Origin of the sequence: Streptomyces sp. 3330 (genome assembly GCF_031456635.1) — a bacterium.
Classification (GTDB): Bacteria; Actinomycetota; Actinomycetes; order Streptomycetales; family Streptomycetaceae; genus Streptomyces.
Genome location: NZ_JAVDVA010000004.1, coordinates 397,758 through 454,693, shown reverse-complemented (window position 1 = coordinate 454,693; position 56,936 = coordinate 397,758). Strand labels below are relative to the sequence as shown.

At 73.5% G+C, this 56,936-nt stretch carries 49 protein-coding genes and 3 pseudogenes (2 of these 52 cut by a window edge); 20 read left to right on the top strand and 32 right to left on the bottom strand.

Features of this window, described 5'->3' with window-relative positions:
• Positions 1-259, bottom strand: the beginning of a protein-coding gene (locus J2X68_RS10085; RefSeq protein WP_310432128.1) for an excinuclease ABC subunit UvrA. 2,126 nt of this gene lie to the left of the window's left edge; the window shows 259 of its 2,385 coding nt (coding positions 1-259); it begins with the start codon at positions 257-259; its stop codon lies off the left edge, out of view.
• A gap of 240 nt (positions 260-499) precedes the next feature.
• Between J2X68_RS10085 and J2X68_RS10080 the strand changes: the two genes are divergently transcribed.
• On the top strand, positions 500-2,491 hold the full coding sequence (locus J2X68_RS10080) for a PAS domain S-box protein (RefSeq protein ID WP_310432127.1): 1,992 nt from the start codon (positions 500-502) through the stop codon (positions 2,489-2,491).
• On the opposite strand, the gene J2X68_RS10075 is transcribed toward J2X68_RS10080, so the two are convergent.
• The 13 genes from J2X68_RS10075 to J2X68_RS10015 all read right to left on the bottom strand — a co-directional run bounded on the left by J2X68_RS10075 (position 2,475) and on the right by J2X68_RS10015 (position 17,969).
• Complete coding sequence (locus tag J2X68_RS10075; protein WP_310432126.1) at positions 2,475-3,452, bottom strand: alpha-L-glutamate ligase; 978 nt, start codon at positions 3,450-3,452, stop codon at positions 2,475-2,477. The genes J2X68_RS10080 and J2X68_RS10075 overlap by 17 nt on opposite strands.
• Before the next feature lie 361 nt (positions 3,453-3,813).
• Complete coding sequence (locus J2X68_RS10070; RefSeq protein WP_310432125.1) at positions 3,814-6,195, bottom strand: phosphoketolase family protein; 2,382 nt, start codon at positions 6,193-6,195, stop codon at positions 3,814-3,816.
• Between the two features lie 321 nt (positions 6,196-6,516).
• The gene (locus tag J2X68_RS10065) at positions 6,517-6,978 is read right to left on the bottom strand and encodes an RpiB/LacA/LacB family sugar-phosphate isomerase (protein ID WP_310432124.1); all 462 of its coding nucleotides are present in this window, start codon (positions 6,976-6,978) and stop codon (positions 6,517-6,519) included.
• Positions 6,979-7,030: 52 nt separating this feature from the next.
• Positions 7,031-7,819, bottom strand: coding sequence for a DUF2071 domain-containing protein (locus tag J2X68_RS10060; protein ID WP_310432123.1), 789 nt, complete (start codon positions 7,817-7,819; stop codon positions 7,031-7,033).
• Positions 7,820-8,175: 356 nt separating this feature from the next.
• The gene (locus J2X68_RS10055; protein ID WP_310432147.1) at positions 8,176-9,321 is read right to left on the bottom strand and encodes a DUF6596 domain-containing protein; all 1,146 of its coding nucleotides are present in this window, start codon (positions 9,319-9,321) and stop codon (positions 8,176-8,178) included.
• Positions 9,322-9,329: 8 nt separating this feature from the next.
• Positions 9,330-9,737 carry a YciI family protein gene (locus J2X68_RS10050; RefSeq protein WP_310432122.1) on the bottom strand — a complete coding sequence of 136 codons (408 nt, stop codon included), beginning with the start codon at positions 9,735-9,737 and terminating at the stop codon, positions 9,330-9,332.
• 42 nt (positions 9,738-9,779) lie between these two features.
• Positions 9,780-10,802, bottom strand: coding sequence for a carbohydrate kinase (locus J2X68_RS10045; protein ID WP_310432121.1), 1,023 nt, complete (start codon positions 10,800-10,802; stop codon positions 9,780-9,782).
• A gap of 197 nt (positions 10,803-10,999) precedes the next feature.
• Positions 11,000-11,989: a zinc-dependent alcohol dehydrogenase family protein gene (locus tag J2X68_RS10040; RefSeq protein WP_310432120.1), complete on the bottom strand. Its 990-nt coding sequence runs from the start codon at positions 11,987-11,989 to the stop codon at positions 11,000-11,002.
• A complete protein-coding gene (locus tag J2X68_RS10035) occupies positions 11,986-12,873 on the bottom strand; it encodes a carbohydrate ABC transporter permease (RefSeq protein ID WP_310432119.1) in 888 nt (295 codons plus the stop codon). Before J2X68_RS10035 ends, J2X68_RS10040 begins: the two co-directional genes overlap by 4 nt.
• Positions 12,870-13,829 (bottom strand): sugar ABC transporter permease, encoded by a 960-nt coding sequence (locus J2X68_RS10030; protein ID WP_310432118.1) that lies wholly within the window; start codon positions 13,827-13,829, stop codon positions 12,870-12,872. The genes J2X68_RS10035 and J2X68_RS10030 overlap by 4 nt, the downstream gene beginning before the upstream one ends.
• Before the next feature lie 82 nt (positions 13,830-13,911).
• Positions 13,912-15,270 carry a sugar ABC transporter substrate-binding protein gene (locus J2X68_RS10025; RefSeq protein ID WP_310432117.1) on the bottom strand — a complete coding sequence of 453 codons (1,359 nt, stop codon included), beginning with the start codon at positions 15,268-15,270 and terminating at the stop codon, positions 13,912-13,914.
• A gap of 91 nt (positions 15,271-15,361) precedes the next feature.
• The gene (locus J2X68_RS10020; RefSeq protein ID WP_310432116.1) at positions 15,362-16,123 is read right to left on the bottom strand and encodes a DeoR/GlpR family DNA-binding transcription regulator; all 762 of its coding nucleotides are present in this window, start codon (positions 16,121-16,123) and stop codon (positions 15,362-15,364) included.
• Between the two features lie 454 nt (positions 16,124-16,577).
• Positions 16,578-17,969, bottom strand: a complete 1,392-nt coding sequence (locus J2X68_RS10015) for a prolyl oligopeptidase family serine peptidase (protein WP_310432115.1) — start codon at positions 17,967-17,969, stop codon at positions 16,578-16,580.
• Positions 17,970-18,390: 421 nt separating this feature from the next.
• Here J2X68_RS10015 and J2X68_RS10010 point away from each other — a divergent pair, with 421 nt between their 5' ends.
• The 4 genes from J2X68_RS10010 to J2X68_RS09995 all read left to right on the top strand — a co-directional run bounded on the left by J2X68_RS10010 (position 18,391) and on the right by J2X68_RS09995 (position 22,075).
• Positions 18,391-19,365: an ABC transporter substrate-binding protein gene (locus J2X68_RS10010; RefSeq protein WP_310432114.1), complete on the top strand. Its 975-nt coding sequence runs from the start codon at positions 18,391-18,393 to the stop codon at positions 19,363-19,365.
• A 629-nt stretch (positions 19,366-19,994) separates the two neighbouring features.
• On the top strand, positions 19,995-20,987 hold the full coding sequence (dhaK, locus tag J2X68_RS10005; RefSeq protein ID WP_310432113.1) for a dihydroxyacetone kinase subunit DhaK: 993 nt from the start codon (positions 19,995-19,997) through the stop codon (positions 20,985-20,987).
• A gap of 52 nt (positions 20,988-21,039) precedes the next feature.
• Positions 21,040-21,657 (top strand): dihydroxyacetone kinase subunit DhaL, encoded by a 618-nt coding sequence (gene dhaL / locus J2X68_RS10000; protein ID WP_310432146.1) that lies wholly within the window; start codon positions 21,040-21,042, stop codon positions 21,655-21,657.
• Positions 21,658-21,664: 7 nt separating this feature from the next.
• Positions 21,665-22,075, top strand: a complete 411-nt coding sequence (locus tag J2X68_RS09995; protein ID WP_310432112.1) for a PTS fructose transporter subunit IIA — start codon at positions 21,665-21,667, stop codon at positions 22,073-22,075.
• 685 nt (positions 22,076-22,760) lie between these two features.
• Here the strand turns inward: J2X68_RS09995 and J2X68_RS09990 are convergent.
• Positions 22,761-23,459: pseudogene (locus J2X68_RS09990) on the bottom strand (glycoside hydrolase family 75 protein); the annotation flags it as partial.
• Between the two features lie 392 nt (positions 23,460-23,851).
• Between J2X68_RS09990 and J2X68_RS09985 the strand changes: the two are divergent.
• Positions 23,852-24,826, top strand: a complete 975-nt coding sequence (locus J2X68_RS09985) for a fibronectin type III domain-containing protein (protein WP_399039615.1) — start codon at positions 23,852-23,854, stop codon at positions 24,824-24,826.
• A gap of 308 nt (positions 24,827-25,134) precedes the next feature.
• A complete protein-coding gene (locus J2X68_RS09980; protein WP_310432111.1) occupies positions 25,135-25,680 on the top strand; it encodes a hypothetical protein in 546 nt (181 codons plus the stop codon).
• Here J2X68_RS09980 and J2X68_RS09975 read toward each other — a convergent pair.
• From J2X68_RS09975 to J2X68_RS09960, 4 genes are all read right to left on the bottom strand, one after another.
• Entirely contained in the window at positions 25,677-26,225 is a 549-nt protein-coding gene (locus J2X68_RS09975) for a PadR family transcriptional regulator (protein ID WP_310432110.1), read from the bottom strand. The genes J2X68_RS09980 and J2X68_RS09975 overlap by 4 nt on opposite strands.
• Before the next feature lie 31 nt (positions 26,226-26,256).
• Positions 26,257-28,272 carry an NADPH-dependent 2,4-dienoyl-CoA reductase gene (locus J2X68_RS09970; RefSeq protein ID WP_310432109.1) on the bottom strand — a complete coding sequence of 672 codons (2,016 nt, stop codon included), beginning with the start codon at positions 28,270-28,272 and terminating at the stop codon, positions 26,257-26,259.
• 116 nt (positions 28,273-28,388) lie between these two features.
• Complete coding sequence (locus J2X68_RS09965) at positions 28,389-28,757, bottom strand: hypothetical protein (RefSeq protein ID WP_310432108.1); 369 nt, start codon at positions 28,755-28,757, stop codon at positions 28,389-28,391.
• A 142-nt stretch (positions 28,758-28,899) separates the two neighbouring features.
• A complete protein-coding gene (locus J2X68_RS09960; protein WP_310432107.1) occupies positions 28,900-29,802 on the bottom strand; it encodes a hypothetical protein in 903 nt (300 codons plus the stop codon).
• Positions 29,803-30,043: 241 nt separating this feature from the next.
• Between J2X68_RS09960 and J2X68_RS09955 the strand changes: the two genes are divergently transcribed.
• Both J2X68_RS09955 and J2X68_RS09950 read left to right on the top strand, forming a co-directional pair.
• Positions 30,044-32,107, top strand: coding sequence for a SpoIIE family protein phosphatase (locus J2X68_RS09955; RefSeq protein ID WP_310432106.1), 2,064 nt, complete (start codon positions 30,044-30,046; stop codon positions 32,105-32,107).
• A gap of 119 nt (positions 32,108-32,226) precedes the next feature.
• Positions 32,227-32,916, top strand: coding sequence for a hypothetical protein (locus J2X68_RS09950; RefSeq protein ID WP_310432105.1), 690 nt, complete (start codon positions 32,227-32,229; stop codon positions 32,914-32,916).
• Here J2X68_RS09950 and J2X68_RS09945 read toward each other — a convergent pair.
• Positions 32,909-33,634 carry a putative protein N(5)-glutamine methyltransferase gene (locus J2X68_RS09945; RefSeq protein ID WP_399039611.1) on the bottom strand — a complete coding sequence of 242 codons (726 nt, stop codon included), beginning with the start codon at positions 33,632-33,634 and terminating at the stop codon, positions 32,909-32,911. The two genes, J2X68_RS09950 and J2X68_RS09945, sit on opposite strands and share 8 nt — an antisense overlap.
• Positions 33,635-34,058: 424 nt before the next feature.
• Here J2X68_RS09945 and J2X68_RS09940 point away from each other — a divergent pair, with 424 nt between their 5' ends.
• Positions 34,059-34,520, top strand: coding sequence for a MarR family winged helix-turn-helix transcriptional regulator (locus tag J2X68_RS09940; RefSeq protein ID WP_310432103.1), 462 nt, complete (start codon positions 34,059-34,061; stop codon positions 34,518-34,520).
• Positions 34,521-34,535: 15 nt separating this feature from the next.
• On the opposite strand, the gene J2X68_RS09935 is transcribed toward J2X68_RS09940, so the two are convergent.
• The gene (locus J2X68_RS09935; RefSeq protein WP_310432102.1) at positions 34,536-35,264 is read right to left on the bottom strand and encodes a GNAT family N-acetyltransferase; all 729 of its coding nucleotides are present in this window, start codon (positions 35,262-35,264) and stop codon (positions 34,536-34,538) included.
• Entirely contained in the window at positions 35,261-36,193 is a 933-nt protein-coding gene (locus J2X68_RS09930) for an NADP-dependent oxidoreductase (protein WP_310432101.1), read from the bottom strand. Before J2X68_RS09930 ends, J2X68_RS09935 begins: the two co-directional genes overlap by 4 nt.
• A 209-nt stretch (positions 36,194-36,402) precedes the next feature.
• Here J2X68_RS09930 and J2X68_RS09925 point away from each other — a divergent pair, with 209 nt between their 5' ends.
• The 7 genes from J2X68_RS09925 (at position 36,403) to J2X68_RS09895 (ending at position 42,147) form a co-directional block, all read left to right on the top strand.
• A complete protein-coding gene (locus J2X68_RS09925; RefSeq protein ID WP_310432100.1) occupies positions 36,403-37,008 on the top strand; it encodes a sulfite oxidase-like oxidoreductase in 606 nt (201 codons plus the stop codon).
• A complete protein-coding gene (locus tag J2X68_RS09920) occupies positions 37,001-37,756 on the top strand; it encodes a ferredoxin reductase (protein WP_310432099.1) in 756 nt (251 codons plus the stop codon). Before J2X68_RS09925 ends, J2X68_RS09920 begins: the two co-directional genes overlap by 8 nt.
• Positions 37,757-37,911: 155 nt before the next feature.
• On the top strand, positions 37,912-38,499 hold the full coding sequence (locus J2X68_RS09915) for a DUF3592 domain-containing protein (RefSeq protein WP_310432144.1): 588 nt from the start codon (positions 37,912-37,914) through the stop codon (positions 38,497-38,499).
• A gap of 87 nt (positions 38,500-38,586) precedes the next feature.
• Complete coding sequence (locus tag J2X68_RS09910) at positions 38,587-39,555, top strand: acetylxylan esterase (RefSeq protein ID WP_310432098.1); 969 nt, start codon at positions 38,587-38,589, stop codon at positions 39,553-39,555.
• A gap of 10 nt (positions 39,556-39,565) precedes the next feature.
• On the top strand, positions 39,566-39,970 hold the full coding sequence (locus J2X68_RS09905; RefSeq protein WP_310432097.1) for a nuclear transport factor 2 family protein: 405 nt from the start codon (positions 39,566-39,568) through the stop codon (positions 39,968-39,970).
• A 107-nt stretch (positions 39,971-40,077) separates the two neighbouring features.
• Entirely contained in the window at positions 40,078-41,244 is a 1,167-nt protein-coding gene (locus J2X68_RS09900; RefSeq protein ID WP_310432096.1) for a serine hydrolase domain-containing protein, read from the top strand.
• 144 nt (positions 41,245-41,388) lie between these two features.
• The gene (locus J2X68_RS09895) at positions 41,389-42,147 is read left to right on the top strand and encodes a winged helix-turn-helix domain-containing protein (protein WP_310432095.1); all 759 of its coding nucleotides are present in this window, start codon (positions 41,389-41,391) and stop codon (positions 42,145-42,147) included.
• A 15-nt stretch (positions 42,148-42,162) separates the two neighbouring features.
• On the opposite strand, the gene J2X68_RS09890 is transcribed toward J2X68_RS09895, so the two are convergent.
• Positions 42,163-42,891, bottom strand: coding sequence for a class I SAM-dependent methyltransferase (locus J2X68_RS09890; RefSeq protein ID WP_310432094.1), 729 nt, complete (start codon positions 42,889-42,891; stop codon positions 42,163-42,165).
• Positions 42,892-42,896: 5 nt separating this feature from the next.
• Complete coding sequence (locus J2X68_RS09885; protein ID WP_310432093.1) at positions 42,897-43,460, bottom strand: PadR family transcriptional regulator; 564 nt, start codon at positions 43,458-43,460, stop codon at positions 42,897-42,899.
• Between the two features lie 79 nt (positions 43,461-43,539).
• Between J2X68_RS09885 and J2X68_RS09880 the strand changes: the two genes are divergently transcribed.
• A complete protein-coding gene (locus tag J2X68_RS09880) occupies positions 43,540-43,947 on the top strand; it encodes a nuclear transport factor 2 family protein (protein ID WP_310432092.1) in 408 nt (135 codons plus the stop codon).
• 144 nt (positions 43,948-44,091) lie between these two features.
• Here the strand turns inward: J2X68_RS09880 and J2X68_RS09875 are convergent, their stop codons facing one another.
• On the bottom strand, positions 44,092-44,985 hold the full coding sequence (locus J2X68_RS09875) for a hypothetical protein (RefSeq protein WP_310432091.1): 894 nt from the start codon (positions 44,983-44,985) through the stop codon (positions 44,092-44,094).
• 670 nt (positions 44,986-45,655) lie between these two features.
• Here J2X68_RS09875 and rho point away from each other — a divergent pair.
• Together rho and J2X68_RS09865 are read left to right on the top strand one after the other, a co-directional pair.
• Positions 45,656-46,798, top strand: coding sequence for a transcription termination factor Rho (gene rho, locus J2X68_RS09870; protein WP_310432090.1), 1,143 nt, complete (start codon positions 45,656-45,658; stop codon positions 46,796-46,798).
• 87 nt (positions 46,799-46,885) lie between these two features.
• A pseudogene (locus J2X68_RS09865) lies at positions 46,886-47,788 on the top strand (D-alanyl-D-alanine carboxypeptidase family protein); the annotation flags it as partial.
• 83 nt (positions 47,789-47,871) lie between these two features.
• Here the strand turns inward: J2X68_RS09865 and J2X68_RS09860 are convergent.
• From J2X68_RS09860 to J2X68_RS09830, 7 genes and pseudogenes are all read right to left on the bottom strand, one after another.
• Positions 47,872-49,278 (bottom strand): glycosyltransferase 87 family protein, encoded by a 1,407-nt coding sequence (locus tag J2X68_RS09860; protein ID WP_310432089.1) that lies wholly within the window; start codon positions 49,276-49,278, stop codon positions 47,872-47,874.
• 20 nt (positions 49,279-49,298) lie between these two features.
• Positions 49,299-50,750: pseudogene (gene mptB / locus J2X68_RS09855) on the bottom strand (polyprenol phosphomannose-dependent alpha 1,6 mannosyltransferase MptB); the annotation flags it as partial.
• Between the two features lie 79 nt (positions 50,751-50,829).
• A complete protein-coding gene (locus tag J2X68_RS09850; RefSeq protein WP_310432088.1) occupies positions 50,830-51,768 on the bottom strand; it encodes a glutaminase in 939 nt (312 codons plus the stop codon).
• 59 nt (positions 51,769-51,827) lie between these two features.
• Positions 51,828-53,240, bottom strand: coding sequence for an aspartate ammonia-lyase (aspA, locus tag J2X68_RS09845; RefSeq protein ID WP_310432087.1), 1,413 nt, complete (start codon positions 53,238-53,240; stop codon positions 51,828-51,830).
• A 544-nt stretch (positions 53,241-53,784) separates the two neighbouring features.
• Positions 53,785-54,801, bottom strand: a complete 1,017-nt coding sequence (locus tag J2X68_RS09840) for an asparaginase (RefSeq protein ID WP_310432143.1) — start codon at positions 54,799-54,801, stop codon at positions 53,785-53,787.
• A gap of 44 nt (positions 54,802-54,845) precedes the next feature.
• Complete coding sequence (locus J2X68_RS09835; protein ID WP_310432086.1) at positions 54,846-56,285, bottom strand: amino acid permease; 1,440 nt, start codon at positions 56,283-56,285, stop codon at positions 54,846-54,848.
• A protein-coding gene (locus J2X68_RS09830; protein WP_310432085.1) for a FadR/GntR family transcriptional regulator crosses the window boundary here: on the bottom strand, positions 56,282-56,936 show its 3' portion. The gene runs 77 nt beyond the window's last position; 655 of the gene's 732 nt are visible here — the last part of the coding sequence; the start codon falls outside the window, past its right edge — the gene reads right to left on this strand; the stop codon is at positions 56,282-56,284. The genes J2X68_RS09835 and J2X68_RS09830 overlap by 4 nt, the downstream gene beginning before the upstream one ends.

Here is a 56,936-nt window from a genome sequence, read left to right as displayed (position 1 = left end):
CCAGCGTCGGCATGAAGCCCTGGACGAACGCGCTGTAGGTCTCGTTGATCAGCCGCTGCGACTCCGCGGCGATCGTGTCGAACACCAGGGAGCTCTTGCCCGAGCCGGAGACGCCGGTGAACACCGTCAGACGGCGCTTCGGGATCTCGATGCTGACGTCCTTGAGGTTGTTCTCACGGGCGCCGTGCACGCGGATCAGACCGTGGCTGTCGGCGATGTGCTGCGCAGGCGGCGGGTCCGTCTTCTTGGCCATGCTCATCGTCTCTCCATCTGCTGCTCGGGACCGCCTTCGCGTGCGGGGGCGTCGCCTGACTCGATCTGACCGACGCCACGCTAGCCGTGACCCGGCGCCCGGCGCTTCTCGAATACTGATCGGTTCGGTCGCGTTCAGGTTCGGACAGGCGGCGGCCAGTAAGCGACAACGCGGGGCGCGGGCGTCCCGCAAGCGCTTCGATGGCCTGATTCTTCGTGCGGGATGAGGTGGAAGATGGCCGACGTGATGCGGGCTGAACCAGCGCGGCGCGCGGGCACGGGGGCGGGCGCGGGCGCGGGCACCGCGAAACGGAGCGGGCAGCAGAAGACCCAGCAGAAACGGTGCGGCTGCGGAGCGCCCTCGCCGGAGGGCACGGTCGGCGGCGCCGAGGAGCGGTTCCGGGGACTGCTGGAGGCGGCGCCGGACGCCATGGTCATCGTCGACGACTCCGGCATCATCAGGCTCGTCAACGCGCAGACCGAGGCCCTGTTCGGGCACGGCCGGGAGGAACTGCTCGGCCAGCCGGTCGAGCTGCTCATCCCGCACCGGTTCCACAGCCAGCACACCGCCCACCGCAGCGGTTACACGGCCAACCGGCAGGTGCGTCCGATGGGCGCCGGGCTCGAACTGCACGGGTTGCGCAAGAACGGGACGGAGTTCCCCGTCGAGATCAGCCTGAGCCCGCTGGAGACGGCGGACGGGCTCCTGGTGTCGGCGGCCGTGCGCGACGTCAGCGACCGCAAGGCGGCCGAGGCGCGGATCAACGAGCTCGCCGCGCTCGTGGAGTCGTCGCAGGACGCGATCCTGGCCCACACCCTGGACGGGTACATCACCTACTGGAACGCTGCCGCGCAGCGCCTGTACGGCTACACGGCCGAGGAGGCCATCGGCCGGCACGTCTCGTTGCTGGCCCCGCCGGAGCTGCGGGGGGAGATCCGCGAGCTGCTCCAGCGGCTACGGGACGCCGAGAAGGTCGAGCACTACGAGACCCTGCGGCTGACCAGCACCGGGACCCTGCGGGACGTGGACGTCACGCTGTGGCCGACCCGGGACACCCAGGGCACCGTCGTCGGGGCGTGCGCGATCGTGCGGGACATCAGCGACCGCAAGCGCGCGGAGGCCGAGCTCACGGCCCTGTACGAGCAGCAGCGGCACATCGCCCTGACGCTCCAGCGCAGTCTGATGGGCACGCCGCCCGCCCTGCCCGGTCTGGCCACCGCGAGCCGCTACCGGCCCGCCACCCAGGGCGCCGGTGTGGGCGGCGACTGGTTCGACCTGATCCCGCTGGGCGCCGACCGGGTGGGCGTGCTGATAGGCGATGTGATGGGCCGCGGCCTGGAAGCGGCCGCCGTGATGGGGCAGTTGAGGTCGGCCGCGCACGCGCTGGCCAAGACCGGCATGCAGCCCCGGCAGCTGATGCGGGCGCTGGACACCTGCGTCGCCGACCTCGACGTGCCCGACCAGCTCGTCACCTGCTGCTACCTGGTGATCGCCCCGGACGCGGGCACGGTGACGGTGTGTTCGGCGGGACATCTGCCGGTGCTGGTCGCCGAGGTGGGCGAGGGCGTCACCGCGCTGCCCTGTCCGGTCAACGCCCCGCTCGGCGTGGGCGACATCCTGTACGAGCAGTCCAGCTCGGAGATACCGCCGGGAGCCACCCTGGTGCTCTACACGGACGGCCTGATCGAGACACCGGGCAGCGACATCGAGGTCCGGATCGGTGAACTGAGCCTGCTGCTCAACAAGTTGTTCGTAGGAACGCCCTGTCTGGAAGCCGCGGCGGACCAGGTCCTCGCCGGACTGCTGCCGGACGCCGACGGGCACAACGACGACGTCACCCTGCTGCTCGCGCAGCTGCCGGCCGCTCCGCTGGCCGCCGTCACGACGCGCCTCCCGGCCGTCCCGGCCTCCGTGCCGGAGGGGCGGGCCTTTCTGCACAAGGCGCTGACCTCGTGGAACTGCGCGGACCGGGCCGACGACGCGCTCCTGCTGCTGTCGGAGACGCTGACGAACGCCGTGCAGCACTCCGAGGGCCCGATCGGCCTGCATCTGCACCGCACCGTCACCGACCTCACGGTCGAGGTCAGCGACCCGAGCCCGCAGCTCCCCCAGCCGCGGGTGGCGGTCGAGGACGCGGAGTCGGGCCGCGGCCTGCTCCTGGTGCGTGCCCTCTCCGCCGGCTGGGGGGTCCGGCCGACGGACGAGGGCAAGACGACCTGGTTCACGCTGAAGCTGTGAGCCCCCAGGGCCGGCCGCCGTAGGCCGGTGCGAAGGCGTCCAGATGCGCCTGGACGTACGGCACGGCCACCGCCCGCAACTCCAGCTCGCCGTCGACGAAGGCGGGCTGGACGTTGACCTCGAAGACGACCCCGCCGTTCTCCGCGGCCAGGTCCACACCGGCGAAAGGGAGCCCGACCGACGCGGTGGCCGCGACGGCGAGTTCGGCGAGTCGGGGGTGGAGGTCCTGCGGGGCGATGTGGACGGCGGTGGCCCCCTGGCAGGTGTTGCAGGGGGTGTCGGTCTCCGGCTGGAGGTGTTCGCGGGCGTGCACGACGCGGTCGCCCAGGACGAACACGCGGAACTGGTGGCGCCGGCCGTCGGCGGTGATGTTCCCCGCGTCGCGGGAGAGCAGCCAGTCGGTGCCGCGCTCGGCGTAGTAGGCGGTGGCGAGCTCCAGTTGGAGGGGTGTGGTGACGTGGAAGGTGTCGTTGCCGCCGGTGCCGACGACGGGCCGGGCCCAGGTGTCGCGGCCGAGCCGCTCGAACGCGTCGGCCGCCTCCCGCGGGGAGGGACGGGACAGCACGGCGGTCTCCATCTGGGCGACACCGTCCCGGACGAAGCGTTCCACGGTGAGGTTCTTCTCGGTCGCGGTGCGCCAGGCGTCGGGGCCGGCGGCCAGGGTCACCACGTCGTGGCTCTCCAGGAGCTCCTGGAAGCCGGCGAGAGCCCGCCGGTGGTGCGGCGGGATCTCGTACAGCAGGACGACGTCGGGCACGAAGTCCAGCCGCTCCTCGGGGACCTGGAGCCGTAACCGGCCTCCGTCGCGGACGCCGCGGCCGGTTCCGCCGGTCGCGAAGTGCCGGGAGTCGACCCGGACGGGCGGGGCGCCGGTGAGCAGTTCGACGGCGTCGGCGAGATACTCGCGGCAGCCCTCGGGCGAGGTGGGGTCGGCGATCAGGGCGATGCACGGTCGGGACACAGCGGCCTCCAGCGGCTGTCGACGCGCGCTCGTACCGCGGACGGGCCCTCGCACGGCACGAGCGGTGTCACGGATGGTGTCTGTCGCGCGGGTGGTCGTCGTACCCGTCGCCCCCGGGAGCCGCTCCGGTGCGCGGAGCCGTGCCCGGGTCCGGGCGGGTGCCGGGCGGAGGACGAGGACGACTGCTGACCACGAGGGGTGGGACGCGCCCCGCCGGGTTCCGTGCGCAGGGCTGGCCGACCACTGTAAGCACCGGGCGGGACGCCGTACCAGGGCGCACGGCGGACCGCCCGCTGCCCCTCCCCCTGCGCCGTCCGCCCCGGTCCGTGCGCCCTGGCCGGCCGGCCGGTGAGCCGCCGTCTCACCCGTCCCAGGTCCAGTCGGTGACCTCGGGAAGGTCGGTGCCGTGTTCGCGGATCCAGTCGTGGTGGCGCAGTCGCGCGTCCTCCATCCGCTGGCGTAGGGCGGCGGCCCGCACGGCGAGGCCGGGGACGCGGTCGATGACGTCCATGACGAGCCGGTAGCGGTCGAGGTCGTTGCGGACGACCATGTCGAACGGCGTGGTGGTGGTGCCGAACTCCTTGTAGCCGCGCACGTGCAGGTTCTTGTGGCCGGTGCGGCGGTAGGCGAGCCGGTGGATCAGCCACGGGTAGCCGTGGTAGGCGAAGATCACCGGCTTGTCGGCGGTGAACAGGCCGTCGTACTCGAAGTCGCCCATGCCGTGGGGATGTTCCTCGCGCGGCAGGAGCCGGGCGATGTCGACGACGTTGACCACGCGGACGGCGAGGTCGGGCAGGTGCCGGCGGAGCAACTGGGCGGCGGCCAGCACCTCCTGGGTGGGGACGTCGCCCGCGCAGGCGAGGACCACGTCGGTCTCGCCGCCGTTCTCCGTGCCGGCCCACTCCCAGACGCCGGCGCCGCGCGCGCAGTGGACGCGGGCCTCGTCCATGCCCAGCCAGTCGAAGCAGGGCTGCTTGCCCGCCACGACGACGTTGACGTAGTCACGGCTGCGCAGCACGTGGTCCGCCACCGACAGCAGGGTGTTGGCGTCCGGCGGCAGATAGACCCGCACGACCTCCGGGCTCTTGTTGAGGACGTGGTCGACGAAGCCGGGGTCCTGATGGGAGAAGCCGTTGTGGTCCTGGCGCCAGACATGCGAGGTGAGCAGGTAGTTGAGGGAGGCCACAGGAGCGCGCCAGCTCAGCTTCCGGGTGACGCGCAGCCACTTGATGTGCTGGTTGACCATCGAGTCGACGATGTGCGCGAACGCCTCGTAGCAGGAGAACAGGCCGTGCCGTCCGGTCAGCAGATAGCCCTCCAGCCAGCCCTGGCAGGTGTGTTCGGAGAGGATCTCCATCACCCGGCCGTGCCGGTCGAGGTTCTCGTCGACCTGGAGGGTCTGCGCCTGCCACGCCTTGCCGCTGGCGGCGTAGACGGCCTGGAGCCGGTTGGAGGCGGTCTCGTCGGGGCCGACGAGCCGGAAGTCGCGCCGGCCGGCGGTCGCGCGCATGACGTCCTCGAGCAACCCGCCCAGCACCGCGGTGGGTTCGTGCCGGGTGGCGCCCGGCGTGTCGACCGGGACGGCGTGCGACTCCAGCGCGGGCAGCGGGAGTTCGCGCAGCAGCAGTCCGCCGTTCGCGTGCGGGGTGGCGCCGAGGCGGCGGGTGCCCTCGGGGATCCAGGACAGGACGTCCGGACGGGGGCGGCCCCGGTCGTCGAACAGCTCCTCCGGCCGGTAGGAACGCAGCCAGGCCTCCAGCTGGCGCAGGTGTTCGGGGTTGTCCCGGACGGCGGACAGCGGCACCTGGTGGGCGCGCCAGGTGCCCTCGACGGGCAGCCGGTCGACGTGCGCGGGGCCGGTCCAGCCCTTCGGGGTGCGCAGCACGATCACCGGCCAGCGGGGGCGCTCCCCGGAGCCGTCCTCGCGGGCGGCGCGCTGCAGGGCGGCGATGCGGTCCAGGGCGGTGTCCATGGCCTGCGCCATCGCGCGGTGGACGGCGTTCGGCTCGTCACCGGTGACATGGATCGGGTCGTGGCCGTAACCGCGCAGCAGCTCGTCGAGCTCGGGTTCGGGGATGCGGGACAGCACCGTGGGGTTGGCGATCTTGTAGCCGTTGAGGTGCAGGACCGGCAGGACCGCGCCGTCGTGCACGGGGTCGAGGAACTTGTTGGAGTGCCAGGAGGCGGCCAGCGGACCCGTCTCCGCCTCCCCGTCGCCGATCACGCAGGCAACCACCAGATCGGGGTTGTCGAAGGCGGCGCCGTAGGCGTGCGAGAGCGCGTAGCCGAGCTCGCCGCCCTCGTGGATCGAGCCGGGCGTCTCCGGGGCGACATGGCTGGGGATGCCGCCGGGGAAGGAGAACTGCCGGAACAGCCGGGCCATGCCGGCCGCGTCGCGGGTGACGTCCGGATACGTCTCGGTGTAGGTGCCCTCCAGCCAGGAGTTGGCGACGACCGCCGGACCGCCGTGGCCGGGGCCCCAGACGCACAGGGCGCGCAGGTCACGGGCGCGGATGACACGGTTGAGGTGGGTGTACACGAGATTCAGGCCGGGTGAGGTCCCCCAGTGGCCGAGCAGCCTCGGCTTCACGTGCTCGGGCCGCAGCGGCTCGGTGAGCAGCGGGTTGGACATCAGGTAGATCTGCCCGACGGAGAGGTAGTTCGCGGCCCGCCAGTGGGCGTGCAGCGTCCTGAGCTCGTCGTCGGTGAGCCGGGCGGACGTCGCCTGCGGTTCCACGGGCATCTCGGGTCCCCTTCCGGATCGGGTCGCTCGGTGGTGCGTACCGGTCCGCACCTCCCCAGCCTCTCCGGAGGCCGGGTACCCGGCAGGGCCGATCCAGCCGTACGGAGGAGTGAAGCCGTCCGTACGAGGGGGTGGCCGGATCCGGCCCAGGGCCTGTCCGACCATTCCCGTCGTCGCCCGAAGGGCGGCCTCGCGGCGTCTGGTGGGTGCTCTCGGCGTGCCGGGTGCAAGGCCTCGTACTGGACGTACTTGGCCTGGTGCCCGATGCGGCGAGAGCGCGTGCCAGGCGTCGCGGGGCACACGGGAATGGTCGGACAGGCCCTAGGACGCCGGGCGCGACCGGGCGGCGTCGAGGCCGTCGACATGGGCCACGTTGCGCCGGTCCTCGACGTCCCCGCCGGCCGCTGCGGCGAACCAGGCGTCGAGGATCTCCTTGAGCAGCGGCTCGGAGGTCAGGCGGAGGCTGAGGGCGAGGACGTTGGCGGCGTTCCAGCGGCGGGCGCCGTCGGCGGTGTAGGCGTCGGTGCACAGGGCGGCCCGGACGCCGGGCACCTTGTTCGCGGCGATCGACGCGCCGGTGCCGGTCCAGCAGCACACCACCGCCTGCTCCGACGTCCCGTCGGCCACGTCCCGCGCCGCCACCGCCGAGCACACCGCCCACTGGGGGTCGTCGCCGGGCCGCAGCGCGCCGTGCGGCACCACGTCGTGCCCTCGTCCGCGCAGCTCCGCGACGAGGGCGCGGGCCACTGGTTCGTCCATGTCCGAGGAGACGGAGATCCGCATGCCGCAGAGCCTACTGAGGAAAGGATGCGGGAGCACCGGGGGGCCGGTGGGGTCAGGGGGTCGGGATGCCCGCCGGGCGGTGGGGCCGGGCCGGGCGGTCGAAGCGGGCCGGGACGCCCGGTGAGTACAGGACGCTCACCGGCTCCCCCGACGGCTCCGGCAGACCCGCCGCCGTCACCAGGTCCTCCTCGCACTCCACGAGCTCGGCCCGGTGCAGCGGCCAGCGCGGATGGGCGTTGGGCAGGTACATCGGCCGGCCGAAGAAGGTGCTGTGCATGCCCCAGCGCGCGGTCAGGAAATGCTCCAGCGCGGTGGGTTCGCCGATCCGTTCCCCCACCCGCACGGTGAGCCGGCTGCTCGCGCCCCGCGGGCCGGGCCAGCGGCGGCGGCTGGTGTACGTGACGGTGTCGGCGTCGGCGTCGATCGTCATGCGCGCCCACACGTACGGCATCCGGAACCCGAGCCGGGCGACCGCCACCGGCAGCAGCCGGGAGGCGTCGAGCGACCGGAAGACCACGCCCCGCCTGCCGTGCGCGTCCACCGAGTAGAGACGGACGTTCGTCTCGGGGAAGGACCCCAGGTAGGGCACGCCCGGAAGGCGGAACCAGCCGACCCGGTGCATCCGGAACGCGACCAGCCCGACGTAGGTCACGCCGTCGAGCGTGTCCGGTATGGTCCCCGGCGGCAACAGCCCCGCCACGTCGGCCGGGTCCGCGGCCCAGTGCACGAAGGCGAGGTCGAGCCAGGACTGGGTGAGGAAGGGCCGCGCTATCGCGTCCGGCGCGTCCGGCGAAATGGGATGCGCGGGAAGCAGGTCCTGCGGCTGCGGTGTCGACGGCACGTCGCCAGTATCACAGAGCCCCCCGGCCTCCCTGACGACGGTGTGCCCCGGGCCGCCGGAGCAGCGCGGAGCAGGACATCGGCCGGGTCCGGGAGCGGCACCGACGGCGCCTGGGCGACGGGCGCGGGGCACACCCCGTAGGACCGCCCCGGCCTCCCCGCGTGTCAGCGGCCCGGCCGGCGTCCGGCGTCCCGTGTCCCGTGTCCCGTGTCCGGCGTCCCGTGTCCCGTGTCCCGTGTCCGGCGTCCCGTGTCCCGTGTCCTGTGTCCTGTGTCCTGTGTCCTGTGTCCCGTGTCCTGTGTCCTGTGTCCTGTGTCCCGTGTCCTGTGTCCTGTGTCCTCTCGGAGCGTGTCCCGTCAGCGGGGGCGGGCGGCGTTCAGCCGGGCGGCCTGGCGGGTCAGGTGGTCGCGCTCGGCGAGGTTGGTCGCCTTGCGGGCCGCCTCGGCGTACAGCCGGGCCGCCGTCGCCGGGTCGCCGTCGCGCTCGTGGAGGTACGCGGCCACCGCGGTGTGGCGGGGCAGGGAGTCGTCCAGCTCCGCGAGCGCCGCGAGCCCCGCGCGCGGTCCGTCGGCCTCGCCGACGGCCACCGCGCGGTTGAGCCGGACGACCGGGCTGTCGGTCAGACGCGCCAGCTCGTCGTACCACTCGACGATCTGCACCCAGTCGGTCTCCGCGGCGGTGGGCGCGTCGGCGTGCAGCGCGGCGATCGCGGCCTGGGCCTGGAACTCCCCCAGCCGGTCGCGGGCGAGGGCCGCCTGGAGGATCACGACGCCCTCGGCGATCGACCGGGTGTCCCACCTTCCGCGGTCCTGCTGGGCGAGCGGCACCAGGCTTCCGTCGGGCGCCGTCCGGGCGGCGCGCCGGGCGTGGTGCAGCAGCATGAGGGCGAGCAGTCCCGCCACCTCCGGGTGGTCGATCGCTTTCGCGAGCTGCCGGGTGAGCCGGATGGCCTCGGCGGCGAGGTCGACGTCGCCGGAGTAGCCCTCGTTGAAGACCAGGTAGAGGACGCGCAGCACGGTGGCGACGTCGCCGGGCCGGTCGAACCGCACGCCGGAGACGGTGCGCTTGGCCCGGCTGATGCGCTGGGCCATGGTGGCCTCGGGCACCAGGTAGGCCCGGGCGATCTGGCGGGTGGTCAGGCCGCCGACGGCGCGCAGCGTGAGCGCGACCGCGGAGGACGGCGTCAGCGACGGGTGGGCGCACAGGAAGTAGAGCTGGAGCGTGTCGTCCGCCGCGGGCGCCGGACCGGGCGGCGGCTCCTCGTCGACCAGATCCTCGCGGCGGCGCCGGGCGGTGTCCGCCCGGGTCGCGTCGAGGAAGCGGCGCCAGGCCACGGTGACGAGCCAGCCCTTGGCGTCCCGCGGCGGGTCGGCCGGCCAGACGCGGACCGCCTCGACCAGGGCGTCCTGCACGGCGTCCTCGGCCGCCGCGAAGTCGGCTCCGCGGCGGACGAGGATCCCGAGCACGCTCGGGGTGAGGCTCCGGAGCAGGGCCTCGTCCACGCCGGGGGTCACTCGGTGACCGTGGGGTGTGCGCCCAGGAAGGGACGCAGTTCGAGCCACTCGTGGATCGGCTTCCCGCCCTTCCCGGGGGCGGCCGACAGCTCCCCGGCCAGCTCGACGGCACGTTCGTAGCTGTCGACGTCGATCACCATCCAGCCCGCGATGAGGTCCTTGGTCTCGGCGAACGGTCCGTCGGTGACCGGCGGGCGTCCCTCGCCGTCGTACCGGACGAACGTGCCCTCGGGGGCGAGCGCCTGGCCGTCGACGAACTCTCCGGTCTTCTCCAGCCGGGCCGCGAAGTCGCTCATGTACTGCACGTGGGCCGAGATCTCCTCCGGCGTCCACTGGTCCATGGGGACGTCGTTGACCGCCGCCGGGGCGCCGCGGTAGTGCTTGAGCAGCAGGTACTTGGCCATCGTCGTTCTCCTCGGTGCGGGTGCGACCCATTGTGGTCGCGTTCACCCCGGGGACGGAGCGGACCGCGGGTTCTCGACATCGTCGGCGAGGATTTTTTCGGCTCGGGCGCCGTGGGCGGTCAGGGGCCGCGCCGACCGGTCGTCCCACGGGGGATGCGGACCGGCGACCGAGCAGGTCAGGGCCGCGACCTGGGCCCCGAACCGGCAGGCCGCCGCGACCTCGTCGGGACGCAGACCGGTCAGCCGGCCGCCGAGGAGTCCGCGGGCGCCGAGGTGGTGCAGCAGCCCGGCGGTGAAGGAGTCGCCCGCGCCGACCGTGTCGACGACCTGCGCGGCCACCCCGGGCACCCGCACCCGTTCTCCGTCGAGGGAGGCCAGGGCGCCGTCGGCGCCGAGTGTGATCACGACGAGCCGTACCCCCGCGGCGTGCCAGAGGTCGCACGCCTGCTCGGGCGGGGCGCCCGGCAGGAGCAGCGCCAGATCGTCCTCGCTCAGCCGCAGGATGTCCGCGAGGGCGCACCAGTGGGCCAGCCGGCCGCGGTAGACCTCGGGCCGCACCAGCAGCGGCCGGACATTGGGATCGACGCTGATGGTGGCGCCCGGCGCCGCCGCGGCCAGGAACTCCTCGACCACCGCCGCACCGGGCTCACGGACCAGCGCCAGCGATCCGGTGTGCACGCAGGCCGTGCCGGACAGGTCCACGTCGGCCAGTTCGTCCGGCGTCCACTGCCAGTCGGCCGTGTCCCGGGCGTGGAACGAGAACGCGGCCTGCCCGGTGTCGTCCAGCTCCGCCACGGCCAGCGTGCTGGGCTCGGCGGCGGCGACGGCCTGGGACAGGTCCACACCGGACGCCTCCAGGTGGGCCCGGAACAGCCGGCCGAACACATCGCCGGACAGCCGGGCGAGGAAGCGGGTGGGGGTGCCCAGCCGGGCCAGGGCGGCCGCCGTGTTCGCGGGTCCGCCGCCGGGCAGCACCCGCAGGGCGAGTTCGTTCGCCGCGGTGGAGGGGCGGGTGAAGGCGTCCGCGACGCACTCTCCCAGCACGGTGATCCGGCGCGGGCTCATGGCTGCTCTCCTGGAGAAGTCGAAGGGTCGAGACGAAGGGCCGTCGCGGCGGTGCGGCACCGAGCGGCGGCGTGCTCACGGCGGGAGGGGGCGGGCCGCGGCGGCGCGCCCCCCGGGCTCCGGAAATGTGGGCCGGCCCCGCCCCGCCGCAGTCCGCCCCACCGCAGTCCGCCCCGCGGCGGCGCGCCGGAGCGGGATCAGGGCAGGACGACGATCTTGCGCCCCTGGCCGGCGGCGAACCGGTCCAGTGCCTGCGGGTACTCCGTCAGCGGCATCCGGTGGCTGATGAACACCTGCGGATCGAGGACCCCGTTGGCGAACAGTTCCGCCGCCCGCTCGTAGCTGTGCAGCACCGCCATGGAGCCGGTGATGGTGATCTCCTGGTTGTAGATGCGGTACGGCGAGATGGTGGCCGTCGTCGCGTAGTCGGAGACCCCGAACTGCAGGAACGTGCCGGCCTTGGCGACCCGTTCCAGCCCGTCCTGGATGGCCGCGGCGTTGCCGGTCGCGTCGACCACCACGTCCCAGCCGGACGGCCGGCCCAGCTCGTCGGCGGAGAGCGCCGCCCTGGAGCAGCCCAGCCGCTCGGCCGTCGCCAGCCGTTCCGGGTTGACGTCGACGACGTCCACCGAGGAGGCGCCGGTGCGCTTGGCCAGCTCCAGCATCATCAGGCCCATCGTCCCGCTGCCGTAGATCAGCACATGGGAGCCCATCCTGCTGTGGAGCACGTCGTAGCCGCGCACGGCGCAGGACAGCGGTTCGATCAGGGCCGCGTCCTGGACGTCCACGTGGTCGGGCAGCCGTACGCAGTTGGCGACGGGCGCCACGGCGTACTCGGCGGCGCCGCCCGGCACGGTCACGCCGATCGCCTGCCACCGGTCGCAGAGGTTGTTGCGGCCGGTCCGGCAGTAGCGGCACTCGTTGCAGTACAGCGAGGGGTCCACGGCGACCCGGTCGCCGACGGCGAGTTCGGTGACCTCGCTGCCGAGGCCCACGACCTCCCCGGCGAACTCGTGGCCCGGGACGATGGGCAGTTCCGGGGCGAACTCGCCCTGGAGAATGTGCAGATCGGTCCCGCACAGCCCGCAGGCCGCCACGTCGATCACCACCTGGCGCGGCCCGGGGGTCGGGTCGGGCACCGTGGTGACGGTGACCTTGCCGGGCGCTTCGATGACAGCGGCTTTCACTTGACTGCTCCTAGGGACAGGCCGCGGACCAGTTTGTCCTGGGCGGCGAAACCGGCGATGAGGACCGGCAGGGAGACCAGCGTGGCTGCGGCGCAGAGCCGGGCGAGGAAGAGTCCCTCGCTGGTGATGAAGCCGACGAGGAAGACCGGCGCGGTCGAGGCCTTGGTCGCGGTGAGGTTGACGGCGAACATGAACTCGTTCCAGCTGAAGATGAAGCAGATCAGCGAGGTGGCGGCGAGTCCGGGCATGGCGACGGGCGCGACGACCCGCCACAGCACGGTGAGCAGGCCGGCGCCGTCGACCTCGGCGGCCTCGAGGATCTCCTTGGGGACCTCGGCGAGGAACGAGCGCATCATCCACACCGCGATCGGCAGGTTCATGGCGGTGTAGAGGACGACCAGCGTCCACACGTTGTCCAGCATCCCGGCGTCCTTGACGATCAGGTACACCGGCAGCAGGGCCGCGATGGCCGGGAGGAACTTCGTGGACAGGAAGAAGAACATCACGTCGGTCCACTTCTCGACCGGCTTGATGGACAGCGCGTACGCCGCCGGCACCGCCAGGGCGAGCACCAGCACGGTCGAAAGGACGCTCGCCATGGCCGAGTTGAGGAGGAAGGGGGTGATGTCCCGGCTGAACAGCAGCTCGTACTGGTCGAAGGTGAGCGGCGCGAACGGCGTCGGCGGGTTGGTCGCCGCGTCCGCCTCCTGGTGGAACGAGGTGAGCACCATCCAGGCCACCGGCGCGAAGAAGGCCAGCGTGGCGAGCCAGGCCACGAACGTCCACAGCGGGGAAAGCCGCGGCGCGCCGCCGTGGTCGTCGTGACGGCGCAGGAGCCTCTTCAGTTTCCCTCCGGCGGCGGCGACTGCCGTGTGCGCGGTCATCGGGACACCTCCTCGCGGAACAGCGACGCGATGGTGCGCAGCGCGAAGGTCGCGATCACGATCGCGCCGAGCACGACGACGACACCGGCGGCGGCCGCCTGGCCGTACTCGTATTTGCGGAACATGGTCAGGTAGATCTCGTAGGGCAGGTTGGTCGTCTGCGAGCCGGGGCCGCCCTGGGTGATGGTGTAGACCGAGTCGAAGGTCTGCACCACGTAGATCGTGCCGAGCAGGACACCCAGCTCGATGTACTGGCGCAGGTGCGGCAGCGTGATGAAGCGGAAGGTCGCCAGGGCCGACGCCCCGTCCATACGGGCCGCCTCCAGGACGTCGCCGGGCTGCGCCTGGAGTCCCGCCAGGAGGATCAGCATCATGAACGGCGTCCACTGCCAGACCAGCGAGACGACCACGGCGGGCATGGGATACGAGGAGATCCAGTCGACGGTGGGCCCGTTGTCCGCGCCGAAGAGGCGGTAGACGGCGTTGAGGGTGCCGTTGAGGAGGCCGTAGTCGGGGTTGTAGACGGCGTGCTTCCACAGGAGTGCCGCCGCGACCGGCATGACCAGGAACGGCGCGATGAGCAGGGTGCGCGCCAGGCCGCGGCCTGCGAACCGGCGGTCGAGCAGGAGGGCGAGTCCGAGGCCGAGGACCACGCTGATCAGCACCACGGACGCGGTGAGGACGACGGTGTTGAGCACCGCGGTGCGCAGCCGCTCGTCGGTGAAGACGAACGTGAAGTTGGACAGGCCGACGAAGTGCCGCTCGCCCGGCTTGAGGATGTTCCACCGGAAGGTCGAGATCACGATCGTGGCCACGAAGGGCAGTTGGGTGACGACGACGGTGAAGACCAGTGCCGGGAGCAGCGGGACGCGGCGGCGCCACTTTCCGGCGCCGGTGGCGGGACGCGGACGGCTGGGCGGTGACGCTGTCTTGGGTGGGGCGGTGAGAGTGGTCATGAGGGGTTCCTCTGCCGGTGACGGCCGGGGTGCGGGGGAAGCGGTGCCCGGCCGGCGGGCGGGGCCGGCCGGGCGGTGACGGTCACTGGTAGTTCTTCGCGACGTCCTCGGCGAGCTTCTGGCCGTCCTTCAGCGCCTTGTCCACGCTGGTCCTGCCGGCGATGGCGGCGGAGATCTCCTGGGTGACCTTGGTGCCCAGGTCCTGGAACTCGGGGATGGCCACGTACTGGACGCCGACGGTCGGTCGCGGCTGGACGCCCGGGTCGGCCGGGTCGGCTCCCTCGATGGACTTCAGGGTGATCTCGCCGAACGACGCGGCCGCCTTGCGGTACTCGGGGAGCGTGTAGGTGCTGGCCCGCTTGCCGGCCGGGACCCGCGCCCAGCCGAGCTTCTCACCCACCAGCTTCTCGTACTCCTTGCTGGAGGCCCAGAGCATGAACTGCGAGGCGGCGTCGGCGTTCTTGGTCGTCCTGGGCATGGCCCAGGCCCAGCTCCACAGCCAGCCGCTGCTCTTGGTCTCGACGGTGGGCGCGTAGGCGTAGCCGACATGGCCGGCGATCTTGCTGGAGCCGGCGTCCTCCAGCGATCCGGCCGCGCTGGTCGCGTCGTACCACATCGCGACCTTCTTCTGGCTCATGGCGTTGAGGCACTCGGTGAACCCGGCCTGCGCGGCTCCGGCCTCGCCGTGCTTCTTGACCAGGTCGACGTAGAACTCCGTGGCCTTCTTGAACTCCGGGCTGTCGACCTGCGCCTTCCAGTCCTTGGTGAACCAGGTGCCGCCGAAGGTGTTGACCACGGTGGTCAGCGACGCCCCGAGTTCGCCCCAGCCGGCCAGGCCCCGCAGACAGATGCCCTTCATGCCGGGTTCGGCGCCGTCGACCTCGGCCGCGATGTCGGCGATCTGCTGCCAGGTCGGGTGCTCGGGCACCGTGATGCCCTTGGCGCTCATGACGTCCTTGTTGTACATGAGCATCGAGGACTCGCCGTAGAACGGCAGCGCGTAGAGCTTGCCGTCCGAGCCGGACAGGGCCGTGACCATCGGCTTGAGCAGGTCGGCCTTGTCGAAGCCGGCGTCCTTGTCGGCGTAGGACCCGAGTTCGTGCAGCCAGCCGTTCTTCTGCCAGATGGGGATCTCGTAGGCGCCGACGGTCGCGACGTCGTACTGACCGGCCTGGGTCGCGACGTCCTGGGTGACCTTGTCGCGCAGTTCGTTCTCGGGAAGGATCGTGAAATTGACCTTGATGCCGGTGTCCTTGGTGAAGGTGCTCTCGGTGAGCTTCGCGATGTCCTCCATCTGCGGGTTTCCGACCATCAGCACATTGATGCTCTTGTCGTCGCCCGAGCCCGACGAGCCGCCCGCTCCGCTGCAGGCGACCAGCAGCGATCCCGCGGCCGTGGCCGTGGCCGTGACGAGGGCGTGGGTCATTCTTCGTGCGCGCATGACTGACTCCAGGGATGTTTCGGGGGACGGAGAACCGGACCCTCGGGGTGGCGAGGGCGGCGTGAGAGGGGGGACGGCGTGGAGCCGCGGCTCAGGCCCGGACGACCTCGGGGCCCAGCAGTGCGTAGCGGTGGGCCTCGGCCGCGGGCAGACCGGTGTCGGTGACGATCGCCTCGAACTCGGTGACCTCCGCGAAGCGGCAGAAGCTCACGGCACCGAACTTCGTGTGGACCCCGGAGAACACCCGGCGCCTGGCGACTCTCATGACCTGGGCCTTGACCTCGCTGACGCCGGCGTCGGGGGTGGTGAGTCCGTGTTCGCGGGAGATGCCGTTGGCGCCGACGTACGCCAGGTCGATGACGAAGCCGGACAGCATGCGGGTCGCCCAGTGGTCGACTGTCGCGAGCGTGCCGCCCCGCACCCGTCCGCCGAGCAGCAGCACGGTGATGTTCTCGGCGGAGGCCAGGTCGCCCGCGGTCGCGAGGGAGGAGGTGACCACGGTCAGTGGCCGGTCCCGGGGCAGGGCGGCGGCGATGAGCTGGGGGGTGTAGCCCTCGTCGATGAACACCGTCTCGGCGTCGCCGAGCAGTTCGGTCGCGGCGGCCGCGATCCGGGACTTCTCGGGGACGTGCATGGTGGTGCGGAAGGCGAGCGTGGTCTCGAAGCCCGCGCTCTCCACGGGATGGGCGCCGCCATGGGTCCTCCGGACCAGCCCGTGTCCCTCCAGCACGTTCAGATCACGCCGCACGGTCTCCTTGGAGACCCCCAGGTCGGCGGCGAGCTTGCCGACGTCCACGGATCCGGTACGGCGTGCCGTTTCCAGGATCCCGCGTCTTCGCTCATCGGTGTCCACGGCGACACCTCCGTTCCACGGCTCCGCGCGGGTGTGCCCACGCCGGTGTTTTCCCGGAGCCCCTGCCCGTTCGGGCGTCCGGTGGCTAATTTCTACAAGCAGGCCGCCCCGCTGACCAGGCTCGCCGTGAGCTGCTTCATGACCGATTACGCCCGCTTTCCGGAGCCCCGAACCCCTGGAAAAGGCGGCGCGGGGCCTCGGCGTGCGCGAGGTCGTCGCCCGCATGTCCCCCGGGTGTGCCCGTTCGCTGCCCGTTTCCCCGGACGCCCGGACACCCGGCCGCCGTGCCGCCGTGGGCGGGCAGCATCGACCGGGGGCGCGGGTGCGGACCGGCAGCAGAGGCGGGGCCGCACCCGCGGGAGGGCTCCTCGTCCGCGTCGGAGGGATGCGTCCGCGGGAAGGGCACGTCGGCAAGGGCGGGGCCGCCCGCCGCCGGGGGGCGGCGGGCGTCGGCTCAGGGCCGGTACCGGTCGCCGGGGTGCGCCAGGTCATAGGGGCGCGGGAACGCCGCCGGGCGGTGGTCGACGTAGCGTGCGGGAACGGAGGAATCGGCCTGCTCGGCGAGGGAGTTGAGGGCGGCCGGGTCGGTGCGCTGCCACCGTCCCGTCGTGAGGCGGGCCTCCAGGGCGTGCAGGGCTGCGACCTGTTCGGCGCTGCTGAAGGTGCAGTGCCCGGCGTTGCCGACGTAGGCCTGCCGGAGCAGGGAGGCCGAGCCCGACGCGGTGACGGCACGCCGATAGGCGCTCTCCGCAGGTACCGGGATCAGGCCGTCGCCCGTGGTGTGCACGGTCAGTTGCGGCTTGGCCGGCCGTCCGGTGAAGGAACTCGTGCGGGCCATCGCTTCGACGGCCCGGGGATCGGCGGCGATCCGCGGAGCGCGGTTCAGCACGGCGAGGTCCCGGTCCAGGGAGAGGCCGGCCTCGCGGTAGAGCTCGCCGACCTCCTGGTGGAGAGGCGAGCGGTGGAGCATCGCGGTGTAGTCGACGCCGGTGTTCCAGGACATGTTGCCGCCGACCCGGCTCTCGGCCTCCTGGCGCCAGGAGAAGGCGGGGAGCCTCACCTGGAGCATGAGCGCCTGGTACTGGTTGGCCTGCTGGGTGTCGTGGTCGGACGGTTCCGGCCGGGGCTGGGAGGGGTCGTTCCAGCCGGGGATGTCCTGGAGCGCGGCGGCCAGCGCGATACGGGCCCGGCCCGAGGCCGAGTCCTGGGCCCCGGCGACGACCGCGGCCAGGGCGTCGGAGGCCACGACCGCCTCCGCCTGGCTCTCCAGGCCGGTCAGCCGGATGTCCGCGCCGGGGGCCAGCAGGGTCTTGAGCGCGAAGACCGGGTCGAGGGTGTTGTTCCAGTTGGCCACGCCACCCTGGAGCAGGCCGCACAGGGACAGAGAGCCGCTGATGCGGTCCGGGTGACGTTCGGCGATCATCGCGGTCACGAGCCCGCCGTAGGAGCTGCCCCAGGCGACCGTGCGCCCGGCCCGGCCGAAGCGCGAGGTGAAGGCGTCCAGTGTGGCGAGCTGGTCGGGCACCGCGTCGGTCACCGCCCAGCCGTTGCTCGCGTACGAGGAGCCGATGAGCGCGTAACCCTCCTGCAAGAGGAGGGACTCGGTGGCGGCATCGGGGGCGTTGCGCGCGGAGGCGGGCAGGCCGGCCGGGGTGTAGCCGTGGCTGTACAGCAGGACCGTGCCGTTCCAGGAGTCCGGGGTGTCCATCACGTAGGTGGCACCGGACGGCAGCGTGCCTTCGACATGGGCGCCGGTCCCGGCCGCGTGGGCGGCCGGGGCGAGCGGCGCGGCGAGCAGGAGGGACACCAGGGCCACGCACACACGTCTGCGGAGGCGGGACTTCACGAGGCGGACTCCTTCGTCCTGGCGCGGTCGGGGGTGGGCGGTCCCGGGCGAGGGCGGCGGAGAACCGCGTCACGCCTCGGGGTGGATCCGGCGGAGGGCGGGGTCGAGCCGTCGCGGTTTCCTTCGTCCGGGAGCATGACACCGCGAAGGTAGGCGTGTAGATTGCGGCCGTCAAGAAGCTGCACAACATCATGATCCGATGGACTCGCGGTCCGCGCACCGCCCGCCCGCCATGGCGGCCAACACCCCCTCGCCCCTCGAACCTTGCGCACCCCCGGCTCGCCGCCGGCCACGCGAGTCCCCCCCACCCCGCCGCGCCGCGCCGCGCCGACGATGGCACAGCGCTCGCCCAACTCACTTGCCTCGCAGGTCAGTTGAGCAAGAAACCATCCTCAGCACGCATTCCGTCAGGAGGAGCCCCATGCGACGGCGCATTCTCGGGCTTGCGACAGCAATGGTCATGGCCACCGGTGCGGCCGGATGCGGATCCTCGTCCGCCGACGCCGACGGTTCATCGGCCTCGGGCAGCGGCACGACCGTGCGGGTCAAGGTCGGCATCGTCCCGATCGTCGACGTGGCGCCGCTCTACCTGGGCCGCCAGAAGGGCTTCTTCAGCGACCGCGGCATCGATCTGAGGATGGAGAGCGCCCAGGGCGGCGCCGCGATCATCCCCGGCGTGGTGAGCGGACAGTTCCAGTTCGGGTTCAGCAACACCACCTCCCTGATGATCGCCCGGACCAAGGGAGTTCCGGTGCGGTCGGTGGCCAACGGTTCGGCCACCACCGGGAACACCACGACCGACGTCAGCGGCGTGGTGGTCGGGAAGGACAGCCCGATCAAGTCGGCCGCGGACCTGGCCGGGAGGACCGTGGCGGTGAACACCCTGCGGAACATCGGTGACACCACCGTGCGCGAGGCGGTCCGCAAGGACGGCGGCGACCCGGCCGAGGTGAAGTTCGTCGAGCTGGCCTTCGACCAGATGCCCGCCGCCGTCGCCGACGGCCGGGTGGACGCGGCCTGGATGGCCGAGCCGGCCCTGACCGTCGCCAAGGCGCAGGGCGGCCGGGTCGTCACCTCGCCGTTCGCGGAGACCCACCCCAAGCTCACGCTGGCCACCTTCTTCACCTCGACCGGGCTGACGCAGAAGGACCCCGCCCTGGTGAGGAAGTTCGCCGAGGCGATGACGGAGTCGCTCACCTACGCCTCCGCGCACCCGGACGAGGCGCGCCGCACGCTCACCGGCTACACCAAGATCGACGGCGATGTGCTGCGGAACCTGACGCTGCCGTCCTGGCCCGCCGCGTACGACATGGCCTCCCTGGAGAAACTGGCCTCGCTCGGCGAGCGCGACGGTCTCTTCGACGAGAAGCCGGACCTGAAGGCGCTCTTCCGGTGACGCCCGCGGTCGCGCCGACCCCTGGAGACGGCCACCACGCGGTCCGGGTGCCGCCGGCGGCCGCACGTCGCCGGCGGGCGGCCCCGGGGTCCCGGCCGCGCGAGGCCCGGCCGCAGGTACTGCCCGCCTTCCGCGGAGGCGGACCGGTCGCCCCGGTGGCCGTGTCCGGCCCTCCGCGGCCCGTGGCCACCCGGGTGGCGGGTCGGCCCCGACGGGACCCTCCCGCTCGGGACACCGGACCACGTTCGTGACCTCGGCCGGTTGACGAGCGGATCCCCGTCCCCGGGGGAGACGGGAGCAGCCGCGGGGACGCACGGCCGCGGTCCGCCTCCGTCTGCGCCACCGGGCCCCGCGACCCGTACTCCTGCGTCGGCGTCCGCGCACGTGACCCGCGCCCCCTCAGCGTCGATACTTCCCGGAGGAGGCCTCGACCACCACTGATCCGCACGCCGGTCATATCCTGATATCCCGCCGACGAAATCGGCGCCGACGCGGCACGACCGCCGAGGGAACGCACTCCCCCGTCGCCCCGGACCGCCCGACCGCCCGACCGATCACCAGCCATACCTGCTCTGAACTGGAAGAACACAGCTCGGAGACTCGCCTGTCAGTCTCGCCAGGAGGTACCCATGAAGATGCTGATCAACGTTGCGGAGACCGTGGTCGCGGACGCGCTGCGCGGAATGGCCGTCGCCCATCCCGAGCTGACCGTCGATGTCGACAACCGGGTGGTCGTGCGGCGGGACGCGCCGGTGGCGGGCAAGGTCGCGCTGGTGTCCGGCGGCGGCTCGGGGCACGAACCGCTGCACGGCGGGTTCGTCGGCCTCGGGATGCTCTCGGCGGCCTGCCCGGGCGAGGTGTTCACCTCACCGGTGCCCGACCAGATGGTGCGGGCGGCGGCGGCCGTGGACAGCGGGGCGGGTGTGCTGTTCATCGTGAAGAACTACACGGGCGATGTGCTCAACTTCGACATGGCCGCCGAACTGGCCGAGGACGAGGGCATCCAGGTCGCGAAGGTCCTGGTGGACGACGACGTCGCCGTGACCGACAGCCTCTACACCGCCGGGCGGCGCGGCACCGGCGCGACGCTGTTCGTGGAGAAGATCGCGGGGGCGGCGGCCGAGGAGGGGCAGCCGCTGGAGCGGGTCGAGGCGCTCGCCCGGCAGGTCAACGAGAACTCCCGCAGCTTCGGCGTGGCGCTCAGCGCCTGCACCACACCGGCCAAGGGCAGCCCGACCTTCGATCTGCCGGCCGGCGAGCTGGAACTGGGCGTCGGCATCCACGGGGAGCCCGGGCGCGAGCGGCGGGCGATGATGACCTCCGGCGAGATCGCCGACTTCGCGCTCCACGCGATCCTGGACGACATGACGCCCCGCAATCCCGTCCTCCTCCTGGTCAACGGGATGGGCGCGACCCCGCTGCTGGAGCTGTACGGCTTCAACGCCGAGGTCCACCGGGTGCTGGCCGAGCGCGGGGTGGTGGTCGCCCGGACGCTCGTGGGCAACTACGTGACCTCCCTCGACATGGCCGGTGCGTCGGTGACCCTGTGCCAGGTGGACGAGGAGCTGCTGCGGCTGTGGGACGCGCCGGTGAAGACTCCCGGACTGCGCTGGGGCGTGTGAGGCGGGGACAAGGCCAGGCGCTCCGACCGTACCGACCATGCAAGGAGAACCCGTGCTCGACGCCGACTTCTTCCGCCGCTGGATGACCACGGCCGCCGCGTCCGTCGACCGTGAGGCCGACCGGCTCACGGCCCTCGACTCCCCCATCGGGGACGCGGATCACGGCACCAACCTCCGGCGGGGCTTCACCGCGGTGACCGCGGCGCTGGAGAAGGAGGTCCCCGGGACGCCGGGCGCCGTCCTGGTGCTCGCGGGGCGCCAGCTGATCTCGACGGTGGGCGGAGCCTCGGGGCCGCTGTACGGCACCCTGCTGCGCCGGACCGGGAAGGCACTCGGGGACGATGCCGAGGTGGACGAGGCGCGGTTGGCCGAGGCGCTGCGCACCGGGGTGGACGCGGTGATGCAGCTCGGCGGGGCCGCGCCCGGCGACAAGACCATGATCGACGCGTTGGTGCCGGCCGTCGACGCCCTCCCCGAGGGTTTCGGCGCCGCCCGGGCCGCCGCCGAGCAGGGCGCCGAGGCGACGACGCCGCTCCAGGCCCGCAAGGGCCGGGCCAGCTATCTCGGCGAGCGCAGCATCGGGCACCAGGACCCGGGCGCCACCTCGTCGGCGCTGCTCATCGCGGCCCTCGCCGACACCGGCGCCGACGCGGACGCGGACGGGGAGTGAGGCATCGATGAGCGACGAGAAACTGGTGGGCATCGTGCTGGTGTCGCACAGCGCGGAGGTCGCGTCGGCGGTGGCAGAGCTGGCGCTGGGCCTGGTGGGCGGCGGGCTGCCGGTGCCGGTCGCCGCGGCGGGCGGCACGGAGGGCGGCGGCCTGGGCACGAGCGCCGAACTGGTCACCGCCGCAGCCGCTTCGGTGGACCGTGGCGCCGGTGTCGCCGTCCTCGCCGATCTGGGCAGCGCCGTCCTCACGGTCAAGGCGCTGCTCGCGGAGGGGGACGAACTGCCCGGCACCGCGCGGCTGGTGGACGCCCCGTTCGTCGAGGGAGCGGTGGCCGCGGTGGTGACGGCGGCCACCGGCGCCGACCTGGACGCGGTCGAGGCGGCGGCCGTGGAGGCGTACGGCTACCGGAAGGCCTGACGCGCGTCGGCCGGGCCGGAGGCGCTGTCAGGTCAGCCCCTCCGACGCCACCACCAGATCCGCGCAGGGCCTCCGCCGGCTCGGCCCGCACCGCCGCGGGGTCGTCCGCGCCGGGGCCGGCGGCGCGCCACGCGTGGTGGCCGCCTCCTCACGGCCCGCCGGGCCGTCGGGACGGCGGCCGACGCACGGGCGCCGGGCGCGGGCTCCCGCCTCCCCCGGGGGGCGGGAGCGTGACAGCGCGACAGCGGGGCCGGCCCGCACCGCCGGGCTGGCCCCGTCGCGCGCGTGACTTCCCCGCCTCCGCGCTCCCTCGATCCCCTCAGTCGCCCTCATCCGTCTCGGCGTCCGAGCCCTCGCTCTCCCGGGCCTCCGAGTCGCCCGATTCCTCCGACGAGGCCTCCTCGGGCTCGTCGTCCTCGGACACCGCCGGGTCCTCCCGGTCCTCCCGGGCCTCCCGGGCCTTGCGGTCCCGCGGTCGCTCGGTGGACGCGCGGCCTTCGCTCCTGCCACCCGCCCGCCCCGCCGCGCCGCCCTCACCCTGCGGCGACTCCTCGAGCCCGCCCGGCGCCCACTCGTCCGCCGGCTCCTCCGGATTCTGCGGCTGCTGCGGCTCCTCGGGCTTCCGGGACTCCTGCGGGTCCGGCGACTCCCGCGACTCCTGCGACGGCAGGGGCGGCTCCTGCGCGCCGCGCACGAAGAGCCGCGCCAGCCGCTCCCCCACCTCCCTCGCCGAGGCGTGGCTCTCGATGGGGGTCGCCCGGAAGTTCTTGAAGACGATGTACGTGACCCCGGAGGGGGCGCCGCCGCCGCGCGGGTCGGGACGGATGCCGAGCGCCCGGGCGGTGGCGTACGAGGCCTCGCCGATGATGCCGGTCGGGCCGATGTCGCCGACGACGGCGTACTGCACCCGGTCCTTGTAGATCACCGCCGCTACCGACCCCCCGCGCACCCCGTGGTCGCGGTGGTCCCAGATGCCGCTCACCCCCGGCACCACGATGTAGGGCAGCGTCTCCGCGCTCAGATAGCGGCCGTCGGACTGCTGGTAGGCCGTCATGTCGGAGAACAGCGGGTCGGTGCGGCTGTTGCACTCCGGGCCCGGGCGGCCGTCGCAGTCGATGTCCATGTCGGCCGTCCAGAACACCGCCTCGTCGGTGCCGCAGACCGGGATCGTGGCCGGCGCGCCCTCGTCCGGGCGGTAGCGGCCGCGCGAGACGGGGGCGCAGTCGCGGACCCGGGACAGCAGGTCGGCGGCGAGGACCGAGCCTTCTCGCCGGGCCGCCGGCGCCCCGGGGGCGCCCGAGGCCGGGTGCGGGGCGGCGGGTGAGGTGGTCGGGGCCAGCAGGGCAAGGCCGGCCGCGGCCAGCGTCAGCGACTGGACGCGCACGATACGGACCCTCTCGTAGGGGCATGGGCGGACACTCGGAACAATCTGGTGTCGATCACGCCCTGGGGCCAGCCCGACGGGGCCGTACGGAGCACGAGGAGCATCCTCGCGGAGTCCGGCGGCGCGACAGAGGGCCGGGGGCCCGGACACCGTGTCGGCTCCGGGCCCCGGGCCGCTTTGCCGGCGCGGGAACAGCGACGACAGCGGTCCGCGCCACCGGCTGAACTCACGAGCGCGCGGGGTGAGTTCGGCCGGGAGGAGCTTCAGCATACGTAACCCCCGCAAGCGGTCGCCGACGGCGGCCCCGCGGATCCGCCCTCTTGATGTGCGCGCACCGCCACGCCATATTGGTCCGGACCATTGCCGCCGTGCCGGGGCCGGGAGGCGAAGCCGTGCGACGCGTTGTCCTGTGGGTGGTGGAGTGCGGTCTGGTGACGGCCCTGTGCTGCGGGTGCGCGAGCGGCGCCCGGGAGGACGGACGGGCGCCGGGCGCCCCGACGGGGGTCACCGCCGAGGCCGGGAGCGCGACGAGCGTGCACGTGATGTGGAACGCGGTCGCCGCGGACCCCGCGGTCAGCGCCTACGAGGTGTACCGCGGTTCCGCGAAGGTCCGGGAGGTGCCCGCCTCCGCGCACATGCTGGACGTCGTCCGGCTCGCGCCGTCGACCACGTACGTGTTCACCGTGCGCGCCCGCGACGGCGAAGGGCGGCTCGGTCCGCCCAGCCGGGAGGTGCGGGCCACGACACCGGCGGCCGCCGCGGCGGACCGCTCTCCCCCGACCCCGCCGGGCGCGGTGACCGGCCGGGCCGCGGGGAGCAGGGCCGTCCAGCTGTCCTGGACGGCGGCCACGGACGACCGGAAAGTGGTGTCGTACGACGTCTGCCAGGGCGGTGTGCGGATCCACAGCGTCGGCGGGGGGCAGACGGCGACGGTCGTCACGGGACTGCGCCCCGGGGCGCGTTACTCGTTCACCGTCCGGGCCCGGGACGCGGCCGACAACGTCTCGGCCGCGGGGACGCCCGTGCGGCTGAGCACCGCGCCGGGTGACGACGAGGGGGCGCAGACCGCGCCGGCCGACTTCCGTGCGGGCGCCCGCCTCGCCGACGGGTCGTACTACCTGGACCTGTCGTGGGTGCCGCCCCGGGTGGACGGTGTCGTCACCGAGTACCAGATCCAGCTCGACGGGCGGCCTGCCACCTCGCTGGTGTGGGGCGGAACCCCGCCGCGGGGGAGGGCGACGTACAGCTTCTACCTGGGGCGCGAGGCGGGGGCCGGGCACCGGGTGCGGCTGCGGGCGCGGCTGCCGGACGGCACGTGGGGCGCGTTCTCGGCGGAGCGGACGGTGACGACGGGGGCGCGGGGGTGACCGGCGCGGGGACGACCGGCACGCGGGGGCGGGCGACGGCGCGGACGGCCGGGGCGCGGCCCGGCCGGGGCGCCGGGAGGGGCGTCGGGCGGGGCGCTCCCCCGGCCCGCGGGTCGGCCGCGGTCGGTCACCGGCCGGGAAGGGGGCCTGCCTGGGCCGTACGAAGGAATCCGTCACCTGGGCGGTGGCCGTCCGCATGCGGGGCGGGGCCGGGGCGCGTTGGCTGCCCCTGAGGCAGCACGGGCGTACCCGACCCTCGGCGGCGCAAGGGATGTACCGCCAACCGTGCCGCCGCCGGAGGACATCCGATGCGCACTTCCCGTTTCCTCGTCCGCTCAGGGCTGACCGTGGCAGCCGCCGCCGCTCTGCCGCTCGCCCTCACCGCCCAGCCGGCCGCGGCCCGCGTCTCGGGCATCTCCGTGAGCACGACCGGCTCCACGGTGTCGGTCGTGACCAGCGCCTGCACCCAGATCAACGGCAGCTGGGGCACGGCGGCGCTGCTCGGCAGCGCCCAGGCCAGCTTCGCCCAGGGACGCCAGGTCGCCCTGTCCGGAACGGCCGCCGGCCAGTCCGCGGCCTGGTCCGGCGTCTCCCCGGGCACGTACACCGTGGTCGTCATGTGCTCCAACGGCAGCACCGCCGGCACCCAGTCGGTGATCGTCTCGAGCCCGGCCACGGCCTCCCCGAGGGTCACGGTGACGCCCACGCCCTCGCGGGGCGTGATGGGAGGCCTCGGCGGTGCGGCCCGCGACGTCGGCCCCGTGGCCATGGGTGTGGGCGGCGCGCTGGTGGGGACGGGCGTCATCGCGGCGGCCTGGTTCCTGCGCCGCCGCTCGAAGCCGTACCGGCTCTAGGCGGTCCCGTCCCCCACCACGGGGAGCTCCTCGACGGCCTCGGTGAGCCACTGCGTCCAGAAGGTCTCCAGCTCGATGCCCGCGCGCAGGACCAGGTGCTGGAGCCTGGCCTGCGCGCTGTCGTCACCGGGCGGGAAGTCCCGCTTCTCGATCTCCTCGTACTCGGCCAGCTGCCGCCGGTGCAGGTCGAGATGGCGGCGCAGATCGGCCTCGATGCCCGCGGTGCCGACGACCGCGGCGGCGCGCAGCCGCAGCAGCATCGCGTCGCGGTGCGGCTTCGGGTCCTGGGCGGCCGCCGTCCACCGGGCGAGTTCGGCGCGTCCCGCGGGCAGCACCTCGTAGGCCTTCTTCTGCCCGCGGGCCGGCGTCTCGGCCGGAAGGGCCCGGATGTGCCCATCCGCCTCCAGTTTTCCCAGCTCGCGATAGATCTGCTGGTGCGTGGCCGACCAGAAGTAGCCGATCGACCGGTCGAACCGGCGGGTCAGATCCAGCCCCGACGAGGGCCTCTCGAGCAGGGCGGTGAGGATCGCGTGCGGGAGTGACATGCAGTCATCCTAGGGAGACGCCGCCGCGGCCCTACAGCGCCGCCGCCAGTTCCGTGCCCTGCTGGACGGCACGCTTGGCGTCCAGTTCGGCGGCGACGTCGGCGCCCCCGATGAGATGCACCTTCGCGCCGTCGGCCACCAGCGCGTCGTACAGGTCCCGGCGCGGGTCCTGGCCCGTGCACAGCACGATGGTGTCGACCTCCAGGAGCATGCTCCGCTCGTCGACGGTGAGGTGCAGCCCGGCGTCGTCGATCCGGTCGTAGCGCACCCCGGGGACCATCGTGACGCCCCGGTGCTTGAGCTCGGTGCGGTGGATCCAGCCGGTGGTCTTGCCGAGGCCCGCGCCGACCTTGCCGGTCTTGCGCTGGAGGAGGTGGACCTGGCGCGGCGGGGCCGGGCGCTCGGGGGCCGTGAGACCGCCGGGGCCCTCGTAGTCCATGTCGACGCCCCACTGGCGGAAGTAGGCCGCCGGGTCCTCGCTCGCCTTGTCGCCGCCGTCGGTGAGGAACTCCGCGACGTCGAAGCCGATGCCGCCCGCGCCGAGGATGGCGACGCGCTCGCCGACGGACGCGCCGTCGCGCAGGACGTCGAGGTAGCCGACGACGCTCGGGTGGTCGACGCCGGGGATGTCGGGGGTGCGGGGGCTGACGCCGGTGGCGACGACGACCTCGTCGTAGCCGGCCAGGTCCTGCGCGGCGACGGGGGTGTCGAGCCGTACGTCCACGCCGTGCGCGTCGAGCTGGTGGCGGAAGTAGCGCAGCGTCTCGTCGAACTCCTGCTTCCCGGGGACCTTGCGGGCCACGTTGAGCTGGCCGCCGATCTCGCTCGCCGCGTCGAAGAGGGTGACGTCGTGACCGCGTTCGGCGGCACTCACGGCGCAGGCCAGACCCGCCGGGCCGGCGCCCACCACCGCGACCCGCTTGCGCAGCCGGGTCGGGGCGAGGACCAGCTCGGTCTCGTGGCAGGCGCGCGGGTTGACCAGGCAGGAGGTGATCTTCCCGCTGAACGTGTGGTCGAGGCAGGCCTGGTTGCAGCCGATGCAGGTGTTGATGGCCTCGGGCCGGCCGGCCGCGGCCTTGGCCACGAACTCGGGGTCGGCGAGCATCGGGCGGGCCATCGACACCATGTCCGCGCAGCCGTCGGCGAGCAGTTCCTCGGCGAGTTCGGGGGTGTTGATGCGGTTGGTGGTGACGAGCGGCACCGAGACCGCGCCCATGAGCTTCTTCGTCACCCAGGTGTAGGCGCCGCGCGGCACGGAGGTGGCGATGGTGGGGATGCGCGCCTCGTGCCAGCCGATGCCGGTGTTGATGATCGTCGCGCCGGCCTCCTCGACGGCCTTGGCGAGGGCGACCACCTCGTCCAGCGTCGAGCCGCCGGGCACCAGGTCCAGCATCGACAGCCGGTAGATGACGATGAAGTCCTCGCCGACCGCCTCGCGCACCCGCCGCACGATCTCCAGCGGGAAGCGGGTGCGGTTCTCGTAGGAACCGCCCCAGCGGTCGGTGCGGTGGTTGGTCGGGGCCGCGATGAACTCGTTGATCAGGTAGCCCTCGGAGCCCATGATCTCGACGCCGTCGTAGCCGGCCTGCCGGGCGAGGCGGGCGGCGCGGGCGTAGTCGTCGATGGTCCGCTCGATGTCGGCGTCGGTCAGCTCGCGCGGCGGGAAGGGGCTGATCGGCGCCTGGAGCGGGCTGGGGGCGACCAGGTCCCGGTGGTAGGCGTACCGGCCGAAGTGCAGGATCTGCATCGCGATGCGGCCGCCCTCGCGGTGCACCGCCTCGGTGATCGCGCGGTGCTGCCCGGCCTCCGCCTCCGTGGTGAGCTTGGCGCCCCCCTCGTAGGGCCGGCCCTCGTCGTTGGGGGCGATGCCGCCGGTGACGATGAGGCCCACTCCCCCGCGTGCCCGGGCGGCGTAGAACTCGGCCATGCGCTCGAAGCCGCGCTCGGCCTCTTCGAGGCCGACGTGCATCGAGCCCATCAGGACGCGGTTGGGCAACGTGGTGAAGCCCAGGTCGAGCGGGCTCAGCAGGTGCGGGTAACGGCTCATGACAGCCTTCCGTGCGCGGTGTCTTCCCTCCAGTTCTAGAGGACCGCGCACGGGTTATGCAACTAGTTGCACAATGGCAGGGGCATCATGTGCCGCAGGTCACCGGCGACGCCTCCTCACCGGCTCTCCAGCAGGACGTGCAGCTGCCTCTCCTGGTCCCCGGAGGCCGAGGAGAGGTCGCGTACCGCGAACACCGAGTCCAGCGTGGAGCGGAGCCGCTCGATCGCCCAGTAACTGCCCTGCGCGTCGGCCTCCACGGAGGACGAGAGCCGGGCCGGCCGGGCGCAGTCGTGCGTCTCGGTCACCTCGAAGGTGCCGAGCCACACCATCGGACGGCTTTCGTGCAGTTGCTGCGGCGCCTCGTCGGTGCCGCGGTCCGACTCGAAGCACTCGCTCAGCGCGTCGAAGACGATCCGCGCGTCCTCCTTGCTGCATCCGCTGATCTCGACGGAGACGGACTCCTCGTGCGGTCGTTCGCGATCCATCGTGATCGCTCCTCTCGTGGGATGTGGCGCGGAGAGCGGGTTCCCCGCGAACCGCGCCACATCCCCAGAAAAGCACCACTTTCCGTGGGGGACCAGCGACAGGAGGGGCGCCGGGGGCCCGGTCGGCCCCGATCGGATGCGGTCAGCTCCGGGTGAGGCGGTAGGTCTTGCTGTCGGTCAGCACACAGAACCCGGGCGAGACGACGATCACCCGCAGGGTGCCGGAACGGCGGTCGTAGTCGACGCCCTCGGCCTCGAACGTGCCCGAGCAGGAGCTGCGCAGCGGGACCTGGCGCAGGGCGGTGACGTGACCGGTGACGTCGGAGGTGCCGTTCGGTTCGGCGGACAGGTCGATCTGCAGAAGGGGCTTGGTGATGCCGAAGAGGGTGCCCGCCGGGTCGTCCGAGGCGCACAGCAGGGTGGTCGGGCCGGTGAAGTCGCAGCCCTGGACGTCGCGCACGGCGTGGTCGAGGCGGACGGTCGACACCTGCGGCAGGTTCGCGGAGGGCGAGGTGGCGGGGTTGGCGCCCGGGGTGGGGAAGACGAGGAACCGGGTCATGGTGCCCCACTCGCCGGACAGCATCCACTGGCTGTTCGGGGTGATCGCCGACCACGAGTTGTTCAGGGCCTCGCCGGTGCCGAGTGCGTGGACGTACTCCGACCAGGCGCCGCCGGGCGCCTGCACGCGGTACATCTTCGCGTTGTTCGAGTCGCTCTGGTACGGCTCGACGTAGTACCCGTCGTAGGAGGCGTCGGGGTCGCCGACGTGGTTCCAGCCCCGGGTGGAGACCGAGAAGGGGATGGTGCCGATGCCGGTGTACCGGTTGGCGCTGCCCGCCGGGACCTCGACCGACGCCAGGCCCTGGCTCTCGGTCAGCGGGTCGGCGCGGTCGGAGCCGACCTCGGTCCAGGTGTCGGCGGCCGCGGCGGGCGGGGCCGCGGAGAGGACGGTGACCGTGGCCACGGCCAGCGCCAGGAGGCCGGCGCGGGTGGTGCGGGCGGTGCCGGCCGTGGCGCGACGGCGGCGGACAGGACGCAGCGGCATGGGACTCCTCGCCGAGGGGGGTGGGGGGCGCTCGGCGGACAGTCTGGCCCGGCCTCATGGTCATGTACAGACCAATTCAGTGACCGGGTGCGGGCCTTGAGGAGAACGGCGCGCGACGCCGTACTGGAGGAGCATGAAGAAGGGCGCGCGAGGCGTGGGAGAAAAGGGTTGAGCACGGTAGAACAGGGGAGTCGGCACGGGGGACGGCGTGCCGCATCGATACGCGGAGGCGGTGCGTGGCATGAACGGAGCCGGATCGTCCGCGGCTGAGGGCGGTGGGCCGACCGCGCCCAGCGGCCTGCTGGACGTGCTCAACGTGGCCTCTGTGGTGCTCGACACCCAGGGCCGCATCGCCCTGTGGAGCCCCCAGGCCGAGGAGCTCTTCGGGTACTCGGCCAACGAGGCGCTGGGGCGCTACGCGGCCCATGTGATGGTGCACGAACGGCACGTCGACCTGGTCGTGCAGCTGTTCGCCGACGTCATGGCCACCGGCGAGAGCTGGGCGGGCGCCTTCCCGATCCGGCGCAAGGACGGCACCACCCGGTTGGTGGAGTTCCGCAACATGCGCCTGATGGACGACCGGGGGGACGTCTACGCCCTCGGCCTGGCCACCGACCGCACGACGGTGCGCCGGCTGGAACGGGACCTGGCGCTGTCGACGCGGATGGTGGCCCAGTCCCCCAACGGCCTCGCCGTCCTGGACACCGACCTGCGGTACGTGTCGGTCAACCCGGCGCTGGAGCGGATCAACGGCGTACCCGCCGCCGATCACGTCGGCCGGACCATACACGAGGTGCTGCCCCGGCTGGACGCGGCCCTGGAGGCGGCGGCGCGCCAGGTGCTGCGGACCGGGGAGCCGCTCGTCGACCGGTCCACGGTCGGCCGCACCCCCGCAGATCCCGACGAGGACCACGTCTGGTCCCTGTCCCTGTACCGCCTGGAGGACGCCCGCGGCACGGTGCTGGGCGTGGCCGTCTCGGTCGTCGACGTCACCGACCGGCACCACGCGGCCGTGGAGGCCGAGGCGGCGCGCCGCCGGCTGGCGCTGATCGCGGACGCCTCCGCCCGGATCGGCACCACCCTGGACCTGGAGCGCACCGCCTTCGAACTGGCCGACGTGGCCGTGCCGGAACTGGCCGACGTGGCCGCGGTCGATCTGCTCGACGCGGTGATGGCGGGCCGGCGTACCAGTCTCAAGCCCGCCGAATCGGCCGTGATCCGCGCCCTCGCGGTGCGCGCCGCCGACGAGCCGGACGCCCTGCGGGCCGCCGACCAGCCCGGGCAGGTGGCCCGCTACGCCCCGGACCGGCTGGTCACCGAGTGCGTACGCTCGGGCCGGCCGGTCATGGTGGCCCAGGTCAAGGACGAGGACCTCGGGCGGATCGCCCACTCCCCCGAGGCGGCCGCCCTGCTCGCACGGGCCGGCGTGCACTCGTATCTGGCCGTGCCCCTCATCGCGCGGGGCGAGGTGCTGGGCGCCCTCGACCTCAAACGCACCCGCAACCCCCTGCCGTTCGGCCGTGACGACCTGCTGCTCGCGCGCGAGCTGGCGGCCCGGGCGGCCGTCCAGATCGACAACGCCCGCTGGTACCAGAGCGCCCGGACCACCGCGCTCACCCTCCAGCGCAGCCTGCTGCCGAGCCACCCGCCCGTCACCGGCGGCCTCGAGGTCGCCTCCCGCTACCAGCCCGCGGGCGCCACCACCGAGGTCGGCGGCGACTGGTTCGACGTCATCCCGCTCCCGGACGGCAAGACGGCGCTCGTCGTCGGCGACGTGATGGGCAGCGGTATCGACGCGGCCGCCACGATGGGCCGGCTGCGCACCGCGACGACCACGCTGGCCTCCCTCGACCTCGACCCGGCGGTCCTCCTGGAGCATCTGGACCGGATCACCCAGGGCCTCGACCACTCCATCGCCACCTGTGTGTACGCCGTGCACGACCCCCGGCTGGGGAGATGCCGGATCGCCAACGCCGGCCATCTGCCGCCGGTGCACCTGCGCGCGAGCCGCCCGCCGGAGCTGCTCGACCTGCCCACCGGCGCGCCGCTGGGCGTGGGCGGGGTGCCGTTCTCCACGACCGACGTCGACTTCGCCCCCGGCGACCAGCTCGTGCTGTACACGGACGGCCTGGTCGAGACCCGCACCCACTCGCTCGACGAACGCCTGGAGGCGTTGCTGGCGCTGCTCGACGATCCGGCGCGGCCCCTGGAGGAGGTGTGCGACCTGCTGCTGAGCGCGCTGCACCACCCCGACAACCACGACGACGTGGCGCTGCTGCTGGCGCGTGCGCGGCCCGAGGAGTGAGCGGCGCCGCCCGTCCGACGCACAGGCTTTCGTTATCGCTTCCTTACCGGGCACCTCGGACAATCACAGTGAGGCGTGGCAGCGGTGCCGCCGTCGTGGCCGAGGGAGAGTGATCCGTGATGCAGGAACCGGACAGGCCGCAAGGACCGGAAGAGGCCGAACAGCTCCCGGCACCGGTCGACGGGGAGCGCGGCCGCGCGGACGCGCGCGCCTCGTGGCGGCGCCGGCCGGGCCGCGGCCGGGCGCTGCTCGCGGCCACCGCGGTCGCCGTCCTGGCCCTGGGCGGCACCGTCGCGTACGCGGCGACCTCCGGGGACTCCGGGGGCGGCTCGCCGTCGGCGTCACCGTCCGCGTCCTTCTCGGCGGGGCCCGGTGGACGGCACGGCCACGGCGGCCCGTGGTTCGGCCTCGGCGGGGACGCGGCGCACGGCGAGGCGACCGTCAGGGATCCCGGCACCGGCGAGTGGATCGTCCGCGTCTGGCAGCGGGGCACCGTCGCGAAGGCCGCCGACGACCGGGTGACCGTCAGGAGCGAGGACGGCGTCTCGTGGACGTGGACGGTGGGCGCGGACACGGTCGTGTCGGCCGACGGCGACTCCGGCTCCGGGGCCGGCGCGCTGAAGAAGGGCGACACTGTCCACGTCCTCGGCTCCCGTTCCGGTGACACGTACGTCGCCGACCGCGTCCTGTCCGGCGCCCTCGGCGAACGCGGCCCGGGCGACCGGCACGGCGACCCCCACGGGCACGGCCCGTGGCACCGCGGGGAGGACCGCTCCCCGGGCCCCACGGGCGGCGGAGCCCCTACCTGACCCTGGTGCCGACGACCACGTGGGCGCACAGCTCCTCGTCGTGGGCCAGACGCACCGTCAGGCCACTGCGGGTGAACGCCTCGACGGCGGCCGGGGCCTGGCGCTCGCTGGTCTCGACGAGGAGACAGCCGCCGGGGGCGAGCCACCGGGGCGCCTCGGCGGCCACCCGGCGCAGCACGTCCAGGCCGTCGCCGCCGCCGTCGAGGGCGGTGAGCGGCTCGTGGTCGCGGGCCTCGGCCGGCAGCAGCGGGACCTCGTCCGTGGGGACGTAGGGCACGTTCGCCGCCAGGATGTCCGTACGGCCCCGCAGTCGTCCGGGCAGCGCCGCGAACAGGTCGCCGACGTAGGCGCGTCCGCCGTGCTCGGCGATGTTGCGCCGGGCGCAGCGCACCGCCGCCGCGTCGATGTCCGCCGCGTGCAGCTCGACCGGTCCGAGGGACGCGGCGAGGGCGGCGCCGACCGCGCCCGAGCCGCAGCACAGGTCGACGACGACCGAGGCGTGCGGCACCGCGGCGAGGGCCTGGTCGACGAGGAACTCGGTGCGGCGGCGGGGCACGAAGACGCCCGGCCCGACGGTGATCCGCAGACCGTGGAACCCGGCCCAGCCGACGACGTGTTCGAGGGGCAGGCCGGCCGCCCGGCGGGCCGCCATGGCCGCGGCCTCGTCCGGCGTGCGGGCCGCGCCGAGGATCAACTCGGCCTCGTCCTCGGCGAACACGCACCCGGCGCCGCGCAGAACGGCGACCAGGTCGTCACGGGAGGCGCCCGGGGAGGCGGCAGCCGCGGCGGGCGCGGGCGAGGAACCCGGGCAGGCCGAAGGACGGGAAGGCGAGAGGGGCGGAAGGGGTGAGGAAGGGGAGGGCGAGGAGGCGGGAGAAGGAGGGAGCATGAAGCCGAGAAGCCTTTCGGAAGCCGAAGGGCGCTCTCACGGTCGCCTACCGGCGGCGATCCACGCTGTCACCGGAGGAGAGCACCCGACCTGACACTGCGGTAATGGGTCTCACCTCCTCGGTCTCGCGCGACTGGGGACCTCCGCAGCCGGACGGCCGCCACCCTACCCCAGAGATCGGACGCCGTTCCCGGCACGGGGCACCCCCGTCCGCCAAGTTGTACTATGCAACCAGAGCAGTGAGGGAGGACCGGTGGAAGCAGCCGAGGCCGTGGAGACGATCCAGCGGGAGATGACGAGCTTCGCCCGGCGGGCCCGCGCCTCGGCGGGCCGGCTGCATCCCGAGCTGTCGCTGGTGTCCTACACCCTCCTCGGCCACCTGGAGGAGAGCGGCGGCTGCCGGGCCACCGACCTCGCCGCGCACTACGCCCTGGACAAGTCCACGGTCAGCCGCCAGGTCGGCGCCCTGGAGCGGGCGGGTCTGATCGAGCGGCGACAGGACCCGGAGGACCACCGCGTCCAGGTCCTGCACCTCACCGACGCGGGCCGCCGCATGCTCGCCCAGGTCACCGAGAGCCGCCGTACGGCCTTCCGCGAACGGCTGGCGCAGTGGCCGGAGGCGGACCTGGAGCGGTTCGCGGAGTACCTCGTGCGCTACAACGCGTGGCGCGGGCCCGCCGCCGGGAGCGACCTCCCTCCCCCGGCGGCCTTCTGACCTCCGCCCGGCCCGCTACGCCACCGGGACCGGCTCCCGCCCCTCCCCCAGCCGCTCCGGCACCCGTGCGGCCAGGAACGCCGTTCGGCGGCGCAGCCGGAAGCCCAGGGACTCGTAGAGGCGGATGGCGTTCGTGTTGCCGGCGCCGGTGTGCAGGAAGGGCGTCTCGCCGCGTTCGCGGATGCCGTGGGCGACGGCCAGGATCAGCCGGGTCGCGAGGCCCTCGCCGCGGAAGGCGGGGTCGGTGCAGACCGCGCTGATCTCGGTCCAGCCCGGCGGATGCAGACGCTCGCCGGCCAGGGCGATCAGGGCGCCGTCCCGCCGTATGCCGAGGTAGGCGCCCAGTTCGATGGTCCGGGCCTCGAACGGGCCCGGCCGGGTGCGGGCGATCAGGTCGAGGATCTCGGGGACGTCGGCGGGACCGAGCCGGACCGCCTCGGGTTCGGGTGCGGCGGCCAGCCCGTCGTCGACGAACTGCACGCCCTCGACCTGCAGGGTGAGCTCCCACCCGGCCGGGAGCTCACCGCGAAAGCCCGGCAGCGGGACCTCCGCGCCGGGACCGGCGAGCGCCGCGAGATCCGCCCAGTCGTCCGCGTCCGGCTCGTCCGGCAGCGCCAGCCAGGGCGACACGTCGAGGGGGTAGCGCAGCACCCGGCCCCGGCGCTCGGCGAAGTGGGCGTGCGGACCGGTGAGGGAGGCGAGGGCGGGGTTGTCGAGGACGTGCCGGGGCCCGGTGCCGCTCATGCGTCCGCTCCGATCTCCAGGACGACCTTGCCGCGGGCGTGGCCGCTCTCGACCTCGCGCAGCGCCTCGCCCGCCCGCTCCAGCGGGAACGTGAGGGTGACCTGCGGGTCCAGGTCGCCGCGCACGACCAGGTCCGCCACCGCCCGCAGCACGGCCGCGTCACGGGCGCGCGCCACCCGCGCGCCGCCCAGCCGCTCGACCTCCTCGGCCGGGGCTCCGGCGGTGATCAGCCGCGAGCGGTCCCGCACCAGCCCGGCCGCCTCGCGCAGCACCTCGCCGCCGACGAGGTCGCAGACGCCGTCGACGCCGTCCGGCGCCGCCCGGCGGACGCCCTGCGCCCAGTCCGGGCCGGAGGTCACGTGCACCGCGCCCAGCGACTCCAGGAAGTCCTTCTTGCCCTCGCTCGCGACGCCCACGACCCGCAGTCCGCGGGCCCGGGCGATCTGCGCGACGGCGACGCCCACGCCGCCGCCCGCCCCGGTGACCAGCAGGGTCGCTCCGGCCGGCAGGTCGAGCTGCTGGACGCCGTCGTAGGCGGTCGCCGCGGCCACGGGAAGGGTCGCCGCGTCGGTGAACGACAGCGCGGCCGGCTTGTGCGCGGTGATCCCGGCGGCGAGCAGCGCGTACTCGGCGTAGCCGCCCGCGACCGCGGTGCCGAACACCTCGTCACCGGGCGCGAACCCGGTGACTCCCTCGCCGCTCTCCTCGACCACGCCGGACACCTCGTTGCCCAGGACGGCGGGGAACGCGCGCTCGCCGCCCTCGCCGGGCCGCCGGTAGCCGGTGCGCTGCTTCCAGTCGACGGGGTTCACCCCCGCCGCGCGCACCGCGACGAGCACTTCGCCGGGGCCTGGCCGTGGGCGGTCCAGGTCGACGAGGGCCTCGGTCTCCGGGCCGCCGTACCGGGTGAAGACGTACGCCTCGGGCATCTGCTCCCACTCTCCTTCGCTGGCACCGGACCGCTGGGCCGCTGGATCCGGAACGACACGTGCAAGGGCCGGGGCGCGAGAGCTATTCCTCCCTGGCGGGACTGTTCATACGGGCTTAACGATCGGTGGGCGGACGCGGTGCGGAGCACGGCTGACATGCACGTACGGTGGACTGCGTCAGCAAACCGCCGCCCTCACGCTGGAACCGCATGAACGTCACCCGAGGCTTCACCGGCCGCCCCCGCGTCCACCATCCGGGCCTGCCCCCCGGTCAGTACGACGCGGGCGACGACTGGCCCGTGCTGTCCGCCGAGGTCACGCCCGACCTCGCACCCGCCGACTGGACCTTCCGCGTCGACGGGCTGGTCGCGGCGCCCCGCACCTGGGACTGGGACGAGGCGCACACGCTGCCGGAGTCCGCGTACGAGGGTGACATCCACTGTGTGACCAGCTGGTCCAAGTTCGGGGTGCGGTTCGGGGGCGTGTCCCTGGACGCGTTCCTCGCGGCCGTCCGGCCCGACGCGTCGGCGACCCACGCCGTCGCGTACGCGCACACCGGCTACACCACCAACCTGCCGCTGTCCGACCTGACCGGCGGAAAGGCGTGGATCGCCTGGGAGTACGACGGGAAGCCCCTCGCGGCCGAGCACGGCGGTCCGGCGCGGCTGCTGGTGCCGCACCTGTACTTCTGGAAGAGCGCCAAGTGGATCGCGGGCCTGCGGCTCCTCGACCACGACGAGCCGGGCTTCTGGGAACAGAACGGCTACCACGCGCGGGGCAACCCGTGGGAGGAGCAGAGGTACGCCGGTGACTGAGACCTTCACTCCCCCGACCCGCTTCGCGGTGCCCGGCCGGATCGCCGTGAGCAACCGGGCCGCCGCCCTGTGGCAGACGGCGACGCTCACCGAGGTCCGCCGCGAGACACCGCACGCGGCCACCTTCCGGTTCGCGGTGCCCGCCTGGGCGGGGCATCTTCCGGGCCAGCACCTGATGCTGCGGCTGACCGCGGAGGACGGCTACACCGCCCAGCGGCACTATTCGATCGCCTCCGCGCCGGACGACGGCGGGCACGTCGAGCTGACCCTGGACCACGTGGACGGCGGCGAGGTCTCGGGCTGGTTCCACACCCGGGCCGAGCCGGGCGACGAGGTCCGGGTGCGGGGCCCGCTCAGCGGCTTCTTCGCCTGGCCCGGCGACCGCCCCGCACTGCTGATCGGCGCCGGCTCGGGCGTCGTCCCGCTGATGTCGATGGTCCGCCACCACCGGGCGCGCGGCCTCGACGTGCCGCTGCGGCTGCTGGTGTCGGCGCGTGGCCCCGAGGAGCTGATCTACGCGCGGGAGTACGGCGCCGAGACGACTCCCGTGTTCACCCGGAGCGCGCCGGAGGGCGTGCCCGTGGGGCGGCTCGCGGCACATCACGTCGCTCCGCTGCTCGCCGAGGAGCCGGCCGGCGGCTGGGAGGCGTACGTGTGCGGCTCGAACGCGTTCGCCGAGCACGCCTCGCGGCTCCTGGTGCAGGCGGGGCAGCCGGTCGACCGCATCCGGATCGAGCGCTTCGGCTGACCCCGCGGGCCGCCCCGCCGGCCGCTCCCGCCCCGCCCGTCCCCCGCGTCACCGGCCGCCGAGGGGCCGACGTGAACGATGCGTGAAACGATGTACTCCGAACGGAGTATGACGCTCATGTGGGCACTCGTACGCGTGACGGCGAGGAGGTCGACATGCGAGGCCGGGTGCGGGGCCGACGCAAGCGGGACAATCCGCTGCGTCGCAGGTCGGATGTGGTCGAGGCGTGGACGGCGCTGATCGTCGGCGTGCTGCTGCTGGTCGCCGTGCCGCTGGCCGGGACGCTCGCCGGCCGGTGGGGTCATGCCGACGCCCAGGCGGTCGCGGACCGGCTGCGGGCCGAACGCCACCATGTGCGCGCCGAGGTGGTCGGGAACATCCCCGAGACCATGCCCTCGGTGGAGGGCGTCAGGCAGCCGATGTTCCCGGTGACCGTGCGGTGGACCCCGGCGGGTGAGGCCGCGCGGACGGCCACCGCCCGGGTCCCGGCGGGCACGCGCGCGGGCGAGGTGGTGGACGTGTGGTTCGACACCCGGGGCCGGAGCGTCGCACCGCCGCCCAACGACACGATGGTGTGGCAGCACGCCCTCACCATGGGCGCGTGCGCGGCCGGGGGCACCGCCGCCGTGGTGCTGCTCGGGCACGCGGTGATCCGCCGGGTGGCGATGCGCCACCGGCTGGGCGAGTGGGAGCGGGAGTGGGCCCGCACCGAACCCCAGTGGACCCGCCGCAGGCCCGCCTGAAGCTCCTGACCAGGGTCTGGCGGGGCCTCCTGGTGCCCACGTACGGTGTGATCATTCGTATGGGCACTTAACAAAAGGCGGTCCTTCATGCCCCTGTTCGACCTGGCCGACGAGGAGCTCCGCGCCTACCGCAGCACGTCCACCGAGCCCGAGGACTTCGACGCGTTCTGGTCCAAGACCCTCCAGGAGGCCCGCGCGCACGACCTGGACGCCCGCTTCGAGCCGGTCGACACGGGCCTGACCACGGTGCGGGTGTACGACGTGACCTTCGCCGGGTTCGGCGGGCATCCCGTCAAGGGCTGGCTGACGCTGCCCGCCGGGGCCGCGGAGCCGCTGCCCCTGGTCGTGGAGTTCGTCGGCTACGGCGGAGGACGCGGGCTGCCGCACGAGCACCTGCTGTGGGCGTCGACGGGCCGCGCGCACTTCATCATGGACACCCGCGGCCAGGGCAGCGCGTGGGGCGGGGGCGGCGGCACCGCGGACCCGGTGGGCGGCGCGCCCGCGTACCCCGGTTTCATGACGCGGGGCATCGACGCCCCGGAGAACTACTACTACCGCCGGGTGTTCACCGACGCGGTGCGCGCGGTCGAGGCGGCCCGCTCCCACCCGCTGACCGACGCGGCGCGCACCGTGGCGGTCGGCGCGAGCCAGGGCGGCGGCATCACGATCGCCGTGGGCGGTCTGGTGCCGGATCTCGCGGGCGTGGCCCCGGACGTGCCGTTCCTGTGCGACTTCCCGCGCGCGGCGATCCTGACGGACCGTCACCCGTACCGCGAGATAGGCCTGTTCCTGAAGACGCACCGCGGCCGCTCCCAGGACGTCCTGGGCACCCTGGCGTACTTCGACGGGGTGCACTTCGCGTCCCGGGGTTCGGCCCCCGCGCTGTTCTCGGCGGCCCTGGAGGACCAGACCTGCCCGCCGTCGACCGTGTTCGCCGCCTTCAACGCATGGGCGCACGAGGACAAGGAGATCGAGGTGTACGACTTCAACGACCACGAGGGCGGCGGCCCTTATCAGGAGGCGGCCAAGCTGCGCTGGCTGCGCTCGTACGCCTGAGGGCCGGCCCGTGGACACGCGTGCCGCCGCCGAGCGGTTCGTCGGGGTGTGGGAGCGGGCGTGGGCGTCGCACGACGTGGCGGCGCTGCTGGAGCTGTACGCCGAGGCCTGCGTCCACCGGTCGATGCCGTTCCGCGCGCCGCACCGGGGGCGGACCGAGCTGGAGGCCTATCTGCGCTGGTCCTTCGCCAGGGAGCGGGTGACCGACGTGCGGTTCTCGCCCCCGCTGGTGGGCGCGGACGGGGTCGCGGTGGCGGAGTTCCGGGTGCTGTCCGAGGAGGACGGGGCGGCGGGCACGCTGGCCGGCTGTGTCTTCGCCCGGTTCGACGAGAGCGGGCTGGCGGTCGAGTCACGGGACTACTGGCACACGGCGGAGGGCCACCAGGAGCCGACGGGGCGGACGTTCCTGCTGTGACCCCGCGCCCGGTCGGCGCACTTCCCTCCAGTCCGACCAGTCGGTATGTTCGGGTTGCCCGGGCCGCACCGCAGCGGTCCGGGGTTCCGGCGGACCACGGAGGCCCCATGTCCGAGCACGTCCCGCAGATCCACGGCCACTGCGACCCCCGGTTCGCGGCGGTGCGCGACGCCTTCGAGGAGAACTTCCGCGACCGGGGCGAGCTGGGCGCCGCGGTGAGCGTCACGGTCGACGGCGTGCCGGTGGCGGATCTGTGGGGCGGCTGGGCCGACGCGGCGGGCACCCGCGCGTGGGAGTCGGACACGCTGGTCAACGTGTGGTCCACGTCGAAGGGCCCGACGGCGCTGTGCGCGCACCTCCTCGCCGACCGGGGGCTGCTCGACCTCGACGCCCCGGTGGCCGCCTACTGGCCGGAGTTCGGCGCGGCGGGCAAGGAGGGCGTGCTGGTCCGGCATCTGCTGTCGCACCGGGCGGGCCTGTCCGGGCTGCGCGAGCCGCACTCCCTCGAGCAGCTCTACGACTGGGAGTTCACCACCGCGCGGCTCGCGGCCACGGAGCCCTGGTGGGAGCCGGGCACCCGGTCCGGTTATCACGCGCTCACCTACGGCTTCCTGGTCGGGGAGCTGGTGCGGCGGGTGTCGGGCCTGCTGCCCGGAGCCTTCCTGGAGCGGGAGGTGACCGGCCCGCTCGGCGTCGACTTCACGATCGGGCTGCCGGAGAAGGAGGCCGGGCGGGCCGCCGAGCTGGTGCATCCGCCGGTCGTCTCGTCCAGCGAACAGGCCGCCGTCTTCAGCCAGTTGGCACCGGCGGCGCTCGCCGCGCTGACCAATCCGGTGGCGGGCGCGCGGGAGGCCAACTCACCGCGGTGGCGGGCCGCCGAGATCCCGGCGGCGAACGGGCACGGCACCGCGCGGGCGGTGGCCGCGCTGTACGGGATCTTCGCCGGCCGGGGCTCGTACGGCAGCCGGCGCGTACTCTCCCCCGAGGCGGCCGAGCGGGTGCGCGAGGGGCAGGGCGCCTGCCGGGACCTGGTGCTGGGGGCGGGCTTCGCGCACGAGACGGAGATCGGGCTCGGCCTGTGGCTCAGCGGTCCGAACGGATCGTACGGACCGAACCCGCGCGCTTTCGGACACGACGGCTTCGGCGGCTCGTGCGGGCTCGCCGACCCGGAGGCCGGGGTGTCACTGGGGTACGTGATGAACCGCATGGGACCGCACATCGCCGACGACCCGCGGAAGACGGCGTTGGTGGACGCCCTGTACAGCACGCTCTGAGCGACGGCGCGGAGGAGGGCCGGGGCGGTCCGGTTTCGGCCGATCGGGCGGCCCGCCCTTCCCAACTGGTTTAGACCAATGCTAGATCTGGTGGCGCACCGAGTCCGCACGACCACGGCACGTCACCCACAGGAGGCGCGCGGCATGGCCCGCAGCACCACCCCCACCACCCCTCACGTCCACCCGCACCCCGACGACGGGCCGCTGTACCGGCGGATCGCCGCGGCGCTGCTCGGGGAGCTGCGCGCCGGCGCCTTCGCGCCCGGCGAACGGCTGCCCGCCGAACGCGAGCTGGCCGGGCACTTCGGCGTCAGCCGCCAGACCGTACGGCAGGCCCTGGAGGTCCTGCGCAGCGACGGGCTGGTCGAGACGGACCGGCGGGGCAGTCACGCCGCCCTGCCGGCCGGACCGCTCGGCACCCCGTCCTTCCTCGCCTTCCCCGTGGGCGCGCGGCCCGCGGACGACGCGTCCGCGGTGGCCCACGCCGCCGTGAGCTGGGAGACGCCCCCGCCCGGGCACGCCGAGGCGCTCGGACTCGCCCCGCACCGGCCGACGCTGGTGCACCGCTACGAGTCCGCCCGCACCGACGGACGCGGTCTGCGCACGGCCGTCACGTCCTTCTCCGCGGTGGCCCTGGCCGAGGTGGAGGAACTGGCCCGCTACCGCGACCGCGCCGACTCGGGCGCCTCCCCGGAGCTCCGGCGGGCCTACGACTGGATGCGCCGGGCGGGCCTGACCCTGCACCACCGGGACTGCATCACCCGTCTCGACGACGACCCGTCGATGCGGGTCACCCGGCACGTGCACGACCAGTACGCGCGCCCGCTGGAGATCACCGACCTGGTGGTGGACACCCGGCGGGAGGCGCTGGTCTACGCGTTCACGCTGCCCGCGGCGGGGTGATCCCGCCGGACCGGATCAGGGGTCAGTGCGGCGCGCCTCGACCATGCGCACCCGTGGACTTCCGTCGCTCCTCGTCCCGAACCCGGTCAGGGCGCGGAGGTCCACACGGAACCCGGCACGCTCCAGTTCGCGCCGCACCTCACCGAGCCGGAAGGCGCGGTAGTACATCACGAACGGCGGCCGCCACAGGGCGTTGCGCACCCGCATCACGGCGTCGAAGCCGAGGAGCGTCCAGAACGCCGGCGAGGACGGCCTCGGCGGGGCCAGGACAGGGAACGCGAAGCATCCGCCCGGCCGCAGCACGGTCCGCACCTGGGCGAACAGGCCCGGCAGCTCGCGGGGCAGGAAGTGCCCGAAGGCGCCGAAGCTGACCACGAGGTCGAAGGCGCCCGTGAACGGCAGGGCGCGGGCGTCCGCGCGCACCCAGGACACCGGCGGCCCCGCCGGTCGGGTCCGCCGACGCGCCTGCGCCAGCATCCCGGCGCTGAAGTCGACGCCGGTCACGCTCCCTTGGCACACCGTCGCCAGGACCTCGGCCCCCGCACCCGTGCCGCAGCACAGGTCGAGGCCGTCCTCGTAGGGCCCCGACTCCTTCAGGGCCGAGGCGACCGCGTCCAGGACGGCGTCCGGGGTGCGGAAGGGCGTGTGGTCGAACTTCGGCGCCAGCAGGTCGTAGCCGTGCTCGACGGACGACAGGGCCTGGACGGCGAGTTCGCGCAGCGTGGGACCTTCGGGACTGAACATCCGCGTCAGCCTACGGCCGCCCGCCGCTTCAGGAGCAGCAGGGCACGTTCGCACCAGGCCAGGTTCGTCTCCTCGAAGGCGATGCCGGCCATCAGGGTGAGATAGGGGCCGATCCGGTCGGCCTCGGTCAGATAGGCGTCCTCGGTGCGCCCGCCGAGGAGGCGGTCGCGCACCCGCAGGTAGCGGTCGAGCTTGGCGCGGGACCAGGCCATCCGCTCCTCGACCAGGCCGCGGGTCACCTCGGGGTCCACGCCGTCCATCGCCTGGATCCTGATGAGGAGTTCGTCGCGGATCGCGGTGGGCCGCCGCGGCGGGGTGGCGGCGAAGGCGTCCAGATCCGCGCGTCCGGCCTCGGTGAGGGTGAACATCCTCTTGTTCGGCCGGCGTTCCTGCTGCACCACCCGTGCCTCGATCAGGCCGTCCTGCGCGAGTCGCTCCAGTTCGCGGTAGAGCTGCTGCGGGGTCGAGGGCCAGAAGTTCGCGAGGGAGACGTCGAAGACCTTCGACAGCTCGTAGCCCGAGGCCTCGCCTTCCAGGAGCGCGGCCAGGACGGCGTACTTGAGGGACATATGGACACGGTAGCAGGACGCGATTATTGTCATCGACACTTACTCAATAAATTTACTACTCACGCGATGAGGTGATCCGATGCGCGCGTTCCGCGAGGCGGTCGAGGCCGGCGATCTCGAGGCCGTCGAAGCGCTGCTGGCCGAGGACGTGGTCTTCACCAGCCCGGTCGTGTTCAAGCCGTACCCGGGCAAGGCGATCACCGCGTCGATCCTGCGCGGGGTGACGCAGGTCTTCGAGGACTTCCGCTACGAGCGGGAGCTCGACGGGGCCGACGGGCGTGACCACGCGCTGGTGTTCAGGGCCCGGGTGGGCGAGCGGGAGCTGACCGGCTGCGACTTCATCCACCTGAACGAGGAGGGGCTCATCGACGAACTCACCGTCATGGTGCGCCCGTTGTCGGGCGCCCAGGCTCTCGCGGCGGCGATGGGTGCCCGGTTCGACCAGATACTCGAAGAGGCGGAGGCCCGGTCGGCCCCCGCCTCCTGACCTCAGGCCGCGGTGAGGGCGGGTACGCGGCGCACGGCGGGGTGATGGCGATCACGAACGCGCTGGACGCGCAGGAGGCCGGCCGCTGAGGCGCGATGCCCGCGGGCCGGCCGCCGTGCCGAGCGACCCCTCCTTGGCCGGGCCTCAGCCCCTGAGGTCCTCCAGGGTCGTCCGCGTGTCCGTCTTCAGGTAGCCGGTGACCTCGTCGAGCGTCGGCGGGTCGGTGTCCTCGTCGTACGAGGAGTAGTAGGCGCTGTAACTCATCGTGTACGTCACCCAGCCGTCGCGGACGGCGAGCGTGGCGTAGAGGGATCCGCTCGACGAGCCGGACGTGGTGTCGTTGCTGACGAGATAGGCCTCGTCGCCTATGCCCGTGACGGCCTCCACGTCGTAACCCGTGTGCGAGTCGCCGTAGTTCTCCCAGGCCGCGGTGAACTCCGGTCCCGGGTCGGTCTTCTTGTGCAGGTCCAGCTGGGAGTAGAGGTAGGCGTCCGCGTAGCTGGACGTGCTCTTCTTCAGGCTGATGCTGCACAGGCCCTCGTCGAGGGCGTCGTCCTTGAGGCTGTTGTGCGTCGGGGAGCTGTCGTTGTCCGGGTACTCCTCCTTGAAGGACGAGTAGTCCGTGGAGTTGCACAGGTTCGACGGCGCCGCGTACCCGCGCAGGTCCGGATCGGCCTCGGCGCTGACCAGGAAGACGCCGGCCGCCCAGGCGGCGGACGCGATCACCGCGCCGAGGGCCGCCCACAGAACGGCCTTCCCCGCGCCGCCGCCACCGCTTCCCGGCGGCGGTCCGACCACGGGGTACGGACCGTGCTGGAGGTAGGGGTTGACCGGCTGGGGCTGCACAGGCTGCCCGACCAGGGTCGGCTGGGCGTGGACGCCCGGCTGGCCGGCCTGCGTGGCGGGCGCCGCCGGCGGGAAGCCCAACGGACCGCCGGGGGCCGGCGACTGCGGATGCGGATAGGGGTACGCGCTCGGCTGGGCCGACGCGTCGGACGGCTGCTCCGGCTGCTGCGGGGGCTGAGGCGGCGTGGACATGACGTGAAGATAATGCAGAAATAGGGCCCAAGTCCTCGGCGGTCACGGATCGTTACCCTCTGAGGACATCTGCGACGGAACCCGGAAGAGGCCGGGCCGATCGCCCCGCCTCTCCTGGATGCCCTCTCGCCTCTCCTGTGTGCGCGGTGGCCTCATGTGTGCGGTTCCGTCGGTCCTTCTTCCCCTGGTCGCGTGGTCGCGCCGCTGGCCATGGTGAGGACGGCGGTCACCGGATCGGGGGCCCGCAGGCCCGGGGCGGGCGAGGAGTTCGAGGCGCCGGCCCTGTGCGTGGCGCGGCTGTGGGAGGCGCCCTCCGCGCCGGTCACGCCGGATCCGGCCGGCCGCCGCCGGACCCGTGCCGCGCATCCGGGAACAACCGCCGCCCTCGACGCGTTGACGCCATCGGGACCGAACGTCGTGCTACTGTGCCGACAGCACTTGTGTACGCCCCGCTTGTGGGCGCCGGTGCCGGTTCCCTTCAGTTCGCCGCATCACCCGTCGTCTTCGACCGGTTCCGCGGCTTTCCCGCAGCACCTCACCGACGGTCGTGTTCCGTGCCGTGGCCGAGGTGCTGTTCCCGCCGCCCGAGGTGCGCCGTGCGCCCTCCCTTCGCGGCCGCTCCCCCTCTTCGCATGCCTCATGCCTTCCGTCCGTGAAAGGACCCACCACCATGACCACCACTCTCGAACACCCCCCGGTGCGGCAGCAGCCGCCGGCCCGGGTCGCCGCCGGTCTCCTCGACGTCGACGCGAGCGGGAAGGGGCAGTTGCGCGCCGCGGACTGCCTCCCCACGTCCGCCGACCTCCAGGTCCCGGCCGCGCTGATCCGCCGTCACGGCCTGCGCCGGGGCGACCTCGTCGAAGGGGTGCGCGGTACCCAGCGCGCCCTCACCGAGGTCGCCCGCGTCGACGGCCGCCCGCCCGAGGAACTGCGCGCCCGCCGGCACTTCCGCGACCTCACTCCGGTCCACCCGCACGAGCGGCTCCGCCTGGAACATCCGGCTTCCGGCCTCGCCGGCCGGGTCACGGATCTCGTCGCGCCGATCGGCAAGGGCCAGCGCGGACTGATCGTCGCCCCGCCGAAGACGGGCAAGACCGTCCTGCTCCAGCAGATCGCCGCCGCCGTCGCCGGGAACCACCCCGGGGCGCGGCTGATGGTCGTCCTGCTCGACGAGCGGCCCGAGGAGGTCACCGACATGCGGCGCTCCGTGCGCGGCGAGGTGTACGCCTCGACGTTCGACCGGGCGCCCAAGCAGCACATCGCGCTGGCCGAACTCGTCATCGAACGGGCCAAGCGCCTGGTCGAGGCGGGCGAGGACGTCGTGATCCTGCTCGACTCGCTCACCCGGCTGTGCCGGGCCCACAACAACGCGGCCGCCGCCGGGGGCCGCACTCTCAGCGGCGGTGTCGACGCGACCGCGCTCATCGGCCCCAAGCGGTTCTTCGGCGCCGCGCGGGCGGCCGAGGAGGGCGGCTCGCTCACCGTCCTCGCCACCGCCCTGGTCGAAACGGGCTCCCGCGCCGACGACTTCTACTTCGAGGAGCTGAAGGGCACCGGCAACATGGAGCTCCGCCTCGACCGCGAACCGGCCTCCCGCCGGGTCTTCCCGGCCGTCGACATCAACGCCTCCGGTACCCGGCGCGAGGAACTCCTCTACTCCCCCGGCGAGTTGACCGCCGTGCGCGGGCTGCGCCGGGCCCTGCAGACGCGGGACGGCCAGGCGAACCTGGAGACGCTCCTGGAAAGGATGCGCGAGACCCCCGACAACACGGCCTTCCTGCGCCGCATCCAGCCCACCCTGCCCGCCGCCTAGGCGGAACGTGCGGCATCCGGGTGCACGCGCCCCCGTGTCCGGCACGGCCACCGCGGGGAACGCCGGGTTCATTCCTACGTTGATCGTATGACGATCGGATTCTCTTCCCGGGCCGCCGCCAAGGCGTGCGCGTTCTGTGTGGCGGGCCTCCTCGCCCTCGGCCCCGCCGCGGCCGCCGCCCCGGCGGGCGCGGACCCCGGAACGCCCGGGGGACCCGGTGCACCGGGTGGCCCGGCCGGTGCGGCCGGTGCGGGCGGTGGCCCGGGCGACCCGGGAGGCCCCCGGGCGGCGATGCCCCGGCCGTCCCTGCTCTACCGCTCCGGCACGCAGGTCAGACCCCACCGCGGCGCCCCCGAGGTCCCCGCCGTCTCGGCGCTGTCCTGGCTGGTCTCCGACGCGCGGACGGGCGAGGTGCTGGCCGCGTCCGACGCGCATCGCAGACTGCCCCCGGCCAGCACCCTCAAGACCCTGTTCGCCCTCACGGTGCTGCCGGTGCTGCCCGGCGAGATCCAGCACCGGGTGAGCGAGGAGGAGCTCCTGGGCATCGGGCCCGGAAGCAGCCTCGTCGGGGTCGCCGAGGGACGCACGTACCGGGTCGCCGACCTGTGGCGCGGTGTGTTCCTCAACTCCGGCAACGACGCCGTGCACGTACTGGCGGAACTCAGCGGCGGCTGGCACACCACGGCCACCCGGATGCAGGCCAAGGCCCGCTCCCTGGGCGCCCTGGACACCCATGTGCGGTCGCCCGACGGATACGACGCTCCGGGCCAGGTGTCCTCCGCCTACGACCTGGCGGTGTTCGGACGGGCGGGGCTGCGCAACGCCGACTTCGCGCGGTACTGCGGCACCGCGGAGGCGAGTTTCCCCGGCGACGGGGACGCCTCGTACGGGATCGTCAACACCAACCGGCTGCTGACCGGGGCGGACGGTGTGGAGCCGTACCCGGGGCTCATCGGGATCAAGAACGGCTACACCAGCAACGCCGGCAACACCCTGGTCGCCGCCGCCCGGCAGGGCGGACGCACCCTCGTCGTGACGGTGATGAACCCGCAGGCGGGCGGCGGCTTCGCGGTCTACGAAGAGGCGCGCGCGCTGCTGGACTGGGGGTTCGCGGCGGCCGGGCGGGTCGATCCGGTGGGCTCGCTGGACGCGCTGCGGGCCCGCCCGCGCCCGCAGCCGGGACCCGGGCCGGACGCGGAGCCCGAGCCGGCTCCCCCCGCGTCCTCGCCCTCGGCCGGCACCACGGTCGCCGCCGCCGTCGCCGCCGCGGACCCTCCCGGATGGGCGGAGGCGGCGCTGATCATGGGCGCCGCCGTGCTGGGCGGGTCGGCCGTGGCGCTCGTGCTGCGGTTCGTCGGCCGCCGTCCTTCGGGGGGCTGACCTACGGGCAGCCACACCAGCAGCCCGAGCGTGATCCAGGTGTAGGCGTTGCCGCCGAGGAAGCCGTCGACGCCGGACGCGTCGTCGCACCACAGCCACACCACGCTGGTGCACAGCACCGCGTACAGGGCGCCCGCGACGCGTGGGCGCCCCGCGCGGAGCAGCACCGCGAAGGACGGCAGCAGCCACACGAGGTGGTGCACCCACGTCACGGGGCTGACCAGACAGGCGGTGAGACCGGTCAGGGCGAAGGCCGCCTGCCAGTCCCCCGCGGCGACCGCCCGCCGGGCCCGCCACGCCCACCCGGCCAGCACCACGACGACCAGCACCGCCCAGAGCGCCCGGCTCTCCACGCCCAGCCGTGCCAGGACGCCCTGGAGGGACTGGTTGGAGACGTAGTCGAGCCGGCCCACCCGGCTCGTGTCCCACAGGGCCCGCGTCCAGTAGAAGCGCGAGGCGTCCGGGGCGACCAGGGCGGCGAAGGCGGTGGCGGCCGCCGCCACGGCCGTCGCCACCGCCGCCGCCCGCCATCGGCGGGTGACCAGCAGCAGGCCGATGAAGAGCGCGGGCGTGAGCTTGACGGCCGCCGCCAGACCGATGCCGACCCCGGCCCGGCGGGTCCGCCCGGACGCGAGCAGCCCGGCGTCGACGAGCACCAGGGCCAGCAGCAGCAGATTGACCTGGCCGAAGCTGAAGGTGTCCCGCAGCGGTTCGAAGAGCGCGAGCAGGCAGCCGGTGAGGCCCGCTCCGTACCAGCCGTACCGCCGCCACCGGGGTCCGACGCACACCCGTACGGCGAGCGCCAGCGCCGCCAGGTCGAGCAGCAGCGCGATCACGACCGCGGTGCGCAGCCCGACCAGCGCCATCGGCAGCATGACGACGGCCGCGAACGGAGGATAGGTGAACCCGTACGGCGTGCCCGGCACCCGGTAGTCGTAGACCCGGCCCCCGCCGTGGATCCAGCTGTCGACGGTGCCGTGGTAGACGCGCAGGTCGAACCAGTCGCGCAGCAGCGGCACCGTCGCGGTGAAGACGGTGACGACGACGGCGAGCGCGAGGAGCACCAGGAGGCGACCGCGGTCGGTGCGGGACAGCCTCACCCCGCGTACATCACCTGGTCTCACGCCGTACGTCCCAGGGCGGTCGGCGCCTGTGCCGCGAGCCGGGCCTGCCACAGCACGACCACGGCGAGCGCGCCGCCGGAGACGGCCAGGACCAGACGGCCGGTGTCGGCGGGCCCCCCGTCGGGCAGGACCGCGAGGGCGAGGACGCCCGCCACCGCCGCCGTTCGGTGGCGTACGAGGGTGTCGGGGGCCGCCGCCGCGATGAGGAACAGGCCCCACAGCGCGTACCAGGGGCGGATCGCCGGTCCGAGGGCGGCCACCGTGGCGAGGCTCAGCCCGAGCGCGTACACCGGGCGCGGACGCAGCCGCCACCAGATGACGACGAGGGCGGCAGCGGTGGCCGCGAGGCCCAGCACGTGCCAGACCGGCACCGCCCAGGGCGCCAGGCCGCTGCCCAGGCTCTCCAGGAGAGCACGGGTGGCGCGGCCCAGCAGGCTGGTGAGCGCCCAGTTGTGCGCGGAGACCGGCGTGTCGAGGGCGGATATCCAGCCGTAACCGGTGCCCGCGGCGGCGGTCGCCACGACCGTGGTGACCGCCGCCGCCGTGGCCGTGGCCAGCAGGGTCCGGACCGGGCGCCGGCCCGCGCGCAGGGACAGGACCACGATCGCCACGAGACCCAGCGCGGCCGGCGCCTTGACCAGGGCGGCCAGGGTGACCAGCACCGCCCCGGGCACCGGGCGCCGGCCGAGCGCGGCCACCAGCCCGGCGCCGAGCAGGCCCAGCATGATCGCGTCGTTGTGGGCGCCGGCCACCAGGTGCAGCAGCACCAGCGGATTGAGCGCGCCCAGCCAGAGCGCGGCGGCCGGGTCGGCTCCGCTGTGCCGGGCCAGGCGCGGCAGGGCGGCCGTCATGAGCGCCACCCCCGCCAGCGCGAGACAGCGCATACCGATCAGCCCGGCCGGGAGGGCGCCCCGGGTCAGCCCGGACAGGGCGGCGGCCACGGCGAGGAAGACCGGGCCGTACGGGGCGCCGGTGTTCCGCCACAACGGGGCGACCTCGTCGGCGAGCGGACCGCCGAGCCGGGCCGGACCGTGCGCGTACACGTCGAGATGCGCGTCCACCATGGCGCCCTGCGCCAGATAGCTGTAGACGTCCCGGCTGAACAGCGGCGGCGCGATCAGCAGGGGCGCCGCCCAGACGACGAGGACCAGGACGAGGGCGCGGGGGGCGGGCGGATCCGCGCCGCGCACCAGCGTGCCCAGCAGGATCCAGGCCGCGGTCAGCAGCACCAGCCCGAAGTACACGCCGACCAGGCCGAGTACGGCGTGCGCCGAGGACGGGGCCAGGAGTTCCCGGGCGGGCAGCGCGCCGGCCGTCTCGCCGCCGAGCGCGAGACAGGCGGTTCCGGCCAGGCCCAGAACCTGACAACGACGGAGATCGACGGGAAGGGCCTTGGTCAGCACCCTGTCATCGTGTCGGCGCCGGGTGACCGCGGAACGACATCGCGCCTGCCTGGCGGCGGCCTGCGCATGACCGGCGCGTGAGGCGGGAGCGGGGCGGGAACCGGAGCGGGAACCGGGGAGAGGTTCAGAACACCGACACGCCGGTCAGGGTCGTGAACCGGTCGAGGGCGGCCACTCCCGCCACCGAGTTGCCGCGTTCGTCCAGCCCCGGGCTCCACACGCACAGTGTGCAGCGGCCCGGTACGACGGCGATGATGCCGCCGCCCACCCCGCTCTTGCCGGGCAGGCCGACCCGGTAGGCGAAGTCCCCGGCCGCGTCGTAGGTGCCGCAGGTCAGCATCACGGCGTTGACCTGCTTGGCCTGGCTGCCGGTGAGCAGCCGGGTGCCGTCGGCGCGGACGCCGTGCCGGGCCAGGAAGCCGGTGGCCAGGGCGAGGTCGGCGCAGGAGGCGGTGAGGGAGCACTGCCGGAAGTACTGGTCGAGGAGGACCGGCACCTCGTTGTCGATGTTGCCGTAGGACGCCATGAAGTGGGCGAGGGCGGCGTTGCGGTTGCCGTGCGCGGCCTCGGAGGCGGCCACCTCCTCGTCGAAGCCGAGGGTGGGGTTGCCGCTCTCCGCGCGCAGGAAGCCGAGGAGTTCGCCCGAGGCGTCCCCCGTACGGGTCTGCAGCCGGTCGGTGACGACCAGCGCGCCCGCGTTGATGAAGGGGTTGCGCGGAATGCCGTTCTCGTATTCCAGCTGGATCAGGGAGTTGAAGGGGTTGCCCGAGGGTTCGCGGCCCACGTGCTCCCAGAGTTCGTCGCCCTCGCGGGCCAGGTCCAGGGCGAGGGTGAAGACCTTGGTGAGCGACTGCGTGGAGAACGGCACCCGCCAGTCCCCCACGCCGTACACCGTGCCGTCCGGCTCCGCGACGGCCATGCCGAAGCGGCGCGGGTCGCAGGCCGCGAGCGCCGGGATGTAGTCGGCGGGGCGGCCCCGGCCCGGGGTGCGTTCGATCTCCTCGGCGATGCGCTCCAGGACCGGCTGGAAGACACGGGACGACGTCGTGGTCATGATCACCATTGTGCCTCCGCGCCGGTCCCTGCGCGTGGTCGCGGATCGAGGGTGCCGGACGAGCGGGGTCAGGCGAGCGGTCCTCCGCTGCCCGCCAGGACCTCGGGGCGCAGCAGGGCGGTGAGCCGCTCCGCGGGCAGCAAACCCTTCTCCAGGACGAGTTCGGCGACTCCGCGACCGGTGGCGAGGGCCTCCTTGGCGATGTCGGTGGCCGCCGTGTACCCGATGTGCGGGTTGAGGGCGGTGACCAGGCCGATGGAGTTCTCGACGCTCGCGCGCAGCGCCTCGGTGTTGGCCGTGATGCCGTCCACGCAGCGCTCGGCGAGGGTGAGGCAGGCGGCGCGCAGGTGGGTGACGGACTCCGACAGGGAGTGCAGGATGATCGGCTCGAAGGCGTTGAGCTGGAGCTGTCCGGCCTCGGCGGCCATGGTGATGGTGACGTCGTTGCCGATCACTTCGAAGGCGACCTGGTTGACGACCTCGGGTATCACCGGGTTGACCTTGCCCGGCATGATGGACGAACCGGCCTGCACGGGCGGCAGGTTGATCTCGCCGAGCCCGGCACGCGGCCCCGAGGACAGCAGCCGCAGGTCGTTGCAGCTCTTGGAGAGCTTGACCGCGACGCGCTTGAGCACGCCGGACATCTGGACGAACGCGCCGCAGTCCTGGGTGGCTTCGACCAGGTTGGCCGCGGTGACCAGCGGCAGCCCGGTGATCTCGGCGAGGTGGCGGCGGGCGGCCTCGGCGTATCCGGGCGGGGCGTTGAGTCCGGTCCCGATGGCCGTGGCGCCCAGGTTGATCTCATGGATCAACTGGACCGCCTCGTCAAGACGGTTGCGGTCCTCGTCGATCATGACGGCGTAGGCCGAGAACTCTTGACCGAGCGTCATCGGCACCGCGTCCTGCAACTGTGTACGGCCCATCTTGAGCACGTCACGGAACTCGACGGCCTTGCGGGCGAAGGCGTCCTGGAGGACGGCCATGGCCTTGAGCAGGCCCCGCACGGCGAAGACGGTGGCCACCTTGACCGCGGTGGGGTAGACGTCGTTGGTCGACTGGCCGAGGTTGACGTCCTCGTTGGGGTGCAGGTACCGGTAGTCGCCCTTCGCGTGCCCGAGCAGCTCCAGCGCGCGGTTGGCGACGACCTCGTTGGCGTTCATGTTGGTCGAGGTGCCCGCGCCGCCCTGGACGACGTCGACGACGAACTGCTCGTGCAGCTTCCCCGCGCGGATCTCGCGGCAGGCGGCGACGATGGCGGCCGCCTTGTCCCGCGCGAGCAGGCCGAGCTCCTCGTTGGCGAGGGCGGCGGCCTCCTTGACGGCGGCGAGGGCGTCGATGAGATGCGGATAGGCGGAGATCGGCGTCCCGGTGATGGGGAAGTTCTCCGTGGCGCGCAGGGTGTGGACGCCCCAGTACGCGTCGGCCGGGACGTCCCGGTCTCCGAGCAGGTCGTGTTCGCTGCGGGTGACGGCGGCGGTCATGAGGGTGCGGCCTCTTTCCGAGGGTGAGGGTGGGGTGGAGCGGATGTCGTCCGGTGGGAAGGCGGCCGGCTCGGGCGGTACGGGGTGACGCCCGCCCGGGCCGGTCGCCGCACCCGCCCGGCGGTGACCGGACCGGTGGTTCGGGGTCGGCCGCGCGAGACGGCCGGGTTGCGGAGCGCCGCCGCCCGACGGCGGCGCCCGCCGACGCGGGGTGTGCCGGCGGACGGTCGGTCACCGGCGCGTGGGCGCGGCGCCGACGCGCGGCCGACGCCGGAGGGGTCTGCGGGCCGACCACGGCGGACGCCGGTGGGTGAACCTCAGGCATCCGGCCGCCCGCAGCCGGGCCCGGAGCGGGACACGCGACGGGCGACGCTCCCCCGGCGCCCGTGCGCGGCGCGGCCGGGGGGGCCGTTCGGCGCCCGCCCCCGCGCTGTCGCGGGCGAGGGCCAGGCCCGTCGGCCCCCGGCTGCCCGCCTGACCGGCGCGGTCGGACGGCAGGGCGCCCACAGGCGCCGGGCGCGGGCGCACCGGTCGTCGGCGCCCCTCAGGCGCAGGCGCGTGCGGTGACCGGGTCGAGCGCGCGGACCGGGCGGACACAGCCGACCGGTTCGCCGCCGCCGAGGAGCGGCTCGCCCGCGAACTCGGTGAGCAGGGCGGGGTCCACGCCGGCGCGGACGAGGGCGGCCGCGGCGACCGGGACGCGGGCGCGGTTCGCGCCGTCGGAGATCTTGACGGCGACGGCCCGGCCGTCCGGGAGCGCGGCGACCTCGACGCCCTCGAAGCCGTCCTTCGCCAGCAGCCCGGGCACGGCCCGCATCAGCGCGGCCACGTCCCGGCCGGAGCCGGAGGCCATCTCGGCGTGGTCGCGCATCGCGTCGGCCACGCGCGCCTCGGGGGTGCCGGGCGCGGAGGCGGTGACGCGGGCGGCGGCCCGGGCGAGGCCGTGCAGGGAGACCGAGAACAGGGGGGCGCCGCAGCCGTCGACGGTGACCCGTGCGATCCGCTGGCCCGTCAGGTCCTCGACGATCTCGGCGATCGCCTGCTGGAGCGGGTGCTTCGGGTCGAGGTAGTCGTCCAGGGACCAGCCGTTGAGCCGGCAGGTGTAGAGCATGGCCGCGTGCTTGCCGGAACAGTTCTGGGCCACGCGGGAGGGCGCGCGGCCCTCGCGTATCCACGCGTCGCGGACGGCCGGGCCGTACGGCAGGTCCGCGACGTTGCGCAGGTCGTCCTCCGAGACGCCCGCCAGCTCGAGGATCCGCCGGGTCCCGGCGAGGTGGCGTTCCTCGCCGGAGTGACTGGCGGCGGCGAGCGAGAGCAGCTCGCCGTCGAGCGGCAGCCCGGCCCGCACCATGGCGACGGCCTGGACGGGCTTGAGCGCGGAGCGCGGGTAGAAGGCGGCCTCGACGTCGCCGAGCTGGAGCTCGATCTCGCCGCCCGCGCCGAGGACGACGACGGAACCGTAGTGGATGCCCTCGGTCACCCCGCCGCGGACGAGGTGGGCGACGGGGGCGTGGAGGGGTTCGCGGATCGCGGGGGCGTCGGCGAGGGAACTGCTGTACATCACTGCCTGCATCACTGGTGGGTGGTCGGCGGCCGGCGGCGGGGTCACGCGTCGGCCTCGGACGAGGTGCGCGCGAGGTTGCGGCGGACGGCGTACCACCCGGCGACCAGCGCGGCGACGATCAGCGGCAGGCACAGCACGGTGGTGCGTCCGGCGCCGCCGTCGGCGTACATGAGGAACAGGACCGAGACGAGGAAGAACAGCGTCACGAGTTCGGTCCAGGGGGAACCCGGCAGCCGGTAGTCGGGCCGGGTCAGCTCGCCCCTCTCGGTCTTCTGCCAGAAGAGCAGGTGACAGATCATGATCATGCCCCAGGTGGACAGGATGCCGAGCGCGGCGAAGTTCAGCACGATCTCGAAGGCGTCCGCCGGGACCACGAAGTTGAGGCCGACACCCAGCACACAGATGCCGCTGGTGAGCAGGATGCCGCCGTAGGGGACCTGGCTGCGGCTCATCACGCCGGTGAACTTCGGCGCGGAGCCGGACACCGCCATGGAGCGCAGGATGCGGCCGGTGGAGTACAGGCCGGAGTTGAGCGAGGACATGGCGGCGGTCAGCACGACGAGGTTCATCACACCGCCCGCCGCGGGGATGCCGATGCGGGACAGGACCGTCACGAAGGGGCTCTCGCCGGACGTGTACTTGTTCCAGGGCAGCAGCATGGAGAGCAGGACCACCGAGCCGACGTAGAACAGACCCACGCGCCACATGATCGAGTTGATGGCCTTCGGCATGATCTTCTCGGGGTTCTCGGTCTCACCGGCGGCGACGCCGACCAGCTCGACGGAGGCGTAGGCGAAGACGACGCCCTGGATGATCAGCAGCATGGGCAGCAGGCCGCTGGGGAAGATGCCGCCGTTGTCGGTGATCAGGGACGGGCCGGGGGTGGCGCCGTCCACCGGGTGCCGGGTGACCAGCAGGAAGATGCCGATGCACATGAAGATCACCAGTGCGCTGACCTTGACGATGGCGAACCAGAACTCCAGTTCGCCGAAGATCTTCACCGAGATCAGGTTCACGGTGAGGACCACCGCCAGGGCGATGAGCGCGATCACCCACTGGGGTATGTCGGAGAACATGCCCCAGTAGTGGGTGTAGGTGGCCACCGCGGTGATGTCGGCGATGCCGGTGGTGGCCCAGTTCAGGAAGTACATCCAGCCGGCCGTGTACGCGCCCTTCTCGCCCATGAACTCGCGGGCGTAGGACACGAAGGCGCCGGACGAGGGCCGGTAGAGGACCAGTTCGCCGAGGGCGCGCACCACGAGGAAGGCGAAGACTCCGCAGACCGCGTAGGCGATGAAGAGGGACGGTCCCGCGTCGGCGAGCCGCCCGCCGGCGCCGAGGAAGAGCCCGGTGCCGATGGCCCCGCCGATGGCGATCATGTTGACGTGGCGGGACTTCAGCGACTTGCTGTAGCCCTCGTCTCCGGCGTCGACGTGACGGGTCGAGGGGCGCGTCTCGTCTTTGAGGTGCTGGTCGCTCACGCCGCGGGTCCGCCTTCCAGGGGAGGGTCCGTGCGCGGGGCGCGCACGATGTCGGTGAGGGTCGTCTCGACGCGGTCGAGGTGGTGGCTCATGGCCTCCACCGCGTCGGGCTCGGAACCGTCGATCAGCGCCTCGACGATCGCCCGGTGCTCGCGGTTGGACTGCTCGCGCCGTCCGCCCAGTTCGTTGAGGAAGGCCGACTGACGCGCCAGTGCGTCCCGGATCTCCTCGATGACCCGGCGGAACACCGGGTTCTGGGCGGCCTCGGCCACGGCCAGGTGGAAGAGGGTGTCCATCGCGACCCAGGCGGTGGTGTCCGTCTCCCGCTCCATGCGGTCGAGCAGGTGCGCCAGGTGGTCCAGGTTCTCCGGGGTGCGGCGCAGCGCCGCGTATCCGGCGACCGGGACCTCCACGTGCCGGCGCACCTCGAGCAGATCGCTGGCCGCGTAGTCGCCGAAGGTGGGGTCCTCCACGGTGTTCGCGATCACAAAGGTGCCTTTGCCCGTCTTGGCGACGGTCAGGCCCATCGTCTGCAGGGCGCGCAGGGCTTCCCGCAGGACGGGCCGGGACACCTCGAGGGTGCGGCACAGCTCCGCCTCGGAAGGGAGCTTGTCACCGATGGCGTAGCGGCCGCGTTCGATGGCGTCGCGG

Excerpts from the sequence above, each read along its gene's own strand:
- J2X68_RS10080 (WP_310432127.1), top strand. The coding sequence starts at position 500 with ATGCGGGCTGAACCAGCGCGGCGCGCGGGCACGGGGGCGGGCGCGGGC.
- J2X68_RS10070 (WP_310432125.1), bottom strand. The coding sequence starts at position 6,195 with ATGCCCGTGGAACCGCAGGCGACGTCCGCCCGGCTCACCGACGACGAG.
- J2X68_RS10065 (WP_310432124.1), bottom strand. The coding sequence starts at position 6,978 with ATGCGGATCTCCGTCTCCTCGGACATGGACGAACCAGTGGCCCGCGCC.
- J2X68_RS10050 (WP_310432122.1), bottom strand. The coding sequence starts at position 9,737 with ATGGCCAAGTACCTGCTGCTCAAGCACTACCGCGGCGCCCCGGCGGCG.
- J2X68_RS10045 (WP_310432121.1), bottom strand. The coding sequence starts at position 10,802 with ATGAGCCCGCGCCGGATCACCGTGCTGGGAGAGTGCGTCGCGGACGCC.
- J2X68_RS10035 (WP_310432119.1), bottom strand. The coding sequence starts at position 12,873 with ATGACCGCGCACACGGCAGTCGCCGCCGCCGGAGGGAAACTGAAGAGG.
- J2X68_RS10030 (WP_310432118.1), bottom strand. The coding sequence starts at position 13,829 with ATGACCACTCTCACCGCCCCACCCAAGACAGCGTCACCGCCCAGCCGT.
- J2X68_RS10025 (WP_310432117.1), bottom strand. The coding sequence starts at position 15,270 with ATGCGCGCACGAAGAATGACCCACGCCCTCGTCACGGCCACGGCCACG.
- J2X68_RS10010 (WP_310432114.1), top strand. The coding sequence starts at position 18,391 with ATGCGACGGCGCATTCTCGGGCTTGCGACAGCAATGGTCATGGCCACC.
- dhaK (WP_310432113.1), top strand. The coding sequence starts at position 19,995 with ATGAAGATGCTGATCAACGTTGCGGAGACCGTGGTCGCGGACGCGCTG.
- J2X68_RS09995 (WP_310432112.1), top strand. The coding sequence starts at position 21,665 with ATGAGCGACGAGAAACTGGTGGGCATCGTGCTGGTGTCGCACAGCGCG.
- J2X68_RS09980 (WP_310432111.1), top strand. The coding sequence starts at position 25,135 with ATGCGCACTTCCCGTTTCCTCGTCCGCTCAGGGCTGACCGTGGCAGCC.
- J2X68_RS09975 (WP_310432110.1), bottom strand. The coding sequence starts at position 26,225 with ATGTCACTCCCGCACGCGATCCTCACCGCCCTGCTCGAGAGGCCCTCG.
- J2X68_RS09970 (WP_310432109.1), bottom strand. The coding sequence starts at position 28,272 with ATGAGCCGTTACCCGCACCTGCTGAGCCCGCTCGACCTGGGCTTCACC.
- J2X68_RS09965 (WP_310432108.1), bottom strand. The coding sequence starts at position 28,757 with ATGGATCGCGAACGACCGCACGAGGAGTCCGTCTCCGTCGAGATCAGC.
- J2X68_RS09960 (WP_310432107.1), bottom strand. The coding sequence starts at position 29,802 with ATGCCGCTGCGTCCTGTCCGCCGCCGTCGCGCCACGGCCGGCACCGCC.
- J2X68_RS09955 (WP_310432106.1), top strand. The coding sequence starts at position 30,044 with ATGAACGGAGCCGGATCGTCCGCGGCTGAGGGCGGTGGGCCGACCGCG.
- J2X68_RS09950 (WP_310432105.1), top strand. The coding sequence starts at position 32,227 with ATGCAGGAACCGGACAGGCCGCAAGGACCGGAAGAGGCCGAACAGCTC.
- J2X68_RS09935 (WP_310432102.1), bottom strand. The coding sequence starts at position 35,264 with ATGAGCGGCACCGGGCCCCGGCACGTCCTCGACAACCCCGCCCTCGCC.
- J2X68_RS09930 (WP_310432101.1), bottom strand. The coding sequence starts at position 36,193 with ATGCCCGAGGCGTACGTCTTCACCCGGTACGGCGGCCCGGAGACCGAG.
- J2X68_RS09925 (WP_310432100.1), top strand. The coding sequence starts at position 36,403 with ATGAACGTCACCCGAGGCTTCACCGGCCGCCCCCGCGTCCACCATCCG.
- J2X68_RS09915 (WP_310432144.1), top strand. The coding sequence starts at position 37,912 with ATGCGAGGCCGGGTGCGGGGCCGACGCAAGCGGGACAATCCGCTGCGT.
- J2X68_RS09910 (WP_310432098.1), top strand. The coding sequence starts at position 38,587 with ATGCCCCTGTTCGACCTGGCCGACGAGGAGCTCCGCGCCTACCGCAGC.
- J2X68_RS09900 (WP_310432096.1), top strand. The coding sequence starts at position 40,078 with ATGTCCGAGCACGTCCCGCAGATCCACGGCCACTGCGACCCCCGGTTC.
- J2X68_RS09895 (WP_310432095.1), top strand. The coding sequence starts at position 41,389 with ATGGCCCGCAGCACCACCCCCACCACCCCTCACGTCCACCCGCACCCC.
- J2X68_RS09890 (WP_310432094.1), bottom strand. The coding sequence starts at position 42,891 with ATGTTCAGTCCCGAAGGTCCCACGCTGCGCGAACTCGCCGTCCAGGCC.
- J2X68_RS09885 (WP_310432093.1), bottom strand. The coding sequence starts at position 43,460 with ATGTCCCTCAAGTACGCCGTCCTGGCCGCGCTCCTGGAAGGCGAGGCC.
- J2X68_RS09880 (WP_310432092.1), top strand. The coding sequence starts at position 43,540 with ATGCGCGCGTTCCGCGAGGCGGTCGAGGCCGGCGATCTCGAGGCCGTC.
- J2X68_RS09875 (WP_310432091.1), bottom strand. The coding sequence starts at position 44,985 with ATGTCCACGCCGCCTCAGCCCCCGCAGCAGCCGGAGCAGCCGTCCGAC.
- rho (WP_310432090.1), top strand. The coding sequence starts at position 45,656 with ATGACCACCACTCTCGAACACCCCCCGGTGCGGCAGCAGCCGCCGGCC.
- J2X68_RS09850 (WP_310432088.1), bottom strand. The coding sequence starts at position 51,768 with ATGGTGATCATGACCACGACGTCGTCCCGTGTCTTCCAGCCGGTCCTG.
- aspA (WP_310432087.1), bottom strand. The coding sequence starts at position 53,240 with ATGACCGCCGCCGTCACCCGCAGCGAACACGACCTGCTCGGAGACCGG.
- J2X68_RS09840 (WP_310432143.1), bottom strand. The coding sequence starts at position 54,801 with ATGTACAGCAGTTCCCTCGCCGACGCCCCCGCGATCCGCGAACCCCTC.